The 54952-nt window shown below is 38.5% G+C and carries 55 protein-coding genes, 2 tRNA genes and 1 rRNA gene; 3 read left to right on the top strand and 55 right to left on the bottom strand.

Annotation, left to right across the window (positions count from 1 at the left end; all coding sequences use genetic code 11):
- Positions 1–262: 262 nt before the first annotated feature.
- The 17 genes from lysS to spoIIE all read right to left on the bottom strand — a co-directional run bounded on the left by lysS (position 263) and on the right by spoIIE (position 17872).
- On the bottom strand, positions 263–1753 hold the full coding sequence (lysS, locus tag AC6CHV_RS24760; protein ID WP_341329599.1) for a lysine--tRNA ligase: 1491 nt from the start codon (positions 1751–1753) through the stop codon (positions 263–265).
- A gap of 144 nt (positions 1754–1897) precedes the next feature.
- Positions 1898–2899 (bottom strand): tRNA dihydrouridine synthase DusB, encoded by a 1002-nt coding sequence (gene dusB / locus AC6CHV_RS24755; RefSeq protein ID WP_498079878.1) that lies wholly within the window; start codon positions 2897–2899, stop codon positions 1898–1900.
- A gap of 33 nt (positions 2900–2932) precedes the next feature.
- Entirely contained in the window at positions 2933–3145 is a 213-nt protein-coding gene (locus AC6CHV_RS24750; RefSeq protein WP_099353492.1) for a helix-turn-helix domain-containing protein, read from the bottom strand.
- The gene (gene folK, locus AC6CHV_RS24745) at positions 3097–3621 is read right to left on the bottom strand and encodes a 2-amino-4-hydroxy-6-hydroxymethyldihydropteridine diphosphokinase (protein ID WP_341329597.1); all 525 of its coding nucleotides are present in this window, start codon (positions 3619–3621) and stop codon (positions 3097–3099) included. The genes AC6CHV_RS24750 and folK overlap by 49 nt, the downstream gene beginning before the upstream one ends.
- Complete coding sequence (folB, locus tag AC6CHV_RS24740; protein WP_121449281.1) at positions 3621–3983, bottom strand: dihydroneopterin aldolase; 363 nt, start codon at positions 3981–3983, stop codon at positions 3621–3623. The genes folK and folB overlap by 1 nt, the downstream gene beginning before the upstream one ends.
- A 5-nt stretch (positions 3984–3988) precedes the next feature.
- The gene (folP, locus tag AC6CHV_RS24735) at positions 3989–4828 is read right to left on the bottom strand and encodes a dihydropteroate synthase (RefSeq protein WP_498079877.1); all 840 of its coding nucleotides are present in this window, start codon (positions 4826–4828) and stop codon (positions 3989–3991) included.
- Between the two features lie 93 nt (positions 4829–4921).
- Entirely contained in the window at positions 4922–5518 is a 597-nt protein-coding gene (gene pabA / locus AC6CHV_RS24730) for an aminodeoxychorismate/anthranilate synthase component II (RefSeq protein WP_341329594.1), read from the bottom strand.
- Positions 5519–5686: 168 nt separating this feature from the next.
- The gene (gene cysK / locus AC6CHV_RS24725; protein WP_498079876.1) at positions 5687–6616 is read right to left on the bottom strand and encodes a cysteine synthase A; all 930 of its coding nucleotides are present in this window, start codon (positions 6614–6616) and stop codon (positions 5687–5689) included.
- Positions 6617–6727: 111 nt separating this feature from the next.
- The gene (locus AC6CHV_RS24720) at positions 6728–7639 is read right to left on the bottom strand and encodes a peptidyl-prolyl cis-trans isomerase (protein WP_341329592.1); all 912 of its coding nucleotides are present in this window, start codon (positions 7637–7639) and stop codon (positions 6728–6730) included.
- Positions 7640–7658: 19 nt separating this feature from the next.
- Positions 7659–8537: an Hsp33 family molecular chaperone HslO gene (gene hslO, locus AC6CHV_RS24715; RefSeq protein WP_498079875.1), complete on the bottom strand. Its 879-nt coding sequence runs from the start codon at positions 8535–8537 to the stop codon at positions 7659–7661.
- Between the two features lie 35 nt (positions 8538–8572).
- Positions 8573–9349 carry a type III pantothenate kinase gene (locus AC6CHV_RS24710; protein WP_440274414.1) on the bottom strand — a complete coding sequence of 259 codons (777 nt, stop codon included), beginning with the start codon at positions 9347–9349 and terminating at the stop codon, positions 8573–8575.
- Between the two features lie 143 nt (positions 9350–9492).
- A complete protein-coding gene (gene ftsH / locus AC6CHV_RS24705; protein WP_341329589.1) occupies positions 9493–11433 on the bottom strand; it encodes an ATP-dependent zinc metalloprotease FtsH in 1941 nt (646 codons plus the stop codon).
- 124 nt (positions 11434–11557) lie between these two features.
- Positions 11558–12097 (bottom strand): hypoxanthine phosphoribosyltransferase, encoded by a 540-nt coding sequence (hpt, locus tag AC6CHV_RS24700; protein WP_121449289.1) that lies wholly within the window; start codon positions 12095–12097, stop codon positions 11558–11560.
- A gap of 19 nt (positions 12098–12116) precedes the next feature.
- On the bottom strand, positions 12117–13508 hold the full coding sequence (gene tilS / locus AC6CHV_RS24695) for a tRNA lysidine(34) synthetase TilS (protein ID WP_498079874.1): 1392 nt from the start codon (positions 13506–13508) through the stop codon (positions 12117–12119).
- Between the two features lie 64 nt (positions 13509–13572).
- Positions 13573–14601: a serine/threonine protein kinase PrkT gene (gene prkT / locus AC6CHV_RS24690; RefSeq protein ID WP_341333455.1), complete on the bottom strand. Its 1029-nt coding sequence runs from the start codon at positions 14599–14601 to the stop codon at positions 13573–13575.
- Positions 14567–15307 carry a vWA domain-containing protein gene (locus tag AC6CHV_RS24685; RefSeq protein WP_099353505.1) on the bottom strand — a complete coding sequence of 247 codons (741 nt, stop codon included), beginning with the start codon at positions 15305–15307 and terminating at the stop codon, positions 14567–14569. The genes prkT and AC6CHV_RS24685 overlap by 35 nt, the downstream gene beginning before the upstream one ends.
- A 78-nt stretch (positions 15308–15385) precedes the next feature.
- Entirely contained in the window at positions 15386–17872 is a 2487-nt protein-coding gene (spoIIE, locus tag AC6CHV_RS24680; RefSeq protein ID WP_341329587.1) for a stage II sporulation protein E, read from the bottom strand.
- Positions 17873–18380: 508 nt separating this feature from the next.
- Here spoIIE and AC6CHV_RS24675 point away from each other — a divergent pair.
- Together AC6CHV_RS24675 and AC6CHV_RS24670 are read left to right on the top strand one after the other, a co-directional pair.
- Positions 18381–18457: transfer RNA gene (locus AC6CHV_RS24675), tRNA-Met, on the top strand.
- 9 nt (positions 18458–18466) lie between these two features.
- Positions 18467–18538, top strand: a tRNA-Glu gene (locus tag AC6CHV_RS24670).
- 151 nt (positions 18539–18689) lie between these two features.
- On the opposite strand, the gene AC6CHV_RS24665 is transcribed toward AC6CHV_RS24670, so the two are convergent.
- From AC6CHV_RS24665 to metG, 26 genes are all read right to left on the bottom strand, one after another.
- On the bottom strand, positions 18690–19118 hold the full coding sequence (locus tag AC6CHV_RS24665) for a S1 domain-containing RNA-binding protein (protein WP_440274410.1): 429 nt from the start codon (positions 19116–19118) through the stop codon (positions 18690–18692).
- Positions 19119–19198: 80 nt separating this feature from the next.
- Positions 19199–19573 (bottom strand): FtsB family cell division protein, encoded by a 375-nt coding sequence (locus tag AC6CHV_RS24660; RefSeq protein WP_341329585.1) that lies wholly within the window; start codon positions 19571–19573, stop codon positions 19199–19201.
- A 15-nt stretch (positions 19574–19588) separates the two neighbouring features.
- Positions 19589–20224 carry a spore cortex biosynthesis protein YabQ gene (yabQ, locus tag AC6CHV_RS24655; protein ID WP_341329584.1) on the bottom strand — a complete coding sequence of 212 codons (636 nt, stop codon included), beginning with the start codon at positions 20222–20224 and terminating at the stop codon, positions 19589–19591.
- Positions 20221–20526 carry a sporulation protein YabP gene (gene yabP / locus AC6CHV_RS24650; protein ID WP_341329583.1) on the bottom strand — a complete coding sequence of 102 codons (306 nt, stop codon included), beginning with the start codon at positions 20524–20526 and terminating at the stop codon, positions 20221–20223. The genes yabQ and yabP overlap by 4 nt, the downstream gene beginning before the upstream one ends.
- Positions 20527–20638: 112 nt before the next feature.
- Positions 20639–20899, bottom strand: a complete 261-nt coding sequence (locus tag AC6CHV_RS24645; RefSeq protein WP_121449298.1) for a S4 domain-containing protein — start codon at positions 20897–20899, stop codon at positions 20639–20641.
- A gap of 263 nt (positions 20900–21162) precedes the next feature.
- Entirely contained in the window at positions 21163–22611 is a 1449-nt protein-coding gene (gene yabN / locus AC6CHV_RS24640) for a bifunctional methyltransferase/pyrophosphohydrolase YabN (RefSeq protein WP_498079873.1), read from the bottom strand.
- 224 nt (positions 22612–22835) lie between these two features.
- Complete coding sequence (locus AC6CHV_RS24635) at positions 22836–24452, bottom strand: oligosaccharide flippase family protein (RefSeq protein WP_498079872.1); 1617 nt, start codon at positions 24450–24452, stop codon at positions 22836–22838.
- A gap of 303 nt (positions 24453–24755) precedes the next feature.
- A complete protein-coding gene (gene spoVT, locus AC6CHV_RS24630) occupies positions 24756–25292 on the bottom strand; it encodes a stage V sporulation protein T (RefSeq protein WP_099353514.1) in 537 nt (178 codons plus the stop codon).
- A 232-nt stretch (positions 25293–25524) separates the two neighbouring features.
- Entirely contained in the window at positions 25525–29061 is a 3537-nt protein-coding gene (gene mfd / locus AC6CHV_RS24625) for a transcription-repair coupling factor (protein ID WP_498079871.1), read from the bottom strand.
- 153 nt (positions 29062–29214) lie between these two features.
- The gene (fin, locus tag AC6CHV_RS24620; protein WP_121449302.1) at positions 29215–29445 is read right to left on the bottom strand and encodes an anti-sigma-F factor Fin; all 231 of its coding nucleotides are present in this window, start codon (positions 29443–29445) and stop codon (positions 29215–29217) included.
- A 99-nt stretch (positions 29446–29544) separates the two neighbouring features.
- Positions 29545–30108, bottom strand: a complete 564-nt coding sequence (gene pth, locus AC6CHV_RS24615) for an aminoacyl-tRNA hydrolase (protein WP_341329579.1) — start codon at positions 30106–30108, stop codon at positions 29545–29547.
- 187 nt (positions 30109–30295) lie between these two features.
- On the bottom strand, positions 30296–30931 hold the full coding sequence (locus tag AC6CHV_RS24610) for a 50S ribosomal protein L25/general stress protein Ctc (protein ID WP_341329578.1): 636 nt from the start codon (positions 30929–30931) through the stop codon (positions 30296–30298).
- A 94-nt stretch (positions 30932–31025) separates the two neighbouring features.
- Positions 31026–31979: a ribose-phosphate diphosphokinase gene (locus AC6CHV_RS24605; protein ID WP_341329577.1), complete on the bottom strand. Its 954-nt coding sequence runs from the start codon at positions 31977–31979 to the stop codon at positions 31026–31028.
- Between the two features lie 17 nt (positions 31980–31996).
- On the bottom strand, positions 31997–33376 hold the full coding sequence (gene glmU / locus AC6CHV_RS24600; protein ID WP_341329576.1) for a bifunctional UDP-N-acetylglucosamine diphosphorylase/glucosamine-1-phosphate N-acetyltransferase GlmU: 1380 nt from the start codon (positions 33374–33376) through the stop codon (positions 31997–31999).
- A gap of 305 nt (positions 33377–33681) precedes the next feature.
- A complete protein-coding gene (gene spoVG, locus AC6CHV_RS24595) occupies positions 33682–33972 on the bottom strand; it encodes a septation regulator SpoVG (RefSeq protein WP_010285377.1) in 291 nt (96 codons plus the stop codon).
- A 143-nt stretch (positions 33973–34115) separates the two neighbouring features.
- Positions 34116–34490 (bottom strand): Rid family detoxifying hydrolase, encoded by a 375-nt coding sequence (locus AC6CHV_RS24590; protein WP_121449307.1) that lies wholly within the window; start codon positions 34488–34490, stop codon positions 34116–34118.
- On the bottom strand, positions 34487–35347 hold the full coding sequence (purR, locus tag AC6CHV_RS24585) for a pur operon repressor (protein WP_121449308.1): 861 nt from the start codon (positions 35345–35347) through the stop codon (positions 34487–34489). The genes AC6CHV_RS24590 and purR overlap by 4 nt, the downstream gene beginning before the upstream one ends.
- Positions 35348–35401: 54 nt before the next feature.
- Positions 35402–36271: a 4-(cytidine 5'-diphospho)-2-C-methyl-D-erythritol kinase gene (gene ispE, locus AC6CHV_RS24580; protein ID WP_121449309.1), complete on the bottom strand. Its 870-nt coding sequence runs from the start codon at positions 36269–36271 to the stop codon at positions 35402–35404.
- Between the two features lie 180 nt (positions 36272–36451).
- Complete coding sequence (locus AC6CHV_RS24575; protein WP_121449310.1) at positions 36452–36637, bottom strand: small, acid-soluble spore protein, alpha/beta type; 186 nt, start codon at positions 36635–36637, stop codon at positions 36452–36454.
- 289 nt (positions 36638–36926) lie between these two features.
- Positions 36927–37196 (bottom strand): biofilm formation stimulator Veg, encoded by a 270-nt coding sequence (veg, locus tag AC6CHV_RS24570; protein ID WP_077620147.1) that lies wholly within the window; start codon positions 37194–37196, stop codon positions 36927–36929.
- A 244-nt stretch (positions 37197–37440) separates the two neighbouring features.
- Entirely contained in the window at positions 37441–38325 is an 885-nt protein-coding gene (gene yabG, locus AC6CHV_RS24565; protein WP_341329575.1) for a sporulation peptidase YabG, read from the bottom strand.
- A 1310-nt stretch (positions 38326–39635) separates the two neighbouring features.
- The gene (gene rsmA / locus AC6CHV_RS24560; RefSeq protein WP_440273524.1) at positions 39636–40568 is read right to left on the bottom strand and encodes a 16S rRNA (adenine(1518)-N(6)/adenine(1519)-N(6))-dimethyltransferase RsmA; all 933 of its coding nucleotides are present in this window, start codon (positions 40566–40568) and stop codon (positions 39636–39638) included.
- Positions 40522–41085, bottom strand: coding sequence for a ribonuclease M5 (gene rnmV, locus AC6CHV_RS24555; RefSeq protein WP_341329573.1), 564 nt, complete (start codon positions 41083–41085; stop codon positions 40522–40524). The genes rsmA and rnmV overlap by 47 nt, the downstream gene beginning before the upstream one ends.
- A 247-nt stretch (positions 41086–41332) precedes the next feature.
- Positions 41333–42529, bottom strand: coding sequence for a ubiquitin-like domain-containing protein (locus tag AC6CHV_RS24550; RefSeq protein WP_498079870.1), 1197 nt, complete (start codon positions 42527–42529; stop codon positions 41333–41335).
- 224 nt (positions 42530–42753) lie between these two features.
- Entirely contained in the window at positions 42754–43521 is a 768-nt protein-coding gene (locus AC6CHV_RS24545) for a YchF/TatD family DNA exonuclease (RefSeq protein WP_498079869.1), read from the bottom strand.
- A 56-nt stretch (positions 43522–43577) separates the two neighbouring features.
- The gene (gene metG / locus AC6CHV_RS24540) at positions 43578–45527 is read right to left on the bottom strand and encodes a methionine--tRNA ligase (RefSeq protein WP_341329570.1); all 1950 of its coding nucleotides are present in this window, start codon (positions 45525–45527) and stop codon (positions 43578–43580) included.
- A 506-nt stretch (positions 45528–46033) separates the two neighbouring features.
- On the opposite strand from metG, the gene abrB reads away from it, so the two are divergent.
- On the top strand, positions 46034–46318 hold the full coding sequence (gene abrB / locus AC6CHV_RS24535; protein ID WP_121449317.1) for a transition state genes transcriptional regulator AbrB: 285 nt from the start codon (positions 46034–46036) through the stop codon (positions 46316–46318).
- Positions 46319–46365: 47 nt separating this feature from the next.
- Here abrB and rsmI read toward each other — a convergent pair whose 3' ends face one another.
- From rsmI to rrf, 12 genes are all read right to left on the bottom strand, one after another.
- Positions 46366–47241 (bottom strand): 16S rRNA (cytidine(1402)-2'-O)-methyltransferase, encoded by an 876-nt coding sequence (gene rsmI / locus AC6CHV_RS24530; RefSeq protein WP_498079868.1) that lies wholly within the window; start codon positions 47239–47241, stop codon positions 46366–46368.
- Positions 47207–47506 (bottom strand): GIY-YIG nuclease family protein, encoded by a 300-nt coding sequence (locus AC6CHV_RS24525; protein WP_121449319.1) that lies wholly within the window; start codon positions 47504–47506, stop codon positions 47207–47209. The genes rsmI and AC6CHV_RS24525 overlap by 35 nt, the downstream gene beginning before the upstream one ends.
- The gene (locus AC6CHV_RS24520; protein WP_498079867.1) at positions 47493–48236 is read right to left on the bottom strand and encodes a methyltransferase; all 744 of its coding nucleotides are present in this window, start codon (positions 48234–48236) and stop codon (positions 47493–47495) included. Before AC6CHV_RS24520 ends, AC6CHV_RS24525 begins: the two co-directional genes overlap by 14 nt.
- Before the next feature lie 91 nt (positions 48237–48327).
- A complete protein-coding gene (gene yabA / locus AC6CHV_RS24515; protein ID WP_099353535.1) occupies positions 48328–48681 on the bottom strand; it encodes a DNA replication initiation control protein YabA in 354 nt (117 codons plus the stop codon).
- 13 nt (positions 48682–48694) lie between these two features.
- Entirely contained in the window at positions 48695–49522 is an 828-nt protein-coding gene (gene ricT / locus AC6CHV_RS24510; RefSeq protein WP_099353536.1) for a competence/sporulation regulator complex protein RicT, read from the bottom strand.
- A complete protein-coding gene (gene holB / locus AC6CHV_RS24505; RefSeq protein WP_341329567.1) occupies positions 49515–50519 on the bottom strand; it encodes a DNA polymerase III subunit delta' in 1005 nt (334 codons plus the stop codon). The genes ricT and holB overlap by 8 nt, the downstream gene beginning before the upstream one ends.
- Positions 50520–50537: 18 nt before the next feature.
- Positions 50538–50978: a DUF327 family protein gene (locus AC6CHV_RS24500; protein ID WP_498079866.1), complete on the bottom strand. Its 441-nt coding sequence runs from the start codon at positions 50976–50978 to the stop codon at positions 50538–50540.
- 18 nt (positions 50979–50996) lie between these two features.
- On the bottom strand, positions 50997–51326 hold the full coding sequence (gene darA, locus AC6CHV_RS24495; RefSeq protein ID WP_077620134.1) for a cyclic di-AMP receptor DarA: 330 nt from the start codon (positions 51324–51326) through the stop codon (positions 50997–50999).
- A gap of 164 nt (positions 51327–51490) precedes the next feature.
- Positions 51491–52123, bottom strand: coding sequence for a dTMP kinase (gene tmk / locus AC6CHV_RS24490; protein ID WP_341329565.1), 633 nt, complete (start codon positions 52121–52123; stop codon positions 51491–51493).
- A 15-nt stretch (positions 52124–52138) separates the two neighbouring features.
- Entirely contained in the window at positions 52139–53572 is a 1434-nt protein-coding gene (locus AC6CHV_RS24485) for an aminotransferase class I/II-fold pyridoxal phosphate-dependent enzyme (protein WP_498079865.1), read from the bottom strand.
- A gap of 188 nt (positions 53573–53760) precedes the next feature.
- Entirely contained in the window at positions 53761–53979 is a 219-nt protein-coding gene (locus tag AC6CHV_RS24480) for a sigma factor G inhibitor Gin (RefSeq protein ID WP_207900039.1), read from the bottom strand.
- Positions 53980–54785: 806 nt separating this feature from the next.
- A 5S ribosomal RNA gene (rrf, locus tag AC6CHV_RS24475) occupies positions 54786–54902 on the bottom strand.
- Positions 54903–54952 lie beyond the last annotated feature (50 nt).

The following is a 54952-nucleotide window of genomic DNA, read 5'->3' as shown; positions in this document are numbered from 1 at the left end:
GTGTTCAGTTTTCAAAGAACTTTCGTAAGTTTCGCTATCGTTGCTCTCTTGAAGCAACTTTATAATAATATCATTTATTATTTTGATAGTCAATAACTTTTTTATTTCTTTTTTTATTTCATCACCGCATCTCGGCGGCAGATTTATAATATACCACCTCTAAACTATTAAGGCAAGCATTTTTAATAAAAAAATTATACTAAAAAAGTTTTTTGAGTAAATCTATAAAAAAATAGAGTGGAAACCCACTCTATTACTCATATTATTTATTGCGCATTTGTGGGAATAGTAATACATCCCTAATTGAAGGAGAATTAGTTAAAAGCATAACGAGTCTATCTATTCCTATTCCTAATCCACCTGTTGGTGGTAATCCATATTCTAATGCTTCTACAAAATCTTCATCCATCATATGTGCTTCGTCATTTCCTTGTTCTCTTTCTTTCAGCTGAGCTTCAAATCTTTGACGTTGATCAATCGGATCATTTAATTCTGTGAAAGCATTAGCATGTTCTCTAGCAACAATGAATAGCTCGAAACGATCTGTGAATCTAGGATCTTCAGGATTCTTTTTCGCTAATGGCGAAATCTCTACTGGATGTCCATAAATGAATGTTGGTTGAATGAGTTTCTCTTCAATTTTTTGTTCAAAGAATTCATTAACAATATGACCGTACTGCATATTGTCATTGATTTCAACATTATGTTCCTTAGCAAGTTGTCTTGCTTCTTCTACACTCATTTCCTTCCAGAAATCTACGCCTACATATTCTTTAATGGCATCTACCATGTGGAGTCGTTTCCACTCTGGCTTTAAGTCAATCTCATATTCACCATAGGTTACAGTCGTTGTTCCTAATACCTCTTGTGCAATATGAGCGACTAAGTTTTCCGTTAAACTCATGATGTCTTTATAGTCTGCATAAGCTTCATAAAGCTCAATCATTGTGAATTCAGGGTTATGGCGAGTTGATACACCTTCATTTCGGAAAACACGACCGATTTCATATACTTTTTCTAAACCACCAACAATAAGGCGCTTTAGGTGTAACTCAATCGCAATACGCATATATAATGGGATATCTAACGCATTATGATGAGTAATGAACGGTTTCGCCGATGCTCCACCTGGGATTGAATGCATCATTGGTGTTTCAACTTCCAGATAACCATGGTCGTCCAGATAGCGTCTCATTGCTCGGATGATTTTACTGCGTGTAATAAACGTTTCTTTGCTTTCCGGGCTCATGATTAAGTCTAAATAGCGTTGACGATAGCGCTGCTCTACGTCCTTTAGTCCATGGAACTTATCTGGTAGAGGACGTAATGCTTTTGATAAAAGCTCAAATGAAGTTACTTTTATAGAAAGTTCCCCTACTTTTGTTTTGAAGACTGTACCCGTTACTCCGACAATATCTCCTAGGTCAGCAATATTAAATATCTCATATTGTTCTTCCCCAACTGCATCTAGACGTACATATAGCTGGATTTGACTAGTTAGATCTTGGATATGAGTAAATCCAGCCTTCCCTTTACCACGCTTTGTCATGATACGGCCGGCAATTGTAACAGTGATTTCTTTTTCATCTAATTGCTCTTTAGTAAAACCATCATATAAATCGATTAACTCACGTGTGCTGTGAGTTCTTTCAAATCTCTTTCCGAAAGGGTCTACTCCCTTTTCACGCAATGTATGTAGCTTTTCTCTTCTGACAATCAATTGGTCATTTAATTCCTCATGATTCATTTCCATCAACTCCTATTTTGTCACTCATCTATGAAAAACCGTAAATATATAACTTGTCCTATTCCAATATAAACGTAAAGCAGAAAAACTGCCAGTAATTAACTGGCAGTGGGTTGCTTACGGGTATTATAGTGTAGGGAACTATTGATGTCAAACAACCTTAGCATTGTTTTCTTGCTTTTTTTCTACTTCTTCCACGAAGTTTTGTAAAACGGCCACTAATTCATTTCGTGTATTGCAATTGTTAACGTCATTACGCACTATTGCATTTCCGCGGATTCCTTTTAGATACCACGCAGCATGTTTTCTGAATTCCCTTACCGCAACGTTTTCATTCTTTAGGTTAATTAAACGATCTAAATGAAGAATTGATACATCGATTTTTTTCCTTACACTTGGCTCTTCAGTTAATTCACCAGTTTCTAAATATTTGACTGTTTGATAAATCATCCATGGGTTTCCAAGCGCTGCACGGCCAATCATTACACCGTCACAGCCTGTTTCGTCAAGCATACGTCTCGCATCCTGTGGTGTTTTAACATCACCATTTCCGATAACAGGGATATTTACTGATTCTTTTACTTGTTTAATAATATCCCAGTTCGCAAACCCTTCGTACATTTGAACACGAGTTCTTCCATGCATGGCTACTGCTTGACCGCCAGCACGTTCTACCGCTTGAGCATTTTGAATCGCAAAAATATGGTCTTCATCCCAGCCCATTCGCATTTTTACAGTAACCGGTTTGTCAACTGCATCAACTACCGCTGAAACCATCTCATAAATCTTATTAGGATCTAATAGCCACTTTGCCCCTGCATCACATTTCGTAATTTTTGGTACAGGGCATCCCATGTTAATATCAATAATATCCGCAGTTGTGTTTCTATCAACAAACTTTGCCGCTTCAACTAATGTTTCTTTTTCTCCTCCAAAAATTTGAAGGCTAAGTGGCTTTTCACGTTCATCTATATAAAGCATCCCCATTGTTCTCGCATTTTTATAGAGAATAGCTTTATCACTTACCATTTCTGCACAAACTAATCCTGCACCAAATTCCTTAACGGTTAGACGGAACGCAGAGTTACACACCCCAGCCATCGGCGCAAGAACAACTTGGTTCTTCATTTCGATATTGCCTATTTTTAACACGGTAACCCTCCTTCCTTCTATTTTTGATACTATTTAATCAACCTCTTTTGGACGTAAATCATCAAGTGGTACTTTTAATATATCTGCAACCTCTTGTAAAAATATCTTACTAGGCATTCGCGTTCCCCGCTCTACTTCTCCAACAAGAGACACCGATACCCCGAGGTCTTTTGCCAAACTCTCTTGGGTATACCCTTTTAATTTTCGAAAAGCACGAATACGTCTTCCCCATTTCTCCGCTTCCATATACGCACACCTTCTCTGTCTTGTAATTCGTCTAGTAGTAAGGATATTGGCTTTGTTACTGTTGGAATTTCTAAATTCTGGTCTATTTCAGCTAATGGTACCAGAACAAAAGCTCGCTCTGTCATTCGGGGATGAGGGACAATAAGACGCTCTGTTTCAATATTTTCTTGATTAAACAGCAAAATGTCAAGGTCGAGTGTTCGAGGCCCCCACCTTATTTTCCTTTCCCTACCAGATTCATGCTCTATACTCTGCAAAACTTCTAGTAAATCCAATGGTTGTAAATCAGTATTTACTTTAATTACCATATTTAAAAATCGGTCTTGATCTTCATAACCAACGGGATCTGTTTCATAAATTGAAGAAAAACCGATAATATCGATATCTTTTTCTTGAATCGCTTGTAAAGCTGAATGTAAATAGGATTCCCGGTTACCTATATTTGTACCTAAGGCGATATAAGCTGTATTACTCACTATTGTCGACTCCTTGTGATCTCTACCGCTACTGACTGAAGCTGTCCTGGTATTGGTGGGTCAGGCTTGATTACTTTTATTGTACAGCTAGAGACCAATGGAAAATGGGCTAAAATGTCGGTAGCCATTTTTTCAGCTACTGCCTCAAGCAATTTGTACGGTTTACCTTCAACAATCTCCTTACATAGATTGTAAAGCTCCCCATAATGAACGGAGTAATTTAAATTATCCGTTTCACCCGCTTGTTTAACATCCACTTCTACCATGAGGTCCACGAAGAAGCGTTGGCCTAGCTTTGTTTCTTCCGTGAAAACACCATGATAACCATAAAATTGCATTTGGTTCACATAGATCTTATCCATCTTTGTTATTCTCCTTTACCAACAAGGACATCCATCATTTTAGCAAGTCTAGCATTCACTATCACATTGTGTACACGGACAATATCGCAGCCCTTTTGGATACCAAGGCAAGTCGTTGCGCCAGTTGCTTCATCGCGTTCCTTTGGCGGCAAATCAAATATTTTTCCAATAAAAGACTTCCTTGACGTTCCTAATAGTATTGGAAAACCTAGGTCAGAAAACCGGTCCAGGTGACGAATGGTTTCAATATTCCCTTCAAAGGTTTTCGCAAAACCTACTCCTGGGTCTAAGATAATCTTCTCATCCTTTACACCCGCAGCTCTCACAATCTCAATACTTTCTTTTAAATCAACGATCATATCATCAATAAGACTCTTATAGTTTTTATTGTCACGGTTATGCATGAGAATTATCGGCACTTGATAGGTTGCTGCCACTTCTGCCATTTTAGGATCTGCTTTTGCACCCCAAATATCATTAATAATGTGTGCTCCTGCTTCAATTGCCTGCTTCGCTACCTCAGACTTATAGGTATCAATCGAAATCGGTACGTGAACTTCCTTTACTAACGCCTTAATGATTGGCACCACTCTAGCGATCTCTTCTTCATCAGAGATTCTTTCATGTCCAGGCCTTGTCGATTCACCACCAACATCAATAATATCTGCACCATTCTCGACCATTTCTTTGGCGTGACGGATTGCCGCGTCTAGGTCAATATAGGAGCCACCATCTGAAAATGAATCAGGTGTGATATTTAGAATTCCCATAATCATCGTTTTTTTCGAAAAGTCTAATTGATAAGGACCACATGTTAGTGTTGGTCTCGTTCTGCTTTGGTCCATTTCTCAAACTCCTTTGTTATTCGTTTATACAATATAGGCCTGTCTCTGAAAATGTAATAGATATATGTACTAATAACAGGCACTCTGATTTTTTTAGTTTGATCCTACTTCACTTTTATTACTGATGAATTGTTTAACTACATTTTCAATCAGTTGCTTCCCAGCATTAGTCATAATGGACTCTGGATGAAATTGGACACCCTCGATTGGATACTCCTTGTGACGGATGGCCATGATTTCACCATCTGCTGTTTCAGCTGATATTTCAAAACACGCAGGAAGGGTTTCCTTTTTTACGATTAGAGAATGATATCGAGTAGCTGTAAAAGGCTGATCAAGTCCTGAAAAAATGGTTTTACCGTCATGTATCATTTCTGATGTTTTCCCATGCATAAGCCTTTGGGCTTTAATTACATCTCCACCAAATGCTTGGGCAATTGATTGATGACCAAGGCAAACACCAAAAATCGGGATACGCCCTGCAAAATAAGAGATTGTCTCTAGACTTATCCCTGCCTCATTCGGTGTACAAGGCCCGGGGGATATCATGATCAAATCGGGGGATAACTCCTCTATTTCCTGGACTGTGGTTTCATCATTTCTTTTGACGATAATCTCTTCTCCTAATTCTCCCACATACTGCACTAAATTAAATGTAAACGAGTCATAATTATCAATCATTACGATCATCTTAGCTCACCTCATACTCATATTTTTTAATCTCTACTTCACTCAGCTCTATGCTTACATCTATAGATCGTCTATTTTTATATTTTACATGATATACGATTACTGGTACACCATTGAATTGAAAAAAGAGTCTTATCCTATGAGGATAAGACTCTTTTGTATGTTGAATTATTGCTCATCAAATTGATAAAGAACTGTACTTAAGTAACGCTCACCATTATCTGGGACGACCGCAAGTACTTTCTTGCCTTTACCTAATTTTTTCGCAACTTGAAGTGCAGCAAAGATAGCCGCTCCAGAAGAGATACCTACAAGGAATCCTTCCTCTTGACCTGTACGACGTGCATATTCGATTGCTTCTTCATTTTTAACGGTAAATACTTCATCATAAATTTCAGTGTTTAGAACGCTCGGTACAAAGTTTGCACCTATTCCCTGGATTTTGTGAGGACCTGGTTTTCCACCAGATAGAATTGCAGAGTCAGCTGGTTCTACTGCAACAATATGGATGTTTGGATAATTCTCTTTTAAAACCACACCTGCTCCAGTAATTGTTCCACCTGTACCAATACCAGATACAAACGCATCTAATTGGTCACCCATTTGCTCAACAATTTCTTTACCAGTCGTTAAACGGTGAATTTCAGGGTTTGCTTCATTATCAAATTGTTGTGCCATGAAATAGCCATGTTCTTTAACAAGCTCTTCTGCCTTGTTAACAGCACCTCTCATACCTTCAGAGCCTGGTGTTAAAACAAGCTCCGCTCCATATGCCCTTAAAAGGTTACGACGCTCCATACTCATTGTATCTGGCATTACTAGGATTGCCTTTAAACCTTTAGCAGCTGCTACCATTGCTAAACCGATACCCGTGTTTCCACTAGTTGGCTCAATAATTGTGTCACCAGGTTTTAATTCCCCTTTTTTCTCTGCTGCTTCAATCATCGCTAAAGCAATTCTATCTTTTACACTGCTACCTGGGTTAAAGAACTCAAGCTTCACATAAACATCAGCACTATCTTCATCAACTAAATGGTTAAGCTTTACAACTGGTGTTTGACCGATTAACTCATAGATTGAATTTGCTACTCTTGTCATGATTCCACCCTCAATCCCTACTATTTTTATTGGTTTTATCTACAATTTACCAACTACGCCCATAAAAGTCAATGAATTTGCGGCTTGCGTTTTGTGAATTTTTTCTGAAAATTACTGTTGTTTTTCATAGAACCACTTCACATCAAGTTCTTTCCAAAATGGCTCTACTGAAATCGTTCCATTCATTTGGTCTATTGCGATTTGGCGTTTAATTTGATCCTTTACATCCTCATAGGAATAGGTTACAGCATCAATGACCTCATGAAGAATAACCACTGCATAACCATCCTCTACTTTGATCGGTTCACTCCACTCATTCGGCTTCAAGCTCTCAGCAACTTCCAAATAGTTATCTGGTGCATATCCATTTTCTGCATTTACATATCCGAGTTCCCCACCCCGATTTGCTGAAAACTCATCAATCGATTTTTCCATTGCTAGTGCTGAAAAGCTAGAACCATTTTCTAGTTCATCCCGAACCTGTTCCGCCGATTTCTTTGTTTTCACAACAATATGGGAAAGGTGGTATGACTTTGGAATTTCATATAGATGCTTGTTTTCCTTATAGAAATGTTTCATTTCGTTTTCTGAAATAACAGCATCCTTCGTTAAAAGTTCTTCTAATAAAATGCTTAACTCGATTTGTTCCTTCCAGTGCTCGTCATTTATTTTCTCATGATCAATCGTATTATACATCGTCTTTATTAACGTTAATTCACGATCAACAGCATCTTCAGATAAAGTAATCTCATGCTTTTCGGCCATCTGACGAACAACTTCTTCATCAATCATTTCTTCTAAAATTTGTTTTCCATATCGCCCTTCAAGTTCATGTAACCATTGTTGTCTTGTTATGGTTGTATCCCCAATTGTCGCAACCACCTCTTCTTCCCCACTAGCGACAACAGGTTTTGAAGCCTTAATTGTTTTTTCATCTGGCTTAGCTGCTGCAAAGTATACAATCGACAAACAGTTAGTGATAACGAGAGCAGCAATAATTGACCACAATATCTTTCGATTCATCTTCCCATCTCCCATTACCTTACTTTGCCTGGTTTTTTAATTCTATTAACTCATCTTTTGAAAAATGATACTTTTCATTACAAAAATGACATTGTGCCTCTGCTTTACCATCTTCTTCAATCATTGCCTCGATTTCATCTGTGCCAAGGCTAATAATTGCACGTTCAATTCGTTCTTTAGAGCAAGGGCAGACAAAGGACACTGGCATCTTTTCAAGAATTTTAAGGTGTTCCTTGCCAATAATCTCTGCTAAGATGTCCTCTGGTGTAAGTCCCTTTTCAATCATTTTTGAGATTGGTTCTATTTCTTGTAGTCTTTTTTCAATTCTAGCTATTGTAACCTCATCAGTACCCGGCATAAGCTGAATGAGGAAACCTCCAGCAGCTAAAATTGAATTATCTGGGTTCACTAAAACCCCTACTCCAACTGATGAAGGAGTCTGCTCTGAAGTAACAAGATAATAGGTAAAATCCTCTCCTAATTCTCCTGATACAATTGGAACTTGACCTGAAAATTGTTCCCTCATGCCAACATCCTTAACAACTGTTAAAGTACCTTCTGTTCCAACAGCTCTTCTTACATCCAGTTTCCCATGCTCATTTAAGTCAAAATGGGTTTGTGGATTTGTTACATATCCTCTTACTTCACCTTTTGCATTTGTATCGACAAGGATAATTCCGATTGGACCTCCACCTTCAACTTTGATTGTTAGCTTGACTTCACCCTTTAGGGTGGCTCCTAACATAACACCTGCAGTCATCGTTCTTCCAAGTGCAGCAGAAGCAGTCGGCCACGTATAATGGCGTCTTTGAGCCTCAGCAACTGTATCTGTTGAATCTATCGCATATGCGCGAACCTGTCCATCATAGGCTAATGCCTTAATTAAATAATCACTCATAGTTTTTCTCCTTTTCATGTTGTTCGTTGATGTTGTCAGCTTTTTGCTTCCATATTACGTTGATAGATAAGCTGCAAGCCTTTTAATGTTAAAAATGGGTCAACCTCATCAATCGCATGTGATTCAGCAGCGATTAGTGCAGCGAGTCCACCAGTCGCAATTACTTTTGGTTTTTCAATCGCCTGTGCTTTGATACGAGCTACTATACCTTCAACCTGACCAACGTAACCAAATAATATACCCGCTTGCATCGCACTCACCGTGTTTCTTCCAATCACACCTTCCGGACGGGCTATTTCAATTCTTGGCAACTTAGCAGCTCTTGAATATAAAGCCTCTGTTGAAATGGCAATTCCTGGCGCAATCGCTCCACCCATATATTGCTTCTTCTCATTTATGTAGCAGTAAGTTGTGGCTGTACCGAAATCAACAATGATGAGTGGACTTCCATATAAATGAATGCCTGCAACAGCATTGACGATCCTATCAGCACCCACTTCCCTCGGGTTATCATATTTTATGTTTAGGCCTGTTTTAATCCCTGGTCCAACCACCATAGGCTTTATACCAAAATACTTTAGACACATTCGTTCCAGAGCAAACATAATTGGCGGAACGACAGAGGACATGATAATGCCCTTAATATCTTTGAAGGTTAATCCTTCATGTTCTAATAATGACTTGATAACAAGTCCATATTCATCTTCTGTTTTGTTCCGGCTTGTTTCAATTCTCCAATGATGTTTTAATACATTATTTTCAAATACCCCTAAAACCATATTCGTGTTTCCCACATCAAAAACGAAAATCATGAAGTACCCCCAACATATAACGTATGACTTTGCAAACATCATACCACACCTACTTTTTAGTATTCCACAATTAACTACACTCAGTCGGGGGTTTACTCGGAAACAAAAAGGTGTCTACAATTTCGTTGTAGACACCTTTTGCGTTATTCTTCTTTATTCTTGTTTTCGCCTTCAGTTACGTCATTATCTTTTTTAGAGTTAATTGTAACTTTTACATCTTCTTTTGGTTTGTCTGTTCCTTCAATCGCTACTGGTCGGTCAGGTAATTTACCTTCTTCGAATAAGCTCTTGATTTGGGCAGCATCTAATGTTTCAACCTCAAGTAATGTCTCTGCGATAAGCTTAAGTTTATCTTGATTTTCTGTAAGGATCTTGCGAGCTTTCTCGTAGCTTTCCTTAATAAAGCGTTGAATTTCAAGATCAATTTCGTGTGCAATAGCATCACTATAGTTTTGCTCATTGTGGATATCGCGTCCTAAGAACACTTGACCACCCTGCGCTTGACCAAATTGAAGAGGACCTAATTTTTCACTCATTCCATATTCGGTAACCATTTTACGAGCAATACCTGTAGCACGTTGGAAGTCATTATGAGCACCTGTACTCACTTCTCCAAATGTAATTTCTTCTGCTACACGACCACCTAATAGACCAGTGATTTTATCTAACAGTTCAGGTTTTGTCATGAAGTAACGATCTTCCTTAGGAAGCATTACTGCATAACCGCCGGCTTGACCACGAGGCACAATCGTTACCTTGTGAACCATATCCGCTTCATCAAGCACCATTCCAATAACGGTATGTCCCGCTTCGTGGAACGCAACGATATTACGTTCTTTTTTCGAAATGACACGGTTCTTTTTCGCTGGACCCGCAATTACGCGATCTGACGCTTCATCAAGATCTGCCATATCAATTTTCTTCTTATTTTGTCGAGCGGCAACGAGTGCTGCTTCATTAAGTAAGTTTTCTAGGTCTGCACCTGAGAATCCTGGAGTTCTTGCAGCGATAGCTTTTAGATCAACAGATTCATCAAAAGGCTTATTACGAGCATGAACTCGTAAAACTGCTTCTCTTCCTTTAACATCCGGACGGTCAACTGTGATTTGACGATCAAAACGTCCTGGACGTAGAAGGGCAGGGTCTAGAATATCTGGGCGGTTTGTTGCTGCAACGATGATGATCCCTTCGTTTGCACCGAATCCGTCCATCTCAACTAGCAATTGGTTTAAGGTTTGCTCACGCTCATCATGACCGCCACCAAGACCAGCACCACGCTGACGTCCAACTGCATCAATTTCATCTATAAAAATGATACATGGCGCATTTTTCTTTGCGTTTTCGAATAAGTCACGTACACGTGAAGCACCAACCCCTACGAACATTTCAACGAAATCTGAACCACTGATGGAGAAGAATGGAACTCCCGCTTCACCAGCAGCAGCACGGGCAAGCAATGTTTTACCTGTTCCAGGAGGTCCAACAAGAAGGATCCCTTTTGGAATTCTTGCACCTAGATCAGCAAATTTCCGAGGGTCTTTCAAAAACTCAACTACTTCAATAAGCTCTTGCTTCTCTTCGTCCGCTCCTGCAACATCTTTAAATCTAACCTTTTTCTTTTCTTCGCTATATAGCTTCGCTTTACTCTTACCGAAGTTCATAACCCTACTGCCGCCGCCTTGGGCTTGGTTAAGTAGGAAGAAGAATAAAATAAAGATGATAACAAATGGGATAATCGACGTAAAGAAGGTTACCCAGCCGCTTGTTTCCTTCGCTTTAAGTATATCTACGTCTGCGTTCTTCGCCGCTTCATAAATCCGATCTACTTCTTTTTGGCTTCCGATAATATTTGTTACAAAATATTGATCCTCTTTGTAGCCATTTAATTGGCCTCTTACTTCAAAGACGCCTCTTTCGGGTTGTACCGTGATATTTTTTACATCTCCTGTTTCGAGATGTTCAACAAACTTTCCATATTTCATCACTTCAGGCTGGCCATTGGCTCCTTGGAAGAAGCTAACCACTCCGATTATGACTAAAAATATGAGTAAATAGAATATGACATTTCTAAAAATCCGATTCATCCCTTACCTCCTCCCGCGGTGAACAAACTATAGTAAATAGTATCATAGATAATAATTGCTATTCAAATGATTTACGTTTAACCTGCCAATAGGTTTCAAAAAAGGGTCAGTTTTTCCAAAAAACTTATTTTGAATAGACCTCAGGTTTTAAAACTCCGATGTACGGCAGATTACGGTACTTCTCAGCATAGTCGAGACCGTAACCAACAACAAACTCATCAGGAACGATAAATCCAACATAGTCTGCATTAATATCAGCCTTTCTTCCAGTAGGCTTATCCAAAAGTGTAACAATTTTAATGGATTTTGCCTTGCGATAACGGAATAATTCAACGATATAACTTAGTGTTAAACCACTATCGATAATATCTTCAATTACTAGAATATCTCTTCCCTCTACAGAAGTATCCAAGTCCTTGATGATTTTTACCTCTCCAGAAGATACGGTTGAGTTTCCGTAGCTTGACACATCCATAAAATCCATTTCTAAGTGTGTATCTACCCTCTTTAACAGATCGCCCATAAAAGGCATAGCTCCTTTTAGTATTCCAATTGCTAAAGGAAATTTATCCTTATAGTCCTCTGTTAAAGTATTACCTAATTCTTTAATTTTTTGCTGTAATTCTTCCTCGGAAAATAAAACCTTCTCAATATCCTGCTTCATTCTTTAAAGCCCCCTAAAATCATTGCGTGTATTGTAGTACGATATAGTGTGATTTTGTTTTACATGTTGCTTCATGTGATGACTTTTTCAATCCTGGAAGCCACAAAATCTCTCCTTGTTCATCCTCGACTATCGGCCAGAAATTACGCCGGTGAAGGGGTATTTTTTCATCGATGAAGATATCCTTCACTTTTTTAGAACCATTCATTCCTTTTAGCGTCATTTTATCTCCGTTTTTTCTCGTACGGACATAAATGGGCAATTGGATTTTGTCTGGATCGACGACGAAACAGTCATTTCCGACCAAGCCTCTAGGATAGTTCCTCCACACTTGACTCTTTATCTCACTACCATCTTCAAGTTTATAAAGCCCAGGTGAATCAATCTGGAATCGATAGGGGCTTACGTTATCCTTATAATCCGTATAAGTATATGTACAACTATCATAAGATTTTACAATTCGTAACCCCGAAGGAAAATGCAATTCTCCGGATGGATGGCTACTCTCCAAGAAAGTTAACAAATTGTCGATATGTATGGCAGAAAGAGAAGGAGGAAGTTCTTTGTAGAGATAGTTTAATATTAGTTGAATCCCTCTTCTTTGTAAAGATTTTGGCATTGCTAAAAAGGTAGATATTTCAATCTCTATTTCGTTACCTTCATTCCTTTTCATTACTTTATTCATTTTCTCACTTGTTAATTCATCTAAAACCTGATTATCCTCTGTAATGTATTGACTAAATCGCAAAAAATGCTCATGTACCGCAGAATTTTCCTGTTTTAAAAATGGAAGAACATGATGTCTAAATCGATTTCGTACATAGTCGTCTTTTTCATTAGAAGGATCGCGTCTTGGAATAAGATTCATTTTGAGGCAATACTCTTCAATTTCAGTTCTTGTTACTGCTAAAAATGGACGAATAATCGTTCCGCATGAAAAGGGGCGGTTTATTTGTATACCCGCATACCCGATTCCTTTACTGCCTCTTACCAATCTCATTAGAATCGTTTCAATTTGATCATCCCCATGATGTCCAAGTGCTAAATGATCTGCTTTATATTTTCTCATAAGTTCATCAAAAAAATGATACCTTATTTCTCTGGCAGCTACCTGGGAACTTAAACTGTGTTTCTTTTTATAGGATGTGACATCGAATTGGATTGATTCAAAAGGAATTTTATACTCCTCACAAAACCCCTTTACGAACAGTAAATCCTCCTCTGATTCTTTCCCTCTGAACATGTGGTCAACATGGGCAGCAATAAGTGTTGAATATGAACCCTTTTGATGATGATACAAATAATGCAGTAAAGCAAGGGAATCCGGGCCACCGGATACCCCTACTATTATTGTGGATTCCTTCTTTATTAATTCATGTTTCTCAATAAACTGGTTTACTTTTTCAATCATTGTCGGACCAATCCTTTTTACGGAACTAAAGAATACATTTATCGTATCACTTTCCAAAGCAATTTTACAGAACTTGTCCATACAGATAAAGTAGATATCCCAGTGATACAAAGAGAAGCAATAATACCGTTTCAAGAACGCCGCCCTTTTGTTTTTTTGGCTTCGGTTGTTTATTCACCCTCGATAGATTTGGATTAGAATGATTACTTCTTGTTGGTATAGTCTTCGTTTGTGGCTTTCTTGCTGCCCGTGTTTTTTGAACAGAAGCATGCCCCTTACTAGCTTGGCTTAACTTCATAACTAGATCTTTTCTCATGTCTTGAGCGCGCAGATATTTTCCGTCTATCGCTTGATAAAGGGCCGTATCTATTTTTCGTAGAGACTCCGTATTTGCAATAATAGATTTAAGTTGGTTTACAGGTTGGTCTGTTCTTGTAAACCGGTTTGGATAGGCTGTATTAATGATAATCATTGCAACTGCAAATAAATCATAGGAAGGTTCTGCTTTTCTCGAGCCCGCTCCCCAATATCCACGGTCAAAAAATTCGGTAAACTCCTTAATAGCTCTACCTTGCACAGTTGTTCCACCAACGTCGATACATCTTATTTTAGGCGGGTTTCCAGCAACAAGGAGATTATCCGGTTTTAAGTCGCCAAATACCCACCCTTCTTGATGGAGACGGTCTAAATCAGCTAGTAACTGCAAACATAGGATTCCCGTCCATTCTTTTCCTCTTTTTTCAATGAAAGACAAAAAACTTTCTCCTCGAATATATTCCATTACATAAAAGGAGATTGGGCTGGTGACACCCGGTCTTATCCAATCATCAACATCTATAAAAGAAGGTCCAAGGGCAGAGCCTTGGACCTTTGAAAAGTGTTTAAGTACATTCACCTCTGACGTAATTGTTACGCCATTTTCACTTATTTTTAAAGCCACAGGGCCATTCATACTTTCCGCTAAATAGACAATACCATTGGCACCTTGTCCTAAAGGTCTCACAATACGATATGATTTTTTATGCCATTTTCCAGTGATAACAGTACCAGGGGAAACCTTACATACCTGACTCTTCGTAGTATTGTTCATCATCACGAGACAACAAGCTCCTTAATGATCTTTTTTTCTTGAAGTGGGTAAGTGCTTCACGAATTGCTGGACCAGTTGGCGTGATTCCACCGGTTGTTAGCTTTGGAAAAATACTAGATAAAGATTCTAGTCTTGGCGTCCAATCTAATACCCTTTCGACTTCGACTTTTTTCCCAGGAAATACAAACACAGAAAATTGATTGTCTCCCATTCTCGAATTTAGACTAATCGAGAGATCCAGTAAGGCTTCTTTTACTGTTGGCAACTTGTGCTTCATACTTGCACTCGTATCCACTAAAACTAAAACCTCTAAATCAACCGTTTCACCAAGCTCATCAACTACCTCCATTACTTCTCCACGTTTCTCTGGCGGAAGGTCCTCCATTGATGTCTTCGATCCAAGGATTTGCTGAAGCTCCTTGTTGACCACCCCTTGTAGGGTTTGGGTCATCGCTTGCTTTGTCACCATTTGAACAGTTTGTGATAACTGAGTGGAATAAACGATTTGGCTTACGCCTCCACCAGCAGTTGCCATACCTTCTATTTCCTGCATTCCTTGTTCATCAATCGTATCCTGCTCTACTACCCCAATAACATTAATCGTAATTCCCTGCTCTCTAGCAAGAGCAGCCATTGCAATCGGATCTTCCCCTTGGTTTGAACAACCATCCGTAATTAATAGAATTTGCTTCAATGTGCCTTTTTGCACGTTCCATCCCCTCCAACTGATTTAAAGTTAGTAACAGGATGGACAAAATAATAGTCTTTTAAACCCCTTTCGATAGAATCAAATCGCCTTGCTCTTTGTTTTCTGGTACGCATACGCTGGGATGGCTGCCCATTTTGGTGTATTATGTTTTATCTTTGTCACAACAATTGTCATATCATCTTCAATTTGCCCCGATCTAGTGCGGATAACCTCCTCCATAATTAAATCTGCAATCTCTTGCGGGTCATTCGTTTGGATTTCTTTTATTTTACGTTTCATCCACATATCATGATTTTCGACATGCTTTGGACCTTCAAAAATGCCATCGCTCATCATGATTAAAAGGTCACCAGCCTTTAATTGTTCATCAACTACCTCCACTTCAAAGTCCTCAATGATTCCCATTGGTAGATTACTTGCCTGTATTTTACTAATTTTGTCTCCTCTCTTTATATAACTTGGCGTCGAGCCGATTTTTAAGAACTTTGCACTTGCGTCTTGAAGATCAATAACCGCTAAATCTAGCGTTGAGAATATTTCATCTGTTGTTCGTAATGAGAGTATGGAGTTGACTGATTTAATCGCAACTTTCTCTTCAATACCAGATTGGAGGATTTTCTTTAATAACTCCAAAGTTTCATTGCTTTCGTAATGGGCACGCTCTCCATTGCCCATTCCATCACTGATGGCTACCGCATGCTTTCCAACTCCTAATTCAATTGTTGAATAACTGTCGCCCGATACAAGTCCTCCACCCTTGGCAGCATGGGCAGCACCTGTATCAATGACATAGGCTTTTGCCGAGCCTAGGGTTACGTGACAAAATCCGTTTGGATAAGCTGAGCATTCCTCCCTTTTTACGAGAATTGTTTCTTCAAGAATATCGGATAGCATTGGTGCAATTAACTTTTCACACTCCCCACTTCCATTGCAATATGGAATACTTAATTCGATATCTACATTTCCTTGCTCCACACTATAAATCTCTACATGGCCTATTTGAATTCCAAATGATTGTAAGGCATCAAGTATTTGCTCCTCTAACAAATGATGGTTTTCACCCTCGCGTTGAATCTCCTTGGCAAAATCACTCATTACCTGAGACACACCTAATAATTGATCGGCTACTAGTTTTCTACTCTCCTTTACTTGTTTCTTAAGCTTTTGATTTGCTTGATAATACGTAAATTCCTGTTCGACCGCTTCAATTACTTTTTTCGATCGTACACAATGCTTTTCCCAGTCTCTCGTAAGTTTGTGATTATACATGAGAGAATTTGTTTCACAACCATGCATAATATCTTTCATGTAATCATATGTTTTATTAAAGTTCTTGGACCAGCACGCCTCCTTTTTGAAACACGATTGGCACGTTTTTTCTGTTACATTGCTTAGAAACAGATCGACTTCACGGTCCTTATCCTCATCTTCAACGGGATATCCGTATTCTGAAAAACTATTAGATAAAGCTTCAAACACAGTTGAAAATTGCGAAACGCGATGAGCTGTTACATCACGAATTTTACGAAGGTATTGCTGCTGTTCTGCACTATGCTCCGGTGTGCCTGGAATATTCTTTGCCACTTTACTTATTAAACCTTTAGGCGTCAGTAAAAATAAAAGAATTGCTACACCAGATTCATATAAAGTAGGAATAATTTGACTCGCACCTTCTCCGTAAAGGCCAATTAAGAGTGTTCCTACAATTAATCCAAGTGCCACTCCAGCTTTTTTTCCTTCTTTTAAGAGGCCACCTAGCAAACCTGAAAAAGCGAGAAGACTCATTTGATACAAGCTCGTCACATTAGCTAGACTTAAAATTAGACCCGTTACAACCCCAACAGTGGATCCAATGGTCGCTCCTGCTACAAATGCAAACAAAAGGACGACATACCTAGAAAGGATATTTGAAATGGACATCTCGTATACGAGCCAGCCCATTGTTCCTGTTAACACAGAGGCAATTAAAATAATTAAACAAATAACTTCTTCCGTTTTAAACGATTGTCTCCTTCGTTTCTCTGTTAATAATGGTACGCTTTGCAGAAATATTAAGGTTAATATAAAGGCTAGACCCGAGCCAACACCGATCATTACCCCATCATGTATTGTGATTGCACCTTGTGTAAGATAAAGAATTCCCGCCTTAGTGATTGCCGATGAAATTAACACAAGTGTTGGCAACGCTTTAATCAAATCAACCTTAAACCTCTGAAGAACCTTATAGATTACAAGAAAAAAGGCTATGGATAAAAATGTGAAAATAGTCACATCAGCCGAAAGGGTAAACGATCCCGCGACAACAGCTGCCATCGCTATTCCTGCCTTCCCTTTTTTCATCATAAAGACTGCTGCGAAAAAGGGTAATGCGAAGGGGGTTAATTCATTCAGGATAAGAGCTCGTCCTAATAAAAACCCGACAACTACTAGTAAAAGCCCTTTTAGTAGAAATAGATTTATAAGTTTGGCTTGAAAACGCTGAAACCATTTAGACACAGTGTCCTGCGTTTTTTCAATGGCTACATCTGTAATGGGCGCACTTAAATTCCTCTCTATTCTTTCCATTTACAAACACTCCCCGTATTTAATAGTTGTCTGTTATTATACAGTTGATGAAATACGTATTTTGTCAAAACAACAGGAGCAAACGGAAAAATCATTCGACTGCTTGTCCAGTATTCCTACAAAATAAATGTCATATGACGAATTATAGGAGTGTAATTTAATCCGTTTGCGGAGAATTTCATAGAATATCGTTTGTATTGTGCGAATTTTTGTATTATTTTTCTTCAATACAAAAAATATTGACGAATGAATAGACAGAAGGTATTATATAACTTGTGCTTACTTACTAGAGTTTGAGACAGAGTTTGTCGAACTCAGGTATTTTATAAATTTTTGCACTCATTTATCCTATGGCGGTGTAGCTCAGCTGGCTAGAGCGACGAGCAAAACTTCCATGAATCATCTACGAGTTGTTCCGACGCATCAATCATCTTCGAATTTACTTGAAGAGGAAGGAACATATTAACTCTTTTAGAAAATATACTAATTCAGTACTCATTTATCCTATGGCGGCGTAGCTCAGCTGGCTAGAGCGTACGGTTCATACCCGTGAGGTCGGGGGTTCGATCCCCTCCGCCGCTACCATAATAATTAGGCCCGTTGGTCAAGCGGTTAAGACACCGCCCTTTCACGGCGGTAACACGGGTTCGAATCCCGTACGGGTCATCTGAAACAGTGTGAGATTTTCACACTGTTTTTTTGTTATTATGTTGTAATAACTGCATTCCTGATAAAACAACCCGTTTCCTAAAAAAGGCATACAAAAAGCACCCAAATTGGGTGCTTTTAAATTTATATATAGAGCTACAGCAGCAGGTTATCCTCTTCTCGCTCCACGTCCACCTCGTTTTGACTCGGTGTTACGCTTTAAGGAAGATAGACGATCTTCACTGTCTTTTAGAAAGCGATTCATTTTTTGTTCAAAGCTTTCAGTTTTATTGTTATTACGTTGGTCATTTCGGTTATTACGTGGACCATTGTGACGTGGACGCTGTGGTTGTGGATTCGGATTCTCTTTAGCTTTTTTAATAGATAATCCAATCTTTCCATCTTTCTCAACGTTTATTACCTTGACCTCTACTTGGTCACCAACTTTTAAATGCTCATTAATGTCTTTAACATAATTGTCAGCGACTTCACTAATATGGACAAGACCAGTTGAGCCTTCTGGCAGCTCCACAAACGCTCCAAAATTCGTAATTCCTGTTACCTTCCCTTGAACCTTGCTGCCTACTTCGATTGACATAAAAAAAATGCTCCTCCTTAAATTTGAACAAAATCATTTATATACATTATACATAATATAAAAAACGAGTGTCAATAAGACTAAGACCCATCTCCCACTTTAAAAATAATTTCACCTTCCTTAGATAGAAAATAATCCCTGCGGATTATTTTTTCGATATACTCATCATTGTTGAGTTTTACGATTTCCTCTTCAAGAAGTACCTGCTCATCTTTTAGTGCGGTGAGTTGTTCTTGTAGTTTTTCCTTCTCAGCAACTTTTTCATTCATCGTCTTATGTTGTGACAGAACCATTGAAACAAGCCCATAAGAAATGATTGCAACTAAGAGCGCAAATGCAATCAATCTTCTAATCAAGCCTTTTCGTTTCACTTGAAGGGCTTCTTCTTGCTGTTTATATTTTTCCATATATGTTGATTGTAATTGTGTTACGTTTTTCTTTCGAACTGCACTCATTGTAGAGAATGCCTCCTATTGTTTCCTAATCTTCTTCCACCATTTTATCAGTATAGGTTTGATATTCTCTACCTTTTTTAAAAATCCTGCACATTTCCAAAAAATCTTTTCTACATTTTTCGTAACGGCCGACGGCATCAGCCTCCAGATGATAATTCCAATCCACTTGATTGGTGCAAAACAGATTTTGATTAATATCCAACAGGTTTTTAGAAGAATTTTCCCGAGAACGAGTAAAATATTCAAGATACCCAGCAGAATCACGATAATGAGTTGATACAACATTTTAATTGGTCGAATGATAAGGAATTCGCCCATACGGAGTAAGAACTCATAAAGACGTATGAAGGCTTGTATGATGTGTTCTAGTGCCTTAACATAAAATGACTTTATTAAACTTTGATAAGCTGCAAATCCACATAATATCGCAATAAACACATAAAATCGCAGTTCACCCTCATTTACTAGTAAAAGTGTATAAAAGAACAATAGGCCTTGTACAATCCAAAATAAAATGTCATTGATAAAAACAAAGAAATACTTTCGTCTTGAACGATTTAAAAAACGTTGGTACGTATCAAGAGAGGCCCCTAGCCAACCTCCCATACAAATCATTGCAAGCAATGTATAGAACTGGGTTGACAGGGTCATCTAAATAACTTGCCAAAGAATCCTTTAGCCTTCTCCGTCGAATGATCGTCCAAATAACTAATGTCATAGACTCTTCCTTTGATTGATACAATACCTTTTTCCACATCTAGATTCTTCATTTGCAGGTTTTGGCCACGAATTGCTAGGAAACCCATAACAGTCTCAAGTAAAAATTCTTCATTATCAAAGCTTTCCACTTGCTTTACACCTGTTATGTCAAGAAGCTTACGACTTCTCATAATCACATCATGTTCTTGCACAGTTCCTTTATTAGGCGGCGTTCCATCGTAGTATTGGTTCATCTTCTAACCCCCACATTCATACTTAAGTGATCAAAATAACCACTTGTTTAATAGTAAAATGTATGAGAATGTGGGTGAGTTTAGAACAAGCCTTAGGTAGATTATCAAATGTTTACGCTTCTACTTTTTCCTCTTTCACGATGGAATAAAGCTTATTTGCATCTTCTTTTTTTGTTGTTTCTTGTAGATCTTCGATTTTCACAGTTACTATTTTCTGACCAAAACGGATTGTTAACTCATCACCTATTTTCACATTGCTACTTGCCTTTGCAGCTATTCCATTAATGAGGATTCTGCCTTGGTCTGCAACCTCTTTTGCTAACGTGCGTCGTTTGATTAGTCGAGAAACTTTTAAGAATTTATCCAAACGCATGATTTCACCTCTTTCCTCTAATCAAATGCGCCTTGGCGTATTTGCGCCTGATTTTTAGGCCCACAGGAAGTGGTTCATAAAGACGTTGCCACAGGACATGGCGTTTTTAGTCTTTAATCTTACTGCTCGAAAAACTTCCTTTGAAAAATCATGGCATCCGCCGGAGGCTTATAAATTTATTTAGTCATTATTTGACGTTCCCAAAATTTTGTAACTTTATTAACATTGGTTCCATACTAGAATGTAACTTCTGCTAAATAAAGTTACAGTCCTGCTTGTTTTGCTTTTTCCCAGATTGCATCAAGTTCTTCAAGGGTTTGTTCTTCTATCTTTAGCCCTTGTTTTCTTAGTTCTGTTTCTATAAATTGAAAACGTCTTACGAACTTTTGATTTGTCATGGCAATTGCTTCTTCTGGATCAAATTTATAAAATCTTGCTATATTAGCTAAAGCAAAAAGGATATCTCCGAATTCTTGAATGGCATCTCCTTTTTGTTTTTCTTCTACTGCTACCTTGTATTCTTTTATTTCTTCAAAAACCTTGTCCCACATTGGCTCAACAGCATCCCAATCAAACCCAACCTTCGCTGCCTTTTTTTGATATTCGACAGCTTTCATTAATCCAGGCAATCCCTTTGTAATCTCATCAAAGATGGACTTTTCTGCCCTATTACTGCCTTTTTCCAATTGTTTAATTTGCTCCCAGTTTGTCACAACTTCATCTGCAGTTTCTGCCGTTACATCACCAAATACATGTGGATGCCTTCTAATCATCTTTTCGGAAATTCCACGAATGACATCATCAATTGAAAACATGCCTTCATCCTCACCAATTTGGGCATGTAGTGCCACTTGGAGAAGTACATCTCCTAGTTCCTCTGCTAAATGATCATCATCTTCACGATCAATTGCATCAAGTACCTCGTAAACCTCTTCTAGTAAATATTTCTTTAACGATTGATGAGTTTGTTTTTGATCCCACGGGCATCCCCCAGGACCTCGTAATGCAGCAATAATTCTTCTGAAAGTCCGGAAATCATGATAGAGAGATTCTACTTCTTGAACTGGAGGGACATAAACGCTTGTCAGATTGTTCACCTCTACTCCTCGATCCAATTCATATAGAGGGACTTTAGTGATTTTTTCGTCCTTACTACCCGCTGCTGTTACAATATATACTTCATATTCATCAGGTAATTGCTCCATTAGTGTTAATTTAACATTTGAAGCTATGTATTGATCATAGACCTGACAAATAATAATATGCTGTGATAGCTGTAATTCATCTTTTTCAAAAGACAAAGCATCAATGAATTGAAAACCTTCAATTGGATCAATTCTTAATGAAGCCAATAAAGGATCGATAAAGCTTTGGCCCCCCTCAATTTTTACTTGAAGATTTTGATCCTCAAGTAAAAGCTGAATCGTCTTCTCTGCTACCATCGGGTGCCCGGGCACAGCATAAACAATTTCCTTTGTTTTCGCTTCATTCCTTAGTATGTCGACTATTTCATCATATACATCCTCGAATTGCTCATGTTTTTCATAAATGTCGTCAAAGGAGTGATACCTAATTCCCTCAGCTTCTAATTCCTTTATAACAGGATGCTCCTTCGTTCGAAGATACAAATGTTCAGCAGCCGAAAGTTTACGATAAATGCCTAATGGAAGCTGTGATAGGTCTCCAGCACCTAGGCCAATAACTGATATCATGCTCTCTTTCCTCCTTTAAGTAGATGTTAAAAAGTGCGGTGAATATGACACATCGAATTTCTGCGTTGTCTTGCTTCTCCGGTCCTCACGTATTTACTGCATACGCTCCGGTCCTCGGGAGCTCGCGTCGCCTTGAAATTTCGACGCACAGGACGTGCTAGTGTCGACAAGACATGAGGACGTGGCGTTTTTGTCGACGCGGTCCTCTTCATCCTCCTTTTTAATCACGACCCTTTAATTAGCCTAATAAGGAAGGTTCCTTTGGATCCAATCGGGACTTCCGAAAGTTCTTCTTCTGAAAATACACTCCCTCTTATAATAAAAAACAGATAGGTTACTCCTCCAATAATTACAGAGGTTAATGCCTCGAAGCTAGCAAACATGCGACTTTCCCCGCCTATTGGAAACACCTTATGCAAACTCCATCGATAGCAAAAAATAACTAGCCCCATGGCAATCATTGCAAATAAGACACGATAAAGAAAGGACCAATTTTGTAAGGCACCGGGGAGTTTTCTTTTAATAATCGACATATGTAGGACAGATGTCCCTCCAAAGGCAATGAAGGTTGCAACAGCTGCTCCAACTGTTCCGTATCCTGGAATTAATAACAGGTTGAAAATCCATTTTACTAACATTCCAATAATGACCACGATTGCCGGTAAGAATGGATGGCCCAGCCCTTGTAAAATAGCCGTAATCGATTGGGATAATGTTGTAAATAAAATAGATAAACCGATAATCGTGAGTATGTTTGTTCCCAGGTCATTACGAAATAACATGATATTTGTGGGTTCAAGGACACATGCAAGACCTACTGAAGCCCCAACTCCAACAACTATACTTAGACGAAATGTTAAATCAACCTTTGCTTCAATAAAAGCTAGGTCGTTTCTAGCCTTTGCACTTGCAATTAATGGGACAAGCGATAATGCTAATGATGTTGCTACCACAGTTCCAAGCTGAAGGAGTGGTTGTCCGCGGTCATAAATTCCTTTTGCTTGTTTTGCTGCTTCCTCCTCTACTCCCCCTGAAATCAAAAAAGAGTATACAGTGAAAGAATCAACCAACTGAAAAAGAATCAGTAACAAAGCACTAATGCAAATTGTCATCCCCTGTGTGAAAAGGATTTTGATAATTTCTATCGTTTTTATCGAAGCGTTTGAAAAAGGTCTCATCTGATGGCTCTTTTTTCTTTTAAGTAAGTAAAACAAGAGAACTGAAAGAGCTGCAAAGCCTCCAGTTATCGAACCAAATATCGCTCCCGCTCCAGCCACATATGCTCCATACCCATAATCCAAAAGTAGAAATGACATGAACAAAATCGTTACGACACGAATTGATTGTTCAGTTACTTGTGAAACTGCGGTTGGTATCATATTTTTATGACCTTGAAAAAAGCCACGAAAGACAGAGATAAAAGGCAAGAGTAAAAATGAAAATGAAATCACTTTTATTAGTGGTGTGAGTTTTTTGTCACCCATCCAACCTGCAACGACTTCAGCACCCCAGTATAAAAAACTAAATAATAGTACTCCCAATCCTAATAACGTAAATAGGGTGATATATAGTATTTTTATGACAGAGACTTCATCATCTTGTTCTAATTTTTCCGCTAGAAGCTTTGATATAATCACTGGAAATCCATATGTAGAAAAAACAAGGACAATCCCGTAGATCGGATATACCTGTTGATAAATATAAAAGCCAATATCCCCTGCGATATTTTGATACGGGATACGGTAACCAGCACTAAGTATCTTGGTGATCAAACCGGCTATGGTAAGAATGAAAGCACCTTCCCAAACTCGCTTTGATCTCTCTTCGGATTGGACGCTCATCGCCCATCTCCTTCCTAATCAAATGCGCCTTGGCGTATTTGCGCCCAGATTTTTAGGCCCACACGAGGTGGGTCACAAAGACGTTGCCACAGGAAGTGGCGCATTTAGTCTTTGATCTTATGCTCGAAAAGTTTCATTTAAAAATCTGTGGCATCCGCCGGAGCATAAACTTTATTCAGTCCGACTGAATATAGTTAAATAATTTCCAGTGTATTATAACATACTTCCCCAGACATTACCCTTAACGGAAGAAAAGGCAGCTATATTAGCTACCTTTTCCATGGATCAAACATTCGTTTTTTATTACTGTTCCATTTGTCTCGCAAGGAACCCGGCTGCCGTTTCGACGGCTTTTTGTTCTACTTCTCCGAGTGCTTTTTCTTTTGATAATATGACAACAGCACCAATTGGGTCTCCATTTGCAATAATCGGACCAATCGTATAAGATGAGATTGTTTCGTCAGCACCCTCAACGATGGATACTTGGCGCTCTTCTGTTTCTAAAATAGAAGTTCTGTCTTCCATCGACTTTTCAATGAGTTCGCTTATGTTTTTATTTAAGTATTCTTTCTTGGAGCCTCCTGCAACCGCAATAAATGCATCACGGTCACAAATAAGTACTTGGTGTCCTAAGCTATCAAAAAGTGCTTCCGCATACTCCTTTGCAAAATCGCTTAGTTCACTAATCGGAGAATATTTCTTTAAAATGACCTCTCCATCACGATCAACAAAAATCTCTAATGGGTCTCCCTCTCTAATACGTAGCGTTCTACGGATCTCTTTCGGGATAACTACTCGACCTAAATCATCAATTCGACGAACAATACCAGTTGCCTTCATTCTTATGATGCCTCACTTTCATCTGATGATTAAAGAATAGTGGTGATTGATGTACAATTTGTATAGATTTGAATAAATCACCATTTGTTGTTGAGTTTAGTATCTTACACCAACAGAGTTCTATTCACGATGAATGTGATTTTTCGATAGAGGAAAAAATAACCATACACAAGAACTATAGGCAACTCAGACTTTGGTTCTATTCGTTAGAATTTCATCTATGTCACCTGAATTAAACTGCATTCACATTTTCCTTTTTGACATCTTGTAATCCTTTGACCATATCATGAATAATGCCTAGCCATTGGTTAGCCTCAATTCCCTTTGTTTGGATAACAATCTTTAATTTACTACCTTCCATTCCAAGGCTAATCATACGGCCAAATGTATTTCCTAATTTAAAAATCTTCCCGCCATCAATTTGACTGCTTGCCTCTTCTGAGAGCAGAATGGTAATTTCCTGCTTAGCTTGTTTTATGGAAATAACCTGCTCTTCCAAAGCAAATACCTTTATTCTGGCAATCTTAAATAGGTATTCTACCTGTTCTGGATATTCACCAAATCGGTCAATCATTTCCTCTTGCAATTCTTCGACATCCTCCATCTCCGTGATGCCTCTAAATCGCTTATACATATCTATTTTTTGGCGGCCATCAGAAATGTACGCATCCGGGATATACGCATCTACCTCAACATCAATTTCCACATTAGCTGGTTTTACAGTAGTTGTATCACCTTTACGTTCCTCAATTGCCTCTTTCAACATTTGTGAATAAAGGTCAAATCCAACTGAATCAATAAATCCGTGCTGCTGCGCTCCCAAAATATTACCTGCACCACGAATAGAAAGGTCTCTCATTGCAATTTTGAAGCCTGAACCAAGCTCTGTAAATTCTTTAATCGCTTGTAATCGCTTTTCTGCAACTTCGTTCAACACCTTATCCTTTCGGTATGTAAAGTAAGCATAGGCAACACGATTCGAACGCCCAACACGCCCTCTTAGCTGATAAAGTTGCGAGAGTCCCATCCGGTCTGCATCCTGAACAATCAATGTGTTCACATTTGGAATATCAACACCTGTTTCGATAATGGTTGTTGTTACTAAAACATCATATTGACCGTCAAGGAAATTTAATATCACTGCTTCGAGTTCGTTCTCAGTCATTCTTCCATGAGCATATGCAATCCTTGCATCAGGAACTAGCATCGAGATTTCTTCCGCCTTACGCTCAATATCCTCAACCCGATTATATAAGAAGTAAACTTGACCATCCCTTGCCATTTCCCGTTCAATCGCTTCCCTTATAAGTTCACCATTGTATTCCACAACATATGTTTGAACAGGAAAACGATTCTCAGGTGGCGTTTCGATAACGGACAAATCACGGACTCCAAGCATGGACATGTGAAGCGTTCTCGGGATTGGTGTTGCCGTTAAAGTAAGCACATCAATATTCGCTTTTAACTTTTTGATTTTTTCCTTGTGTGTAACACCAAAACGTTGTTCTTCATCGATAATTAATAGCCCAAGGTCTTTATACGTAATATCTTTAGACAATAGGCGATGTGTTCCGACAACGATGTCAACTGTCCCAACCTTTAGCCCTTTTGTTACTTCCGTTTGTTGTTTCTTTGAACGGAATCGACTCAATTGGCCAATTGTTATAGGGAAGTCCTGGAACCTTTCGCGGATTGTTTCGTAGTGCTGTTGTGCCAAGATTGTGGTCGGAACTAAAAAAGCAACCTGTTTTCCATCCATAATAGCCTTGAATGCAGCGCGAATGGCAACCTCCGTCTTTCCATAACCCACATCTCCACAGAGAAGGCGGTCCATCGGACGTTCACGTTCCATATCCTTCTTAATTTCCTGAATCGATCTTAACTGATCTTCTGTTTCTTGATATGGGAATGACGCCTCAAATTCTCTTTGCATTTCTCCATCAGGAGAAAATGCATATCCCTTACTTGCCTCTCGCTCGGCATACAACTTTATTAAGTCATCTGCTATATCCTGAACAGAGGATTCAACCTTTTTCTTTACACGTTTCCAATCAGTTCCACCTAATTTGTAAATCTTCGGATCTTTACCTTCTGAAGCTACATATTTTTGCACCTGTTCAATTTGGTCAACAGGTACATAGAGTTTGTCATCACCTTGATAGCGAATATGCAAATAATCCTTGTGGATTCCATTAATCTCTAAGGTTTCAATGCCTAAATACTTTCCGATACCATGATTTACATGAACAACATGGTCGCCAACCTGTAATTCTGAATAGCTTTTTATCCGCTCGGCATTTGAAAGCTTTTGCTTTCGTTTTGTTTTTTGCATTTTCTTCTTAAAAAGCTCTTCCTCAGTGATAACTGCGATTCGTTGCAACGGTAATTCAAAGCCGTCTTGTAAATCCCCAAGCAAGATTTGTGCTTTTCCTAGTAAAATATCTCCATCACTCTTACTTGTAAGTACATCGATTTCATAATCTGACAGGACCTGTTCCAGCTTTTTCACTCGGTCCTCATTTGAACCAAGGAAAATAACTGTATATTTACCCTTCTGCCATCGTTCCAATTCTGCTTTAAGGACATGCATCTGGCCATGGAAGTTTTGCATCTGTTTGCAGGACATATTTAAAATGTTCTGTGGGCTTGTATGTGGTACATGCCTTAGAAAAAGAGATAGATAAACCAAAGGATTAGTTGACTGATGTATAAGCTTTGTAAATTGGTGAGACAAGGTAATGTTATGAATAATCTCCCCTTGCGATAAAAGACTTGTTACCCACTCAGCTTCTTCTTTATCAAGACTATCAGCCATCTCCTGAACTCTACTAATTTCATCTAAAAGTACGAGACCATTTGCAGGTAAATAGTCTAGTAAACTAGCAGGCGTATCATAGACAAGAGATAGATATTTGAACATTTTCTGCAAAATTTGACCACTTCTCATCTGTTCAAGTTCGTAGGAAATGTTCTCTAATAACAGTTTTTTTGCTTTCTCATCTTTAACCTTTTTAAGGCTTTTTGCTAGTCCTTCTTCTAATACATGTACGCCTTTATCTAAGTGCTTAGGTGTTAATAAAATTTCGGTAGCAGGTCCAATAGTGATTGAGTCAATTTTCGCCTGTGATCGTTGATCCTCTAGTGAGAATGTGCGAATGGAATCTACCTCTGTATCAAATAACTCAATACGTACAGGATTTTCTTCTGTTAAGGGATAGATATCGAGAATTCCACCTCTTACGCTGTATTCCCCGGGTGCTGATACCATTGACACACGTTCATATCCCATCTCAACCAGTTTTTCTAAAATAGACTCCACTTCTATATCATGTCCAACCGTAAATGTCAGCTGACTTTCATTCCATAGTTTCTTAGGTGGAAGGAGTCTCTTTAAACCTGCTATTGGAGCAACTATGACACCCTTTGATTGATGACTCCAATAATTTAGAGCCTCAATACGCTGGCCTTTTAACTCGGGGCTTGCAATTCCTATTTCTGATGCAATTAATTCATTCACAGGATATAGAAAAACCTCGTCTTCTTCTAAAAGACCGTTTAAATCCTCATAAATTTTCTGTGCCTGAAACAAATTATGGGTAACGACCAATATCGGTCGATTTGTTTGTCTATAGAGAGCTGCCGCAAACACAGTTCGAGCTGAACCAGATATACCGGCTATTAATTGCTCACGCAAGCCTCCTTCAATTCCATTTATAATTGATTTTAACTCATCATTATTCCCAACATATTGTTGTAGTCCCTTAAGCAACTCGGAAACCCCCTCTCGAAGTTTTTACGTGTATAGTAGTAACTCGTGCTTAAATAGATTCATTCATTGGATGTGAATCTCGTAAAATGGAGCTTCGCGCCTTTTTACATAAATAGAAAAACGCTTTGGTTGCGAAGGCCAAAGCTTTTCCTCTTATTGAATAAATGATTCATATTGATGAAAATCAGGATTCCGTTGCAACGCTTCCTGACAATCTTCACATATTGTTTTTACATGAATGTCGCCATTTGATTGGTAAGATATCATCTCTTGTCGTTCTTGGTCAGTTAATTGATGAAATCCAAGACTCTCACTATGTAGGGATAGGTTATCAATACTTCCAACCTTCACACCACAATGTCGACAATGGTAGTGTAGTGACATAAGAATCCTCCTTTTTACGGATACGACCATAGTTTACACTTTCTAGTATAAACCGCGTTGGGATTCTTTATTCACTGCCTCTTACCTTATCATACTACACTACTTTGCATTAAATTCGTTCATTACTTGTAAAAATGATGTTGACACCCATTTTTCTGCAGCTTCAGCGGACTTTTGGATTGCATCTTGAATATCCTGCAAATCCTCAGCTGGAAAACGACCTAAGACATAATCAGCTATCTTCATGCCGTTTGTAGGGCGATTGATTCCAATTCGAATACGCTTAAATTCCTGAGTGCTCAGGTGCTGAATAATGGATTTCATTCCATTATGGCCCCCTGCACTTCCTTTTTCGCGCAACCTAATTTTTCCTACTGGTAAGTCAAGCTCGTCATATACAACAAGTATATCTTCAACTAGAATATCATAATAATCCATGAGTGGCCTGATACTTTCTCCCGATAAATTCATATATGTGAGAGGCTTTAAAAGAATAACCTTCTCCCCATTCACCATGCCTTGACCAAATACTCCGTTGAATTTTGCCTTATCCAGCGGTATATGTAATTGATTAGAAAGCTCATCAATAACCTTAAACCCAACGTTATGTCTTGTCTCCTCGTATTGCCTACCGGGATTTCCCAACCCTACTATCAACTTCATTTTTTCCCCCACCTTGTTAATTCAAAAGTAAAAGGCGCCCATCTATCGGCGACAAGCATAAGACAAGCGCTGGCAGAAGGTGCCTTTTACCTTCAGATGTGATTGTCTTATGACCTCGAGCTGATGGCGCCTGGAACTGGATGTCGCAAAAGGACGTAACCGTTTTGGTCACGTCCAACCTTTTTCTTTAGCCTTCTTCAGATTCGTTAGTTTCTCTACCCTCTAGGTTTTCAGGTTCGCCAGGTTCTTGTTCTTCTCCTGTGCTAATCTCTTCTTCCTGTCGTGGTGCAAGAACAGAAGCCACGACCTGTGAAGTATCTTGGTTAATTGTAAATTTACCTTTTGTATCAATGTCCTCTAACGTAACAACATCGCCAACCTCTACGTTTGACACATCCACATCAATTGTTTGCGGAATATCGGTTGGAAGTGCAGAAATGGACACTGAATGGATGGACTGCTGAAGCACTCCGCCATCCTTCACTCCAGACGCTTCCCCAACTAAATTAATATTCACGTCAACGGTAACTTCTGTTGACATGTTTACGATTTGGAAATCTGCATGAATGATTTCACTTTTAATTGGGTCTGTTTGAACTTCTTGTAGCATAACAGAATGCTGGTTATTTTGAATTGCAAGTTTGATAATTCCATTACGACCAGTGGTGCGAATCGTTTTTAAAAAGTCTGCACTATTTACGTAAATGGGTTGACTTTGATTCGGCCCATTTAAGACTGCCGGGATGTTTCCCGCTTGTCTAATCTTTGTTAATGTAGAATTTTTATCCTTTACTCGTTCTGTCGCTTCTAAAACTACAGACATTCTATACACCATCCTTGGAAGATTTAGTCATATTACTAAATTTCCCCTAAAGATGATGAAGTAAACCTTCTTTTTAAAAAGAAAGGAAGCTTTCTTAATCAAATAATGTGCTTACTGATTGTTGCTCGTGAACACGTACGATTGCTTCACCGATTAGTGGAGCTACAGAAAGCTGCTTGATCTTACTGATTTGTTTCTCTTCTGGCAATAGAATCGTATTGGTTACAATCAATTCTTTGATTTTTGAATTTTGAATACGTTCAATTGCTGGTCCTGATAATACAGGGTGTGTACAACATGCATATACTTCAGAAGCACCATTCTCGACAAGTGCATTTGCAGCTAACGTAATTGTCCCTGCTGTGTCAATAATATCATCAATCAATATTGCCGTTTTCCCCTCAATGTTACCAACAATATTCATCACTTCTGCCACATTTGGCCTTGGGCGACGCTTATCTATAATCGCGATAGGAGCCTTTAAACGATCCGCCATTTTACGTGTACGTGTAACCCCACCATGATCTGGAGATACAATAACAATATCTTCAAGATTCTTGGCTTTGAAATAATCAGAAAGAATTGGCACGCCCATTAGGTGGTCAATCAAGATATCAAAAAAGCCTTGGATTTGCGGTGCATGAAGATCTAACGTAATTACACGATCTGCACCTGCTGTTTCTAACAGATTTGCAATTAACTTTGCTGTAATTGGCTCACGTGCACGTGCTTTTCGGTCTTGTCTTGCATACCCGTAATAAGGCATGACAATATTTATAGTCTTTGCGGAAGCACGTCTAAGTGCATCAATCATAATTAATACTTCCATGATATGTTCATTTACAGGAGCACTCGTTGATTGAATAACAAAAACATCGCATCCACGAATACTTTCTTCAATGTTAATTTGAATTTCTCCATCGCTAAAACGTGTTACAGAGCACTTCCCAAGCTCAACACCAATTGACTTAGCAATTTCTTCAGCCAAAGGTGCATTCGAATTCAACGAAAATACCTTTAAACTTGAGTCACGGTATTCATTAGGCATGATCTTACTGACCTCCATTAGGAATTTTTCTTTTGATTTAAGATCTCTACATAATTTTCTTTATTAACTTGGCGAGCTCTAGCTATTGAAAGTGCGTTGCTAGGGACTTCACTTGTTATTGTTGAGCCAGCCGCAACGTATGCTCCTTCGCCAACTGTCACTGGAGCCACTAAATTTGAATTACATCCAATAAATGCATTGTCTTCGATTTTTGTTAAGAATTTATTTTTTCCGTCATAGTTGACAGTGATAGAGCCGCAACCAATATTTACATTTGTGCCAACCTCCGCATCTCCAATATAGCTTAAGTGAGATGCTTTACTTCCTTCACCAAAAACAGCCTTTTTTAGCTCAACAAAGTTTCCAACTTTTACTTTGTCACTAATTTGAGATGCTGGACGGATATGCGCAAACGGTCCGATTGCTACATCATTTCCAATACTACTATCATGTGCAACTGAATGTCGGATCACAGTACGATCACCAATCTTACAATTCTTTATTTCTGAATTTGGACCAATCTCACAATCCGAACCAATTTCAACATCGCCAATAATCATAGTACCGGGATGTAAAACAGTGTCTGAACCGATTTTGGCATCTGATGAAATGTACGTATTATCCGGATCGATGATGGTAACACCATTCATCATGTGCTGTTTATTGATTCTTTGTTTCATTAACGTTTCTGCCTGAGATAAGGCATAACGATCATTCACTCCAAGTGTCTCCTCGAATGATGCTGTTTGGAATGCAGATACAATTTCGCCCTTACTTTTCAGAATTTCAATGACATCTGGAAGATAATATTCGCCCTGTACATTGTCATTGGATACATTTGAAAGCGCTTCAAATAGTGCTTCGTTATCGAAACAATATGTACCCGTATTGATTTCGGTAATTGTTCGTTCTTCATCTGTTGCATCTTTATGTTCTACGATACGCTCCACATGTCCTTCTGCATTACGGACAATTCTCCCATAACCTGTTGGCTCCGAAGCCACAGCTGTTAGGATTGTTGCCTTAGCGCCAGCATCTTCATGCTGTTTTAATAACGCCTCCATCGTTTCTGCTGTTATAAGCGGAGTATCTCCACAAACGACTAATGTTACTCCCTTTTCATTTGCTAAGTGGTCTGTTGCCTGCATAACAGCGTGCGCTGTGCCTAATTGCTCAGCTTGAAGGGCATATTCGCTTTTATCTCCAATTTGTGCTTTTACAGTTTCTGCTCCGTGTCCAACTATTGTCACGAGTTTTTGTAAGGATAATGTTGAAAGTTGATCTACTACATGCTGTACCATTGGTTTTCCACATACAGGATGCAGTACCTTGTAAAGCTTAGACTTCATACGTGTTCCTTGCCCAGCGGCCAAAATTACGCCGTATCTTTTTGTCATGTTCAGGCCTCCAATTAACCTAATCAAATTCGCCTCGGTGAAATTGCGACCAAAATTTTCGAGCACGCCTGAAAATTTTTCTTTGAAATCGCATATCTCCGCCAGAGGCTTTAGCATTATGCAAACCTCAATTGCAAAATGTTAAACCTTTTTATCCATTTCGAATATATCTTAAAAAGAGACCATTTTCAAGAAAACTAACGAAAGTACATGTTTTTTTAACTGGAAAAAGTTTATTGGGGATAAGGAGGGAAAGAAAAAGAGCCTATGTATATGTAGGCTCTTTGATGTAATAATTTTTTATTTTATGATGCGCCCGCTTCTTCAAACTCAACCTCTACTTCACCTAAACGGTGATACTCAGCTAGTACAGCATCTTGAATCTTTCCACGAGTACTTGAGTTAATTGGATGAGCGATATCGCGAAACTCACCATCTGGAGTACGTTTACTTGGCATTGCAACAAATAAACCATTGTTTCCATCGATTACACGAATGTCATGTACAACAAATTCATGGTCTAACGTAATTGATGCAATCGCTCTCATTCTACCTTCAGTATTAACGCGGCGTAATCTAACGTCTGTCACTTCCATTCTGTTCACCACCTTTTTGACTATATAAAAACTTAGTTATTCATATTCAACGAAAAATCGGAATCTCCTGCTAAATATCAAATATTTTTTTAAAAAGATTCATACTTTTTTGTGAATGAACAGAATGTTAGTGAATAACGCTATTATTTTACGAGTGCGATTACCTCAATTTCTACTAAAACATCTTTAGGAAGTCTTGCCACTTCAACAGTAGAGCGGGCTGGTTTATGCCCGGCAAAGAATTCCCCATAAATTTCATTTAGTTCTGCAAAGTCATCCATATTTTTAATAAATACAGTAGCTTTAACAACTGTTTCAAGAGATGCGCCCGCTTCAGCTAAAACAGCTTGCAGATTCTTAAAAACCTGTACCGTTTGTTCTTTAATTCCTCCACTAACAAGTTCACCAGTTGGTGTTAGAGGAATTTGCCCAGAACTAAAAAACATATTATTGACAATGATTCCTTGTGAATATGGTCCAATTGCAGCGGGTGCTTGATTCGTTTGTACCTGCCTCATTCTTCTTCCCCCATCTCATCTTCAATTTCTACTTGTCGTAAGTATGATTCATAATTTCCAACAGCAACTTTAATTTGTTTTTCTTTCACATCAACATCTGTAAGTTTTACTAAGGATATGTACTCATCCACTAGTCTTTCTTCTACACCTTCAGATTCAACTAGGACACCGATCCCTTTAACGTTTGCATTGAACTCTTCAAGGATACTAACCATTCCATTTACAGTTCCGCCAGCTTTCATAAAGTCGTCGATAATTAGGACATTTGCTCCTTCCTTCAAACTCCGCTTAGCTAGTACCATTGTCTGTATCCGCTTTGTAGATCCGGATACGTAATTAATACTTACAGTAGAGCCTTCAGTCACTCGATTGTCATGTCTTACAATGACAACGGGAACGTCTAGATATGATGCAACTGCATATGCCAATGGTATCCCCTTTGTTGCAACAGTCATAACAATATCAATCTCATGATTGGAATAAATAGAAGCAAAGATTTTCCCGATTTTATTAACAATTCTCGGGTCTCCTAGTATATCAGTAAGATACAAATAACCACCCGGAAGAAGCCTATCTGGATTTGCTATTACCTTACAAAGTTCCTCAACAACCTCACTCGCTTCATCTTCCCCGACCATTGGAATAAATTTTACTCCTCCAGCAGCTCCTGCTACTGTAATTAATGTTCCAATTCCTTGCTGCTCAAACGTTTGCTTGATAATAGCTAGATCTTCACTAATTGAGGATTTAGCAGAATCATATTTTTCAGCAAAATAAGAGAGAGAAACAAGGTGCTGTGGATGTAAAAGCAAGTGATTTGTCATATCAACAAGTCTACTACTCCGTCTAAATTTCATGGCTGCCTCCAAAAACCGAATATTTTATAGATAATATACCATTAATATACGTTTTTATTCAACCTTATTTCGCTCACCAAGCAATCTAACTGCATAAACCTGGTCACAAAAGCCACGCAATCCATTATAAATCCGCTGCATTCTAGATTCTCTTTGAACAAGTCCAAAAACAGTAGGTCCACTTCCACTCATTAATACTGCATCCGCACCGAACCGTTTCATTTGCTCCTTTATGTTTGCTACTTCCGGATGGAGCTTAAGAGTTACATCCTCTAATACATTTCCGACACGATCACAAATCCCGCCAAAGTCCTTCATTTCAATTGCTCGAATCATCCCATCCACGTCTGGATGATTGATTTGATCAATTGAAAGGTTCCGATAGACATCTGCTGTTGAGACCCCTATTGTTGGTTTTGCTAATATGATCCAACAATGTGGGGGTGCAGGTAATTCGGTTATAATTTCACCTCTGCCAGTCGCAAGGGCAGTCCCACCATAAACACAAAAGGACACATCTGAGCCAATTTCAGCTCCAATCGATGCTAGTTCGTCTAAACTCAGACCAAGGTTCCAAAATTTATTTAGTCCCCTTAACGTTGCGGCTGCATCACTGCTTCCACCAGCGAGCCCTGCAGCCACTGGTATTGATTTTGTAATCGAAATAACGACGCCCTTTTTTACTCCGTATCGCTTTTTCAGTAAGCTTGCAGCCTGATAAGCTAGGTTACGGCTGTCATCCGGTACAAAACGATTATGGGAAACGACCTTAATTTCATCCCCCTCATAATCGGATAATTCAAGCCTGTCCGATAGATCGATAGTAGTCATGATCATCCGCACCTCATGATAACCATCCTGGCGCTTATGTAATACATCGAGCGCTAAATTGATCTTTGCCGGGGCCTTAACTAATAATTTCATGAAAACACCTGCTTTAAACGTAAAATTCAATATTGACATTGTACCATAAAGTAAACAACGTAAAACAGTGATGTCGTGCTGTCTGCACGGTTTTTTATGTAAATCGTTCATAATGACCTTATTCTTATATAAAGAAAGCCGAAGCGAATCTGCTCCGGCGTCGTAGTTCAAGAAACTGTTTTACTGGTTTTTCCCCTTATTAGCAAGCTGTTGTTGCCCAATTTCAATTGCCCGTTTTACCATATTACCGGCATCACGTGAACGAATTGCACCCCAACCTTCATTTTTTACAGTGTCATAAAAACCAAGTTCTTTTGCTAACTCTTCTTTAAAGGTTTCCGACATAATTCCTCTACGTCTTCCCAATAACTACAACCCCTTTCTAGCTACGACAACCTTAGTATTAGAAAAACAAGGGATAATTATAGTAACAATTTATCCTATTAATTCTTTTTTAAACAAAAAACGTGGCTCTTTTTTTAGAAAAGCAAAAAGGCGCCCGCACTTCGGCAACAAGCATAAGCAAATCTCTAACAGAAGGTGTACTTTACCTTCAATAGCAATTTGCTTAGACCAAAGAGCCAATGGCGCCTAAAGCTAGACATTAAAAAAGTACCACGTTTTTAAACAAAATAAAAAGCAGCAAACACAATGTCTACTGCCCACTTATAGCAATGTTCCCAGATGTCTCATCAAAGAATGTTAATTGAACGGTTTCTGTAAGGATATCAGCATAGCTGTATGATACTCGCTCAAACGAGTTCTCGTCCTGGTCTAGTTCAATTACAAATACAGAGGGGTACGTTTCAGCGAGTACTCCCGAGCGCTCGATTGTCTTTCTACGACCACCGTTCGCCTTTAAAGTAAGCCTCTTGCCTAAATTTGTATCTAAAGACCTTTTGATATCAAGCAAAGTTTTTCCCATTTCACTCCACCTCACTATTTTAAGTATACCAAATAAATCTTAAAACGTCAAACAAAACTAAAATTATAACAATGATACAAAATACTTGTCAATATATATTTTCCTACATTTTTCTTAGTGCACAACCGATAGTATGTTCAAAAGTGTAGCTAATATGTATAAAAATCAAGATTTCTTTCATCGACATATTTTTCAATCGTTATATATGTAATAAAATACCAAAGAGAATCTCTAGCGTAACACGTTAGAGATCCCCTTCTTCTTCATCCACTAATTTTTGGTAAGGCATACCCGTGCGTAATACACCCTTCGTTTCAATCCCTCCAAGGCCCTTTTCTCCTGTTAATGTATTTCGTAGGACATCCCATACATTAATTCTTTCATCAAATGGTGTAAAACAAATCTTTGCAACGATATATACAGGGTCTAGCGCATGAATATTGACTCTTGAAGGTGAACTTGCATAATTTGCACCCGCTCTTATCAAAGACTCGAAGTGGGACTGGCATGCACCTGCAAAAATAACAAGTTGATCTAAATGCGGAACTCGTTTTCTTGCCTGTCGAACCGTTTGAGCAAAATGGCGAGAATGCCGATATGCCTTTAGTTCAGTAACCTTTCCCTTCGACTTTGAAAATGCATCATGCCCAGTTATCACAAGTATGTCAGGTCTATATTTATCAAGTAACTCATCAATCTTATCTGGCATTTCCTTTTCATGACAATGTACTCCATATACAGGAACACCTATCTTCTCATATAACGCTAGGCACTTTTTTAAGTAATTGGGGTCACCATCAATATGCAGGACTCTTCCTGGAATTTGAAAAAACTCTGTATCACTTGAATAACCACCTGTAGCAAGATATTCATTTTTTTGCCTAATTAACTGATAATCTTGTCGAAAAAGGCGATAGGAATGATCCACTTTTTCTCGATCAGTCCGCTGTCTCTTCTGTCTTTCGTTCTCATCGACTAGAACTAAATCATCGTATGGAGCATCTGCAATCAACCTTACATCTTCACCATATAAATAAACTGTTTGATCATGTGCAATTTCTGTTACTTTAAACAAAAGGTCAAAGTGATATGATTTCCTTGCAACAATATCACCAACTTTTATTTCCATCCTCAACCACTCCAACTTCGAGGTAATTTGCGCTTATGAGATACCTACTGGTTAGCCTATGCAGAATAGGCAAAAGTGGTGAGAGGAAAGAAAGTGGAACAACCTAAAAAAGACAAAGGGCTTACTATTCAGTAACGTATTCCGTTTTGAATTACTAACAGTTTAATTATCATATCCGCCCGCATTTGATTAATGTCAAATAAATTTTAATCAAAAAACTACCAGGTAATAAAGTATTGCTGACAATGGAAGGCCATTTCTGTTGGGGTGTGGTCGATGTTTGGGTTCTTCGGGCAAGGGAATGCAATATCTGCTGAGGTGCGTCCGAAGTTGAGGTATCTTCGGACTGCGCTAGGTAATTTCTGCTGGGCTGTGGCTGAAGTTTTGGTAACTTCGGACTGCACAAAGTAATTTCTGCTGGGCTGTGTCTGAAGTTGAGGCATCTTCGGACAACGCTAGGCAATTTCTGCTGAGGTGTGTCCGAAGTTTTGGTAACTTCGGACAGCTCAAGGTAACTTCTGCTGAGGTGCGTCTGAAGTTGAGGTATCTTCGGACTGCGCTAGGTAATTTCTGCTGGGCTGTGTCCGAAGTTTTGGTAACTTCGGACAGCTCAAGGTAACTTCTGCTGAGGTGCGTCTGAAGTTGAGGTATCTTCGGACTGCGCTAGGTAATTTCTGCTGGGCTGTGTCCGAAGTTGAGGTATCTTCGGACAACGCTAGGCAATTTCCACAAGGGTGTGTCTGAATTTTAGACATCTTCGGACAACAGAGGGCATAAGCTGCGCAAATGTGTCCGAAGTTGAGGTATCTTCGGACAACGCTAGACAATTTCTGCTGAGGTGCGTCCGAAGTTGAGGTATCTTCGGACAACGCCAGGCAATTTCCACAAGAGTGTGTCTGAAGTTGAGGCATCTTCGGACAACGCTAGGCAATTTTTGCTCATGTGTGTCCGAAGTTTTGGTATCTTCGGACTACGCTAAGTAATTTCTGCTGGGCTTTGTCTGAAGTTGAGGTATCTTCGGACAACGCTAGGCAATTTTTGCACAAGTGAGTCTGAAGTTTTGCTATCTTCGGACTGCACAAGGTAATTTCTTCGCGAGCGTGTCCGAAGTTTAGTCATCTTCGGACGACGCTAGGCATGATCTGCGCAGGTGTGTCCAAAGTCAAGTAACTCCATTTAATTAAAAGGTTTTGCCGTACTTCAGCAGCAACTGTTGTTCTCAAAAAAGTTAAAGCGTGAATTCGTATGTGAATTCACGCTAGAAATGTATTGTAATTTACTGTTTTGCTCCTTGAATTGGAATACGTTAACTATTCAGTAGGCCCTTTGTCTAAGTTCTTATACAATTCATTACTCAAGTGCCCGAATTCTTCGATTGATAATGTTTCTCCGCGACGTTTTGGATCGATATTTGAAGTGGCTAAACACCCTTCAATTACTTCTTTTAAAGCCTTCCCGTTTGGAAGATTTGAGGTTAAATTATTTAAGATTGTCTTTCTTCTTTGTCCAAATGAAGCACGAACCACATCAAAAAAGAAGGGTTCATTTTCAACCTTTACTGCTGGTTCCTTTCTTTTGATTAAACGAATCACGGCAGAGTCTACATTGGGTTGTGGAACAAACACGGTTCTTGGTACCGTCATGACAGTTTCAGCGGTGGTATAATACTGGATGGCAATTGATAATGAGTTATAATCCTTTGTACCGGGTACAGCTGAAATCCGATCTGCTACTTCTTTTTGCAGCATTACAACAATGCCTCTTAATGGGATGTTTTCTGTTAAAAGCTTCATAATGATAGGCGTCGTTACATAATAAGGGAGGTTGGCAACTACCATAATATCGCTAGTTCCCTGCATTTTTTCATGAATGACAGACTGCACATCTGCTTTTAATACATCTTCATGGATAATCTCAACATTTGGATATGGAGATAACGTATCTGCTAATATTGGCAAAAGTCGACCATCTATTTCAAATGCGACCACTTTTTTTGCTCGCTTAGCAAGCTGTTCAGTTAATGCTCCAATTCCTGGTCCAATTTCGATTGCTCCTGTTTCCTCTGTAATTTCAGCGTGGTCGACTATGCGGTGGAGAATATTTGTGTCAATCAAAAAGTTTTGTCCTAAGCTTTTCTTAAATGAAAACCCATGCTTTTCTAAAATTGCTCTTGTTCTTATAGGTGTGGCGATATCTTTAATCACTTTGCCTTTCCCCCTGTAGTACTTTTTCGACAGCCTCATCAAATGCCACTTTTGTGATTTGGAACATTTGCAGGCGTTTATATAGCTGTTTTCCGTTAGTATAACCAATTTTCAAAAGGACGCCTAGCTTTTCTCTTCGTTCCTTCGCCTTACTGCCTCCAATCAATCCTGCCTCTATCAGAGCGTCTAAGTCGATATCAGAGTCAAAGTCCTCCCGCTCTTGTTTAACCTCTTCTAAGGCCTTTCTAATCGCTTCTGGGGTAGCATGCTCGACCCCAATCTTTTTACCTGACTTCGCAAGTGCCTCTTTCTTTGGCAAAAAAGCATGCTTACATCCAGGAACAGCATTCGCCACAATTTTGCGGATTCTCTCCCCTGGGTAGTCTGGATCTGTAAACACGATCACTCCTCTTACTTGTTGAGCGTGTTTAATGGTTTCTAGAACATCTTGATTAACAGCTGAACCGTTTGTCTCGATTGTATCAGCATCAACCGCTCTTTTGATTGCTACGGTATCATCTTTGCCTTCCACAACAATTATTTCTTTTATTTTCATTTTTATTGAAACCTTTCTCGATTTATTTCGTCTAACATTATAGATACAAATATTACATAATTATAACAAAAAAGACATAGACATAAAAAGAAGTGTTCCAGTGCCTTGGTCAGCCCCGACAAGCACAAGACAAGTCAGCGAGAAGGTTGCTCTTTGACCTTCTTGATGGATTGGCTTGTGACCTAGAGGGCTAGGCACTGGAACCGGACATAAAAAAACAGAGGAATATTCCTCTGTTCAATGCAAGTTAATTTAGTATTTGAATTTTCACCTTTCGTTGGCCCCAACGAAAAGCTTGAGATTTTTCCGAGAAAAAAACATCAATCTTATAACCTTTAATATCGGTTCCCTTGTCAGCAGCTACTGCATAGCCATATCCTTCTACATACACTTTTGTACCTAAAGGAATGACACTAGGGTCAACCGCAATAACCTTGACATTTGGATTTGAACGAAGGTTAATTCCTGTGGCAGTTGTTCCTGAGCAACCACTACAATACGCAGTATACGCTGTAGATGAAACATAGAATTCTTTTGAAACATTAGCTTTACCACGGGAAACCTGTTGAACAATTTCACGTGTACCGACTGCTACAACTTTATCCTTACTATCTTGTAAGGTTTCTGTTTTGATAAGATCTCTTGAAACTTCTTTACCATTTTCAAGAACGACTTCGTAGTGTTTTGCAACCTTACCATCTTGGCCAGGATTTACTACCTTTTGCTTGCCCTTATCAAGGCTGTTGTCTTTTTTCTTAACAACCGCAAAGGCAACTGATTCTTCCACTACATCGGTGACTTTTTCTACTCGTACGACATTGACGACACTATTTGCTGTAATCTGTGCTTCCATTCCTGGTTCTACTCGATCCAATTCATTTAGTGTAACATTTTGACCTTTTAAAAAGTCAGCGACAGTAGTCGAAGTGGACCAAACCTTTGATTCTGTACCGCCGTCATTTAAAGTGAGTTGAAATGCTTTTTCAACTTCCACCTTCATATCTTCTTTTAACTTTGTATCTAAACTTGGATTGACTTTATCGTGTTCTGTTATTTCTACCTTAGTGTCTTTGAAAAGATCTCCCACGGTTTTGACTGTTGTCCAGACCTTTTGTGGTTGGTTATCAACTACAAGCTCAACCGGAATAGCCTCTTGCCATGTCACTTTCAAATTGTCCTTGATTGCCGTATCCATCGAAGGTGAAAGCTCGTCATGTTTCGAGACATCTATCTCTAAATCTTGTAGAACTTCTGCAACCGTGTTTGCGTGCGTCCTTATAACTTGCTCATTTCCATTTAATGATAGTGTAACTGTATCCTTTGTAGTTTCATATGTAGCATAACCTGTGCCGGCACCTACTAAGACTATAAAACTACTTATCGAGACTATTAATCTCTTTTTGTGCTTTGACTCGGAAAACAGTTTTTTCATGTTTTTAAGCAAATGAAAAACGCCTCCTTCTCTCAGTGGATTATATAAAGGATATTATATTCTGTCAACCCCACCCCTTTTTTCATTCACCGTACTAAATATTATGCAAGAAGAATTTTTAAAAAGGAAGAATTAGTTGTCGACAAAGATATATATGAGACAAAGGAGACATGTAGAACTTTTTCTAATTAACTTATTGTTGGACAAGCTATCCTATTTTTTGACAAAATTTGCTATCATTTTATGCCGAAAAATCGCTTCGCATTGTCGGATGTTATTTGGGCAATTTCCTCAAAAGTAACCCCTTTTAGTTCCGCAATTTGCTCTGCTACATATTTCACATAGCTTGGTTCATTTCGTTTTCCTCGAAAAGGATGTGGTGTTAAATAAGGGCAATCCGTTTCAATTAGTAGACGATCTAATGGAATTTCAGTTGCTACCTCTTTTGGTTTTTTTGCATTTTTAAAGGTAACGGGTCCACCAAATGAAATGTAAAAGTTCATATCCATACATTGTTTTGCAACTTCAACACTACCAGTAAAACAGTGCATAATGCCGCCGACCTCACTTGCTTTCTCTTCTTCTAGGATTTCAATAATGTCGGCAGTTGCCTCACGATTATGAATAATAATGGGTAGCTTTACCTTCTTTGCTAGTGCAATTTGCTTACGAAAGACTTCCTTTTGAATTTCTTTTGGGGACTTGTCCCAATAGTAATCAAGACCCATTTCACCTAACGCTACGACTTTTGGATGGGAACAAAGCTCCTCAATCCATTTAAGATCTTCATCTGTCATATCAATTGCATCCACTGGGTGCCACCCAACTGTTGCGTAAATAAACTCATAAGTATCCGCTAATTCTATTGCTCTTGTAATCGTTTCACGGTCAAACCCAACAACTACAATTATTTCAACACCTTCACTTTGTGCTCTTTCAATTACTTCTTCTAAATCTTCTTGATACTGTATCGCATTTAAATGAGCATGTGTATCAATTAACATAGATAAAACTCCTTTTTCAATATGTAAAAAGGACAGAAGCTATCTGTCCCCTTTTGTTATTTTACTTTAGCTCCATTTGGTAGGCTTTGATCAATCGTGGCAACTGATAGCTTCCCATCAACTGACCCTGCTAAAATCATACCTTGTGATAATTCTCCACGTAATTTTACAGGTTTAAGATTTGTTACACAAATTACCTTCTTACCTACTAATTCCTCAGGAGTATAATATTGTGCAATGCCAGAAACAACCTGACGCTTTTCAAAACCTAAGTCTAATTGAAGTTTTAATAGCTTATCAGCCTTTTTTACAGGCTCCACTTGAAGCACCTCTGCAACACGTAGTTCGACCTTCATAAAATCATCAATTGTGATTTCATCGGCTTGTTCCACTTCTTGTACAGGCTCTTCTTTTTTCGTACCACCCTGCATTTTAGCTTTTATATATTCTACTTCGTCGGCAATTTCTAATCGTGGGAAAATAGGCTCACCCTTAGTAACCTGAAGTCCTTCTGTTTTAATTCCGAACTCAGTTAGGCTTTCCCATGTTTTTAATGCTTCTTCCTTCATTCCGAGTTGTGTAAAAATCTCACCTGGAGTTTTGATTAAGAACGGCTCAAGCATAATTGCTGCAAAACGAAGCGATTCTGCTAAATGACTCATAATTGAACCTAGTTCATCCTTTTTCGCTTCATCCTTTGCAACAACCCAAGGCTGAGTTTCATCAATATACTTATTTGTTCGGCTAATGAACTGCCATAGAGCTGTAAGCGCAACAGAAAACTCCATTTTCTCCATCGCTTCTTCATATTTAGAAACAGTGTCCACCGCAAAATTCGCTAGCTGCGTATCATATTCTGAATGATTACCCTGATAAGTTGGAATGGTACCATCAAAATACCGTCCAATCATTGCAACAGTACGGTTAAGTAAGTTTCCTAAGTCATTTGCCAAGTCAAAATTGATTCGTTCTACAAAACCTTCAGGTGTAAATACACCATCAGCACCAAAAGGAACCTCACGAAGTAAATAATAACGAAGTGAGTCCAGCCCATAACGGTCAATTAATGTAACCGGGTCAACGACATTTCCTTTTGATTTCGACATTTTTCCATCTTTCATTAATAACCAACCATGGGCAAATACCTTTTTCGGTAGAGGAAGGTCTAATGCCATTAGCATAATTGGCCAGTAAATCGTATGGAAACGAACAATCTCTTTACCTACTAAATGAACATCAGCTGGCCAGTATTTTTGATATTTAGTATCATCGTCAGTACCATAACCTAATGCTGTGATATAGTTCGATAATGCATCAATCCATACATAGATAACGTGCTTTGGATCTCCTGGTACTTTAATACCCCAATCAAACGTTGTTCTTGATACAGCCAAATCCTCAAGACCAGGCTTAATAAAGTTATTAATCATTTCATTTTTACGGGACTCAGGTTGGATAAACTCCGGATTCTCTTCATAATACTGAAGCAGGCGATCTACATATTTACTCATTTTGAAGAAATAGGATTCTTCCTTTACCTTTTCAACTGGACGTCCGCAGTCAGGGCAATTTCCATCTGCTAATTGTCTTTCTGTAAAGAAAGATTCACATGGTGTACAATACCATCCTTCGTATTTGTCAAGATAGATATCGCCCTGTTTAACAAGTTGGTCAAAAATCTTTTCGACAACCTTTTTATGGCGATCTTCTGTAGTACGAATAAAATCATCATAAGAAATCTCAAGTTTTTGCCATAATTCTTGGATACCTGACACAATCTCATCAACATACGCTTGTGGTGTAACACCTTTTTCAGCTGCAGAACGTTGGATTTTTTGACCGTGCTCGTCAGTTCCTGTTAAAAACATGACATCATATCCACGTAGTCTTTTATATCTAGCCATAGCATCTGCCGCTACAGTTGTATATGCGTGACCAATATGTAATTTTCCACTTGGATAATAAATGGGTGTAGTTAAATAAAATGTTTTATTTTCTTGTGCCATTGTTAAACCTCCTCTTATCAAGTACACGTGTAGACATACTATTCATCTATTCCTATTATATCTTCAAAATATACCTAAAGCACGAGAAAAGCGCAAGCGCCTGTAGCCCCTGCCCCTTGAAGAAAAAAGAAATGCCAAATTTCTGTATCAAAATAGAATATGCAAGCGAATGAAATAGGAAACGATTCGACAAATACGAAATAGAACCTTTTTTCGACAAAAATAACGTGAATCTTGTCGAATTTAGTCGAATCGAATTACCATTTTTCCCTTTATTATAGTACAGTATTTATTCATAAAAAAGTAGATTAATAAGATTGGCATTTCTATAAAAGCTTGATGTTATAGGACACATGTACCATTATTATACATATTTTAAAAGAATTGTAGTTAAAAGTGATTGACGTTAAATGGAAATCTTGATATTATTATCTAGAAATCAATTTGTCGAAAATTGACGATATAGAGAGATAAATAAATAAAAATATTGAGAGGAGAAAAAAGAAATGAAATCTACAGGTATTGTTCGTAAAGTTGATGAATTAGGTCGTGTGGTTATTCCTATCGAACTTCGTCGTACATTAGACATCGCAGAAAAAGATGCGTTAGAAATTTATGTTGACGATGACAGAATTATCTTAAAGAAATACAAGCCCAATATGACTTGTCAAGTAACTGGTGAAATTTCAGATGATAATTTTACACTTGCTAATGGCAAGATTGTTCTTAGCCGTGAAGGTGCAGAACAAATTCTTAAAGAGCTTCAAAACAATCTAACAGTTGTAAAATAATAAATGATAGACGAAAAGCTTCTCGTATTGAGAAGCTTTTTTCTATTCTATAGACCATGGTATTCTTGATAAATTTCTCTCTTTTGCTGATTTCGATCTTTTGCAACTTGTTTAATCGCTTCTTTTGTTGTCATTGACTCAGTCTCAACATAATGATTGACATGATGTTCGACTGATAGCTCTTCCCACCAAGCATCCAAAGCCTCTTCTTCACCTTGCTGTGCTCCTTCTACAACAAGACAAAACTCACCGCGAACGGTATCCTCTTCTGACCAGGTAAGAATTTCGTCTAAATCACCACGAATAAACTCCTCAAATTTCTTGGTTAATTCACGAGAAACTGTTACTTTACGATTTCCAAGTATCTCCCTCATAATCTTTAGTGTTTCTTTTAATCGATGTGGAGCTTCATAAAAAAGCAGTGTCGCTTGAATATGTACGATACTCTCCAGTTGCTTTCGTTTCATCTTCTTATTACGGTCTAAAAAACCATAAAAATAAAAGGGTTGTGTACCAAGTCCCGAGGCTATCAGTGATGTTAATGCCGCATTTGCACCAGGTAAAGGAACAACATACATCTTCTCCTTAACAGCTTCAACAACTAGTTCATAGCCCGGGTCAGAAATTGTCGGCATCCCGGCATCACTTACAATCGCCACATCTTTGCCATCACGCAAGAAGGAAAGAATCTTTTCACCACTCACCTTTTTATTATGTTCATGATAACTGATAACTGGTGTTTCAATCTCAAAGTGATTGCAAAGTTTTCTAGTTTGCCTTGTATCCTCTGCCGCAATAACTGCTGATTCTTTCAACGTTTTAATCGCCCTAAAAGTCATATCTTCCAAGTTCCCAATCGGGGTCGGAACGAGATATAAAGTTCCATATTCATAATTTGGTTGAAAGCTCTTTTGCTGCCACATATCGCTCCCCACTTTCCATTGCAAGCAACCGTTCTTTCTCAGGCCGCTTCAGTCGTTTAAATCTATATTCAGCACGCATTGCTTCTTCCTTCGTTTCAAATTCCTGAGAAAATAATAGGGTAATGGGACCTCTTCCTCTTGTATATTTGGCCCCTTTACCTTCGTTGTGCTTTTTTAAACGTTCCTCAACATCTGTTGTATAACCTGCATAGAAGCTTCCATCCTTGCACTCGACGACATAGAAATAATGATTATTCGTCCCCATAGAGAATCTTCCTTAGCTCTTTTGTATACTCATTCTGTTCATCGTATACATATAGAGGCGGTAAAATTTTTAGGTCAGCTTTTCCGAACTTAATCCCTTCAACCAAGATCGTATTTGCTTCTTTACCAAGTCTCGGATAAACAAATTGCAAGCGCTTTGGCTCGATTCGGTATTGTCTCATTAAGGTGAGAATATCCATTAATCTACCTGGTCGATGGACGAATGCAACCTTACCTCCTTGCTTAACCAATTCGCTACTAACACGAACGACATCCTCTAATGTGCAATAAATTTCATGGCGAGCAATCTTAAGGTATTCATTTTGATTCATTTCATCCGCCTTTGGTGTTGGAAAATAAGGCGGGTTGCAGGTTACCACATCGAACTTACCACGACCTAGCTGATTAGGCATGTCCTTAATGTCACCGTGAATAACCGATAGTTGAGTAGAAAGCTTATTGTATTCAATATTTCTTTTGGCCATGTCATATATACGCTTTTGAATTTCAACACCTGTAACTTCTGCTTTTGATCGTCTACTGAGAAGTAGTGGAATAACTCCATTGCCTGTACATAAGTCAATGATTTTTCCTTTTTGAATTGGAACATACACAAATCGCGCCAGAAGTACTGTATCCAATGAAAAAGCAAATACAGAGGGGCTTTGGATGATTCTCAAGTTTTCCGCTAATAAATGATCTAAGCGCTCATCGTCATATAATTGAACCATTGCATTCTGTTTCCTTCCCTATGATTATCTATCTACTATTATAAACGTATTGTTTAAAAATGAAAAAGCCCTCTCCTATTTAGGAAAGGACCTACTTCTTATTTAAAAAGGAGAGACAAAATAAACAGTCACCCTCAGTACGGACACTTCCATAATGAACATTACAAATATGGAAACCTTCCTGATAAAGTCTTGCTAAGTTATCATATCCCTCACCAATATCAACCTGCTTTGCTTCTTGTAAAGCTTTGTCAGCTTTTTCTTCTTTTTTCTTTGAAATGGATTGATCAAGTCGACGACGTAAAAGATCATTCTCCATTTTTAAATTATGATTCTCTTCAAGTAATTGCCCAAGATGTTCTTTCAATTCTCCTAGTTGAGTATACAGATTACCAATTTGTTTCTCCATACTACTAACAGATTCAAAAATATCTTTTTTGTCCACGCATTCCACCTCGTTATTCTGTGGCTTGAATCGAAATCGCTCCTTCTTTTAGTAGTTCCTCCCACGTATATTCAACAACACGTTCACGACCTACTAATTCCAGCTGTAGTACTCGTTCCAAAATATTGAGCCCGACAACCTTCGCTTTACCACTAGTTGTTTCAATCATCTCACCAAGGTCTGGAAGCTGTTCTTTTGCACTTTCATACTCATCGTTCTCGTATTTTAAACAGCACATTAATCGACCGCACAAACCTGATATTTTAGTAGGGTTCAGCGACAGATTTTGGTCTTTCGCCATTTTAATTGAAACAGGCTCAAAATCCCCTAAGAAGGTCGAGCAACAAAGCATTCTTCCGCATGGACCAATTCCACCAAGCATCTTGGCTTCATCACGTACCCCTATTTGCCTTAATTCGATTCTCGTACGGAAGATTGCCGCTAAATCTTTCACTAACTCCCGGAAATCAACTCGTCCATCTGCTGTGAAATAGAAGATCACTTTATTTCTATCAAACGTATATTCAACATCAACAAGCTTCATATCAAGGCTGTGTTCAACTACCTTTCCTTGACACACATTATACGCCTCTGTTGCTGCTTGCTTATTTTCCTCTACAATTAATTTATCCTTAGAATCCGCAATACGGATGACCTTTTTTAATGGAAGTACGATGTCATTTTCATCGACTTGTTTTTTATTTATGACAACTTTGCCAAACTCAATTCCTCTGACCGTTTCTACAATCACGTATTCACCGTCAGGGATTGTAAAACCGTTTGGGTCAAAGTAATATATTTTTCCCGCTTTTTTAAAGCGTACACCAACTACATCATACAAGCTTATATCCCTCCTGTAACTTTATTACCAATTGTTCCATTAATAAATGTGGGTTCATGTTGGTGTATAGACGACGCTTCGCCTCTAAAACCGTTGCTATCTGATCACTTACACGTCTAGTAGACGTCTGGAGTGCGTATTGTTTAAAGCTAGTAATCTGGTCATGAAAGATAAGCTTCTCTTCATCACCCAACTGTATATATAATAAATCTTTATAAATTAGCAATAATATATCTAAACCAAAGCTTAGCTGCTCTTTCTCTTTAAAGTGAGGTAACCATTGGTCCTGCAATAAAAAGAAAGCATGGGTTGGCCTTGTATTGATTACTTCATATAATTGTAACACTATTGAACGGGACTGTCCAAACCAAGCATCCGTGCTTAACTCACGTGCTTCTTCCAAATTATTCGTTGTATGAGCAACAAGGGTAGCCATAGTAGGAGAGATCCCTTCATCAATGAGTCGCTCAGAAATCACCTTTGGAGCAAGAGGCCGAAATGATAATATCTGGCATCTAGATAGAATCGTATTCAAAATTCGATGGATTTGCTCGGTTAGCAAAATGGCCACTGTTTGACTTGTCGGCTCTTCAAGGAATTTTAGCAAACTATTTGCAGCATTTGTTGTCATTTTATCAGCATGGTTAATTACATAAACTTTACGGTTTGATTCCACACCCGTTTTTGAAAACTCCTCTTGCAACGCTTGAATTTGCCACTTTTTAATTGATAGACCATCTGGCTCGATGACATGAACATCGGGATGGTTGCCCGATGAAATTCTACGGCAATTTGTACATTCATTACAAGGTTTGTACTCAACAGGATGCTGACAGAAAAGACTTTTTGCCAAAAGAAAGCCGACTTCCTTTTTACCTGTACCTCGGCTCCCCTCAAATAAATAAGCATGGGCCACTCTGTTCTTCTTGAGACTATTTTCAACCATCTTTAAGACTAGTGGCTGATATTCCTGAAGTTGTTCCCATGTTTTTTCCATCATACATCACTCTTTCAATTACGTATACAAGTTGATTAATAATCCCTTTATAAATCCAACTTTTCCCAGAATGTCGATTGATCCTCTCTCCTGGTCAACCATTTGTTCCGTTAAATCCAATAGTTCCTTATCAATTTCCTCAACAAGTTTATGCGTTCTCCCTTGTCCATTAAAATTCCAACTATGGGATTGCTTTATATCCATTCCATATTCAACTGCCTCATGGATAAAACGCTTTACAAGAGATTTATAGGAAGCCAAATCCTGAAAGGTTTGAGAGCGAGAGAGCCGTTCTCCCGCCATGTCAATTTGAGAAAGGAGCTTCGTCAATTGCTCCATTTGAAGTTTATTACCTTCTTGTTGGACAAATTTACTAAAGTTCACATTTCCCGAAACCTTATTGGATTGGTTTGGATGATTTTTATCCATGTTTACACGATAATCCTGGTTTATTTTCATGAACTGAAATACACCTACTTAAAATTGGTGAAATTCATCAATCGGCAACACAAATACTGTTGCTCCACCTACCTCGACTTTCACAGGAAACGGAACAAAGGAATCTGCATTTCCACCCATTGGTGAAACAGGGGCAATCATTTGCTCCCGATGTTTGCAATTATCCTTAATAATATCTAATAATTTATTTACACGGATGTCCTCCGTTCCCACAAGGAACGTAGTATTACCTGATTTTAGAAAACCACCTGTTGTAGCAAGCTTTGTTGCTCGGAAATTATGTTCGACTAATGCTTGTGACAAACGGTTGCTGTCTTTATCCTGCACAACTGCAACGACTAGCTTCATCGTTTAGCCTCCCTTTATTTTATCACTTTTACTTGTTCCTTCATATTACGAAATTTGGTAACTATTTGTGCGAATATCCATGTTGTCTTTATTCTATAACAAGTATAGCCAGAACGAAAACAAAAACCTCAAAAGTCATCAGACTTTTGAGGCAATTCATAGCATTACTTGTAATTCAAATGCTTTTCAATAATTTCAAATGCTTCCCTTGACACAACATCAATTGAATTCTCAGCATTAATGGTAGAAAAGCGGTCCTTAAAACGGGCTGCAACCTTTAAATAACCATCATAAACCTTTTGGTGGAAGGAAAGATTCTCAAGGTCAAGCCGATTAACTTCCCTTTCATCATTCTTTCCAATTCTTGTTAACCCTTTTTCAGGTTTTATATCAAAGAAAAGAGTTAATGACGGCATCAACCCATTAATAGCAAATTCATTAATAGATAAAACTTCATCGATTCCAAGACCTCGTGCATACCCTTGATAAGCTAGTGAACTATCCACAAAGCGGTCACATAAAACAATTTTTCCTTGTTCTAATGCAGGAATGACCTTCTCCACTAAATGTTGGCGACGCGAAGCTGCATATAAAAGTGCCTCTGTGCGTCCATCCATTTTTGTATTATTTTTGTCTAATATAACGGAACGGATTTGCTCTGCTATATCAATTCCACCTGGTTCTCTAGTAGAAATAACATCATACCCTTTTCGAGTAAACTCCTCCTGGAGGATTCCTAATACAGTTGTCTTACCTGCACCCTCAGGCCCTTCAAACGTAATAAAATAACCTGCCACTTCTATTCAAGCCCCTTACATATCTAATATCTTTATATATTTTTCTTTCATATCTCCACCTTGGAAATGTGAACCAGCCTCAATATAGGTATTTAGGATTTCAATGTGACGATGAGTGATACGTTCACCTTCCATAAGGACTGGTATTCCAGGTGGATACGGTATAATCATTTCTCCGGAAATGTTTCCATGTGCATCTTGAAAGGAAACAACCTTTTTATTGTACCCTTTAATTTCATTATAGCAAAGGGCAAGGGTAGAAATTGTCTCCGTTTCATGATGTAAGTCGATAAAGTTCCTTTTAATCGTTGGATACGTCTGTACAGCATTTCTTATTTTTAAGATGGCACCTTCTGCATCAAATGCCTCTGATAATGGCAACACAAGCAAGACATTGTTTGGGTCAGCCATTTCCGTAAAGAGGCCTTCTTCTTCAAAAGCACTTTGTAGTTCATATCCATTAAGCTCACATTGAGATCGCAGTGTTAGCTTTAACAAATCTGTTTCGACATCTGGATTGGCTGAAGTCACGACTTTTATTTGCAGAATCTCCTCTAGCCTTTGACTGAACGCTTTGATTTGTTTAATGTTCTTATTCGAACCATTCTTTTTTTGTAATGCAAGATAATGCCTCGCAAGATCGAGCGATGCCATAATTGGATAAGATGGGCTGCTCGACTGCAATAGTTGAAGATACGTTTCTACCTCTCCATGATTAATCATCTCACTATTCACGTGTAGGTAAGATCCCATTGTCATCGCCGGAAGAGTCTTGTGTGCCGAATGCACCACGATGTCAGCGCCTAAAGTTATTGCCGATGATGGAAACCCTTCTAACAAAAAATGAGCACCATGTGCCTCATCAATCAGAACTACCGCCCCTTTTTCGTGGGCAAAACAAATAATCTGAGATAGTTCAAATTGATTCACCATTCCATAATAATTAGGACTGGTTAAAATAACAGCTTTTATATTCGGAAACCTTCTAAATGCTTCTTTTACCGTATTAAAGGAAATAAATGAGGCAACTTGAACTTCATCGTCATATGTAGGATGAGCAAAAACAGGCTGAACTCCTGCCATTTTTAGGCCGTTCAAAATGGACTTATGTGAATTTCTTTGAACTAATACAGTATCCTTGGGTGAACATGCTGCAAGGATCATTGCTAGATTTCCTACGGTAGAACCATTTACTAAAAAATAGCTTTTCTCCACTCCATATAAATCAGCTAATAAAGCTTCACTTTCTAAAATGGCACCTTCCGGATGATGTAGGTCATCAAGCCCTGTTAGTTCTGTCGCATCAATTTCTAACACTTTATGAAAATAGGAATATCCCTTATTCGTGAATACTTGTCCATATTTATGTCCTGGAACATGCATCGATTGAGGCTTTCTTCTCGCATGGCGATCTAAGGCATCAAACAATGGTGTTTGTTGTTGATTCATAATTATTGAGACCTTTCTTATGTAATTTACTTATTATAAAACAAAAAAGGGACCTATACCACTAGGTCCTAAGCAAGAACTTGGGATTGCACCTAACGCAAAAGCCAATTCCAAGTTATCTGTTGTCATTACATGTGCCTAGCAAATTAGTTCTCACCTATTTTACAAGCTTGCAAGACACATTAAAACTATGAATATATCTCAGGTGTCGAAACCTTTTTTAGCCGGTCTAAGTAAAATTGATACTTTGGATCATTTGTTTCCGTACGAATAATGTCTTGCTCGCAATCCAAACAAATGAATCTTGTATAAAGGTGTATGCCTCTCTTTTTCTCTTGCTCACATATAATACACGTTTCCCCATAATGCTTCCTATTTTCGAGTGTACTCACTGCCTCCACCTCCATACTTCCTATTTTGTCCGGATGTACTAAAATGTATACACAATTATAAAAATAACGAACAGTTACAATTTAATTTATTTAGTAATCTATGAAGAAAGGCAGCTAGTTTGTGTATGTCTTAGTTTAAAAAATTTGAATTGCATTCTAAAAATGAGTTCTCCACTGACCCTGTTGAAATCCTATAAGAACGCGGTACGGATCAGTCCTTGGCTCATTTTCAGTATTTGTGGTTTAGGAACTCCTCATATTGACATTTACAATTATCATTACAATACTTACTGGTATGCATTTAACTAATTTTTTACAATTACGAACTTATTTTTCATGTTTGCTGGTTTGGATTTACCTAATTTTATCCAGTTGCGTACCTCTTTCTGGTGTCTGCTAGTTCGACTTCTCCTAATTTCGCCCAGTTGTGTACCTCTTTCTGTACATTTCTACTTTAAAACTGGCACGCATCAACCGCAAAACAAAAAAAGACCAACCGTAATGGTTGATCTTTCGTTTGCCTAGCGACGTCCTACTCTCACAGGGACAAAGTCCCAACTACCATCGGCGCAAGAGCTTAACTTCCGTGTTCGGTGGTCGGCTGCCGATGAGCGGCAGATTTCTGCGTCAGCTGCGCTCACTCCAATCCTCATGTACATAGTACATTCCGGTTGCCGCTCCCTTGCTTCCTTGAACTCTTTGCTCCTCGAAACCCGACCTATTCTATTTTTTATTCTTATTCCCGTCAAAAGCGTCTTTAACACCATAAAACCTTTCGGTTTTGAAAAAAAAAGACCAACCATAACGGCTGATCTTTAGGTGCCTAGCGACGTCCTACTCTCACAGGGACAAAGTCCCAACTACCATCGGCGCTGAAGAGCTTAACTTCCGTGTTCGGTATGGGGAACGGGTGTGACCTCTTCGCTATCGCCACTAGACTATATGAAGGATTCATTCCTTCAAAACTAGATAACGTACGTGCATTCAT

This window comes from Ferdinandcohnia sp. GQ5, from assembly GCF_059759275.1.
This window is presented reverse-complemented; position numbering and strand designations above follow the sequence as displayed.

Excerpts from the sequence above, each read along its gene's own strand:
- lysS (WP_341329599.1), bottom strand. The coding sequence starts at position 1,753 with ATGGAAATGAATCATGAGGAATTAAATGACCAATTGATTGTCAGAAGA.
- AC6CHV_RS24750 (WP_099353492.1), bottom strand. The coding sequence starts at position 3,145 with ATGGAAGCGGAGAAATGGGGAAGACGTATTCGTGCTTTTCGAAAATTA.
- folB (WP_121449281.1), bottom strand. The coding sequence starts at position 3,983 with ATGGATAAGATCTATGTGAACCAAATGCAATTTTATGGTTATCATGGT.
- folP (WP_498079877.1), bottom strand. The coding sequence starts at position 4,828 with ATGGACCAAAGCAGAACGAGACCAACACTAACATGTGGTCCTTATCAA.
- pabA (WP_341329594.1), bottom strand. The coding sequence starts at position 5,518 with ATGATCGTAATGATTGATAATTATGACTCGTTTACATTTAATTTAGTG.
- cysK (WP_498079876.1), bottom strand. The coding sequence starts at position 6,616 with ATGACAAGAGTAGCAAATTCAATCTATGAGTTAATCGGTCAAACACCA.
- AC6CHV_RS24720 (WP_341329592.1), bottom strand. The coding sequence starts at position 7,639 with ATGAATCGAAAGATATTGTGGTCAATTATTGCTGCTCTCGTTATCACT.
- hslO (WP_498079875.1), bottom strand. The coding sequence starts at position 8,537 with ATGAGTGATTATTTAATTAAGGCATTAGCCTATGATGGACAGGTTCGC.
- AC6CHV_RS24710 (WP_440274414.1), bottom strand. The coding sequence starts at position 9,349 with ATGATTTTCGTTTTTGATGTGGGAAACACGAATATGGTTTTAGGGGTA.
- ftsH (WP_341329589.1), bottom strand. The coding sequence starts at position 11,433 with ATGAATCGGATTTTTAGAAATGTCATATTCTATTTACTCATATTTTTA.
- hpt (WP_121449289.1), bottom strand. The coding sequence starts at position 12,097 with ATGAAGCAGGATATTGAGAAGGTTTTATTTTCCGAGGAAGAATTACAG.
- tilS (WP_498079874.1), bottom strand. The coding sequence starts at position 13,508 with ATGATTGAAAAAGTAAACCAGTTTATTGAGAAACATGAATTAATAAAG.
- prkT (WP_341333455.1), bottom strand. The coding sequence starts at position 14,601 with ATGATGAACAATACTACGAAGAGTCAGGTATGTAAGGTTTCCCCTGGT.
- spoIIE (WP_341329587.1), bottom strand. The coding sequence starts at position 17,872 with ATGGAAAGAATAGAGAGGAATTTAAGTGCGCCCATTACAGATGTAGCC.
- AC6CHV_RS24665 (WP_440274410.1), bottom strand. The coding sequence starts at position 19,118 with ATGTCAATCGAAGTAGGCAGCAAGGTTCAAGGGAAGGTAACAGGAATT.
- AC6CHV_RS24660 (WP_341329585.1), bottom strand. The coding sequence starts at position 19,573 with ATGAGTGCAGTTCGAAAGAAAAACGTAACACAATTACAATCAACATAT.
- yabQ (WP_341329584.1), bottom strand. The coding sequence starts at position 20,224 with ATGACCCTGTCAACCCAGTTCTATACATTGCTTGCAATGATTTGTATG.
- yabP (WP_341329583.1), bottom strand. The coding sequence starts at position 20,526 with ATGAACCAATACTACGATGGAACGCCGCCTAATAAAGGAACTGTGCAA.
- AC6CHV_RS24645 (WP_121449298.1), bottom strand. The coding sequence starts at position 20,899 with ATGCGTTTGGATAAATTCTTAAAAGTTTCTCGACTAATCAAACGACGC.
- yabN (WP_498079873.1), bottom strand. The coding sequence starts at position 22,611 with ATGATATCAGTTATTGGCCTAGGTGCTGGAGACCTATCACAGCTTCCA.
- AC6CHV_RS24635 (WP_498079872.1), bottom strand. The coding sequence starts at position 24,452 with ATGAGCGTCCAATCCGAAGAGAGATCAAAGCGAGTTTGGGAAGGTGCT.
- spoVT (WP_099353514.1), bottom strand. The coding sequence starts at position 25,292 with ATGAAGGCAACTGGTATTGTTCGTCGAATTGATGATTTAGGTCGAGTA.
- fin (WP_121449302.1), bottom strand. The coding sequence starts at position 29,445 with ATGTCACTACACTACCATTGTCGACATTGTGGTGTGAAGGTTGGAAGT.
- pth (WP_341329579.1), bottom strand. The coding sequence starts at position 30,108 with ATGAAGTTGATAGTAGGGTTGGGAAATCCCGGTAGGCAATACGAGGAG.
- AC6CHV_RS24610 (WP_341329578.1), bottom strand. The coding sequence starts at position 30,931 with ATGTCTGTAGTTTTAGAAGCGACAGAACGAGTAAAGGATAAAAATTCT.
- AC6CHV_RS24605 (WP_341329577.1), bottom strand. The coding sequence starts at position 31,979 with ATGCCTAATGAATACCGTGACTCAAGTTTAAAGGTATTTTCGTTGAAT.
- glmU (WP_341329576.1), bottom strand. The coding sequence starts at position 33,376 with ATGACAAAAAGATACGGCGTAATTTTGGCCGCTGGGCAAGGAACACGT.
- spoVG (WP_010285377.1), bottom strand. The coding sequence starts at position 33,972 with ATGGAAGTGACAGACGTTAGATTACGCCGCGTTAATACTGAAGGTAGA.
- AC6CHV_RS24590 (WP_121449307.1), bottom strand. The coding sequence starts at position 34,490 with ATGAGGCAGGTACAAACGAATCAAGCACCCGCTGCAATTGGACCATAT.
- purR (WP_121449308.1), bottom strand. The coding sequence starts at position 35,347 with ATGAAATTTAGACGGAGTAGTAGACTTGTTGATATGACAAATCACTTG.
- ispE (WP_121449309.1), bottom strand. The coding sequence starts at position 36,271 with ATGAAATTATTAGTTAAGGCCCCGGCAAAGATCAATTTAGCGCTCGAT.
- veg (WP_077620147.1), bottom strand. The coding sequence starts at position 37,196 with ATGGGAAAAACTTTGCTTGATATCAAAAGGTCTTTAGATACAAATTTA.
- yabG (WP_341329575.1), bottom strand. The coding sequence starts at position 38,325 with ATGGAAATAAAAGTTGGTGATATTGTTGCAAGGAAATCATATCACTTT.
- rsmA (WP_440273524.1), bottom strand. The coding sequence starts at position 40,568 with ATGAGGCTGTCGAAAAAGTACTACAGGGGGAAAGGCAAAGTGATTAAA.
- rnmV (WP_341329573.1), bottom strand. The coding sequence starts at position 41,085 with ATGAAAATAAAAGAAATAATTGTTGTGGAAGGCAAAGATGATACCGTA.
- AC6CHV_RS24545 (WP_498079869.1), bottom strand. The coding sequence starts at position 43,521 with ATGTTAATTGATACACATGCTCATTTAAATGCGATACAGTATCAAGAA.
- metG (WP_341329570.1), bottom strand. The coding sequence starts at position 45,527 with ATGGCACAAGAAAATAAAACATTTTATTTAACTACACCCATTTATTAT.
- abrB (WP_121449317.1), top strand. The coding sequence starts at position 46,034 with ATGAAATCTACAGGTATTGTTCGTAAAGTTGATGAATTAGGTCGTGTG.
- rsmI (WP_498079868.1), bottom strand. The coding sequence starts at position 47,241 with ATGTGGCAGCAAAAGAGCTTTCAACCAAATTATGAATATGGAACTTTA.
- AC6CHV_RS24525 (WP_121449319.1), bottom strand. The coding sequence starts at position 47,506 with ATGGGGACGAATAATCATTATTTCTATGTCGTCGAGTGCAAGGATGGA.
- AC6CHV_RS24520 (WP_498079867.1), bottom strand. The coding sequence starts at position 48,236 with ATGGTTCAATTATATGACGATGAGCGCTTAGATCATTTATTAGCGGAA.
- holB (WP_341329567.1), bottom strand. The coding sequence starts at position 50,519 with ATGGAAAAAACATGGGAACAACTTCAGGAATATCAGCCACTAGTCTTA.
- AC6CHV_RS24500 (WP_498079866.1), bottom strand. The coding sequence starts at position 50,978 with ATGAAAATAAACCAGGATTATCGTGTAAACATGGATAAAAATCATCCA.
- darA (WP_077620134.1), bottom strand. The coding sequence starts at position 51,326 with ATGAAGCTAGTCGTTGCAGTTGTGCAGGATAAAGACAGCAACCGTTTG.
- AC6CHV_RS24485 (WP_498079865.1), bottom strand. The coding sequence starts at position 53,572 with ATGAATCAACAACAAACACCATTGTTTGATGCCTTAGATCGCCATGCG.
- AC6CHV_RS24480 (WP_207900039.1), bottom strand. The coding sequence starts at position 53,979 with ATGGAGGTGGAGGCAGTGAGTACACTCGAAAATAGGAAGCATTATGGG.